Source organism: Desulfurispora sp., assembly GCF_052744395.1.
This window is the reverse complement of sequence record NZ_JBRAJI010000019.1, coordinates 1-45,772: the sequence shown is the minus strand read 5'-3', so window position 1 is coordinate 45,772 and position 45,772 is coordinate 1. Positions and strand designations below refer to the sequence as shown.

Annotated in this window: 46 protein-coding genes and 1 riboswitch; of the genes, 43 read left to right on the top strand and 3 right to left on the bottom strand. The window is 61.1% G+C overall.

Annotated elements, in window-relative coordinates; all coding sequences use genetic code 11:
* Positions 1-161: 161 nt before the first annotated feature.
* Positions 162-1,163, top strand: coding sequence for a methyl-accepting chemotaxis protein (locus ACUVTU_RS06950; protein WP_445889233.1), 1,002 nt, complete (start codon positions 162-164; stop codon positions 1,161-1,163).
* A 21-nt stretch (positions 1,164-1,184) separates the two neighbouring features.
* On the opposite strand, the gene ACUVTU_RS06945 is transcribed toward ACUVTU_RS06950, so the two are convergent.
* Both ACUVTU_RS06945 and ACUVTU_RS06940 read right to left on the bottom strand, forming a co-directional pair.
* Complete coding sequence (locus tag ACUVTU_RS06945; protein ID WP_445889232.1) at positions 1,185-1,925, bottom strand: energy-coupling factor ABC transporter ATP-binding protein; 741 nt, start codon at positions 1,923-1,925, stop codon at positions 1,185-1,187.
* Positions 1,926-1,976: 51 nt separating this feature from the next.
* The gene (locus tag ACUVTU_RS06940; RefSeq protein ID WP_445889231.1) at positions 1,977-2,678 is read right to left on the bottom strand and encodes an ABC transporter permease; all 702 of its coding nucleotides are present in this window, start codon (positions 2,676-2,678) and stop codon (positions 1,977-1,979) included.
* A gap of 200 nt (positions 2,679-2,878) precedes the next feature.
* Positions 2,879-3,004, bottom strand: a riboswitch (molybdenum cofactor riboswitch).
* 178 nt (positions 3,005-3,182) lie between these two features.
* Between ACUVTU_RS06940 and ACUVTU_RS06935 the strand changes: the two genes are divergently transcribed.
* From ACUVTU_RS06935 to prmC, 35 genes are all read left to right on the top strand, one after another.
* A complete protein-coding gene (locus ACUVTU_RS06935; RefSeq protein WP_445889230.1) occupies positions 3,183-4,286 on the top strand; it encodes a hypothetical protein in 1,104 nt (367 codons plus the stop codon).
* Positions 4,279-5,082, top strand: a complete 804-nt coding sequence (locus ACUVTU_RS06930; protein WP_445889229.1) for a histidinol-phosphatase HisJ family protein — start codon at positions 4,279-4,281, stop codon at positions 5,080-5,082. Before ACUVTU_RS06935 ends, ACUVTU_RS06930 begins: the two co-directional genes overlap by 8 nt.
* Before the next feature lie 420 nt (positions 5,083-5,502).
* Positions 5,503-5,691, top strand: coding sequence for an indolepyruvate ferredoxin oxidoreductase subunit alpha (locus ACUVTU_RS06925; protein WP_026176885.1), 189 nt, complete (start codon positions 5,503-5,505; stop codon positions 5,689-5,691).
* A 108-nt stretch (positions 5,692-5,799) separates the two neighbouring features.
* Entirely contained in the window at positions 5,800-6,984 is a 1,185-nt protein-coding gene (dsrA, locus tag ACUVTU_RS06920; protein WP_445889228.1) for a dissimilatory-type sulfite reductase subunit alpha, read from the top strand.
* A gap of 114 nt (positions 6,985-7,098) precedes the next feature.
* Positions 7,099-8,154: a dissimilatory-type sulfite reductase subunit beta gene (gene dsrB, locus ACUVTU_RS06915; RefSeq protein ID WP_445889227.1), complete on the top strand. Its 1,056-nt coding sequence runs from the start codon at positions 7,099-7,101 to the stop codon at positions 8,152-8,154.
* Positions 8,155-8,268: 114 nt separating this feature from the next.
* Complete coding sequence (locus tag ACUVTU_RS06910; protein WP_445889226.1) at positions 8,269-8,457, top strand: hypothetical protein; 189 nt, start codon at positions 8,269-8,271, stop codon at positions 8,455-8,457.
* A gap of 281 nt (positions 8,458-8,738) precedes the next feature.
* Positions 8,739-8,927 (top strand): ATP-binding protein, encoded by a 189-nt coding sequence (locus tag ACUVTU_RS06905; RefSeq protein ID WP_445889225.1) that lies wholly within the window; start codon positions 8,739-8,741, stop codon positions 8,925-8,927.
* A gap of 51 nt (positions 8,928-8,978) precedes the next feature.
* On the top strand, positions 8,979-9,788 hold the full coding sequence (locus tag ACUVTU_RS06900) for a respiratory nitrate reductase subunit gamma (RefSeq protein WP_445889224.1): 810 nt from the start codon (positions 8,979-8,981) through the stop codon (positions 9,786-9,788).
* A 15-nt stretch (positions 9,789-9,803) separates the two neighbouring features.
* Positions 9,804-11,186 (top strand): sulfate reduction electron transfer complex DsrMKJOP subunit DsrK, encoded by a 1,383-nt coding sequence (gene dsrK / locus ACUVTU_RS06895; protein ID WP_445889223.1) that lies wholly within the window; start codon positions 9,804-9,806, stop codon positions 11,184-11,186.
* 163 nt (positions 11,187-11,349) lie between these two features.
* Positions 11,350-11,667, top strand: a complete 318-nt coding sequence (locus ACUVTU_RS06890) for a TusE/DsrC/DsvC family sulfur relay protein (protein ID WP_018086260.1) — start codon at positions 11,350-11,352, stop codon at positions 11,665-11,667.
* A 156-nt stretch (positions 11,668-11,823) separates the two neighbouring features.
* Positions 11,824-13,431, top strand: a complete 1,608-nt coding sequence (locus ACUVTU_RS06885) for a cobyrinate a,c-diamide synthase (protein ID WP_445889222.1) — start codon at positions 11,824-11,826, stop codon at positions 13,429-13,431.
* A gap of 328 nt (positions 13,432-13,759) precedes the next feature.
* Positions 13,760-14,455, top strand: a complete 696-nt coding sequence (sleB, locus tag ACUVTU_RS06880; RefSeq protein WP_445889221.1) for a spore cortex-lytic enzyme — start codon at positions 13,760-13,762, stop codon at positions 14,453-14,455.
* An 83-nt stretch (positions 14,456-14,538) separates the two neighbouring features.
* A complete protein-coding gene (gene ypeB / locus ACUVTU_RS06875; RefSeq protein ID WP_445889220.1) occupies positions 14,539-15,921 on the top strand; it encodes a germination protein YpeB in 1,383 nt (460 codons plus the stop codon).
* Between the two features lie 626 nt (positions 15,922-16,547).
* Positions 16,548-17,051: an Lrp/AsnC family transcriptional regulator gene (locus ACUVTU_RS06870; protein WP_445889219.1), complete on the top strand. Its 504-nt coding sequence runs from the start codon at positions 16,548-16,550 to the stop codon at positions 17,049-17,051.
* Positions 17,048-18,253: an aminotransferase class I/II-fold pyridoxal phosphate-dependent enzyme gene (locus ACUVTU_RS06865; protein WP_445889218.1), complete on the top strand. Its 1,206-nt coding sequence runs from the start codon at positions 17,048-17,050 to the stop codon at positions 18,251-18,253. Before ACUVTU_RS06870 ends, ACUVTU_RS06865 begins: the two co-directional genes overlap by 4 nt.
* 211 nt (positions 18,254-18,464) lie before the next feature.
* A complete protein-coding gene (gene mntA / locus ACUVTU_RS06860; RefSeq protein WP_445889217.1) occupies positions 18,465-18,881 on the top strand; it encodes a type VII toxin-antitoxin system MntA family adenylyltransferase antitoxin in 417 nt (138 codons plus the stop codon).
* A gap of 3 nt (positions 18,882-18,884) precedes the next feature.
* A complete protein-coding gene (gene hepT / locus ACUVTU_RS06855; protein ID WP_445889216.1) occupies positions 18,885-19,307 on the top strand; it encodes a type VII toxin-antitoxin system HepT family RNase toxin in 423 nt (140 codons plus the stop codon).
* A gap of 155 nt (positions 19,308-19,462) precedes the next feature.
* Positions 19,463-20,986, top strand: a complete 1,524-nt coding sequence (locus tag ACUVTU_RS06850) for a sodium:solute symporter family transporter (RefSeq protein ID WP_445889215.1) — start codon at positions 19,463-19,465, stop codon at positions 20,984-20,986.
* Positions 20,983-22,284: a phenylacetate--CoA ligase family protein gene (locus tag ACUVTU_RS06845; protein ID WP_445889214.1), complete on the top strand. Its 1,302-nt coding sequence runs from the start codon at positions 20,983-20,985 to the stop codon at positions 22,282-22,284. Before ACUVTU_RS06850 ends, ACUVTU_RS06845 begins: the two co-directional genes overlap by 4 nt.
* 411 nt (positions 22,285-22,695) lie before the next feature.
* The gene (iorA, locus tag ACUVTU_RS06840) at positions 22,696-24,468 is read left to right on the top strand and encodes an indolepyruvate ferredoxin oxidoreductase subunit alpha (RefSeq protein WP_445889213.1); all 1,773 of its coding nucleotides are present in this window, start codon (positions 22,696-22,698) and stop codon (positions 24,466-24,468) included.
* Positions 24,461-25,045 (top strand): indolepyruvate oxidoreductase subunit beta, encoded by a 585-nt coding sequence (locus ACUVTU_RS06835; RefSeq protein WP_445889212.1) that lies wholly within the window; start codon positions 24,461-24,463, stop codon positions 25,043-25,045. Before iorA ends, ACUVTU_RS06835 begins: the two co-directional genes overlap by 8 nt.
* Positions 25,046-25,559: 514 nt before the next feature.
* Positions 25,560-27,245 carry an arginine--tRNA ligase gene (gene argS, locus ACUVTU_RS06830; protein ID WP_445889211.1) on the top strand — a complete coding sequence of 562 codons (1,686 nt, stop codon included), beginning with the start codon at positions 25,560-25,562 and terminating at the stop codon, positions 27,243-27,245.
* Positions 27,246-27,345: 100 nt separating this feature from the next.
* Positions 27,346-27,513, top strand: coding sequence for a XapX domain-containing protein (locus ACUVTU_RS06825; protein ID WP_445889210.1), 168 nt, complete (start codon positions 27,346-27,348; stop codon positions 27,511-27,513).
* Between the two features lie 184 nt (positions 27,514-27,697).
* The gene (locus tag ACUVTU_RS06820) at positions 27,698-29,305 is read left to right on the top strand and encodes a CTP synthase (protein ID WP_445889209.1); all 1,608 of its coding nucleotides are present in this window, start codon (positions 27,698-27,700) and stop codon (positions 29,303-29,305) included.
* A 270-nt stretch (positions 29,306-29,575) separates the two neighbouring features.
* Positions 29,576-29,992 carry a response regulator gene (locus tag ACUVTU_RS06815; protein ID WP_445889208.1) on the top strand — a complete coding sequence of 139 codons (417 nt, stop codon included), beginning with the start codon at positions 29,576-29,578 and terminating at the stop codon, positions 29,990-29,992.
* A gap of 173 nt (positions 29,993-30,165) precedes the next feature.
* Positions 30,166-31,020, top strand: a complete 855-nt coding sequence (locus ACUVTU_RS06810; RefSeq protein WP_445889207.1) for a class II fructose-1,6-bisphosphate aldolase — start codon at positions 30,166-30,168, stop codon at positions 31,018-31,020.
* A 79-nt stretch (positions 31,021-31,099) separates the two neighbouring features.
* The gene (gene fsa, locus ACUVTU_RS06805) at positions 31,100-31,753 is read left to right on the top strand and encodes a fructose-6-phosphate aldolase (RefSeq protein ID WP_445889206.1); all 654 of its coding nucleotides are present in this window, start codon (positions 31,100-31,102) and stop codon (positions 31,751-31,753) included.
* 289 nt (positions 31,754-32,042) lie between these two features.
* Positions 32,043-32,561, top strand: coding sequence for a DUF2062 domain-containing protein (locus tag ACUVTU_RS06800; protein ID WP_445889205.1), 519 nt, complete (start codon positions 32,043-32,045; stop codon positions 32,559-32,561).
* Between the two features lie 9 nt (positions 32,562-32,570).
* The gene (gene rho, locus ACUVTU_RS06795) at positions 32,571-33,860 is read left to right on the top strand and encodes a transcription termination factor Rho (protein ID WP_445889204.1); all 1,290 of its coding nucleotides are present in this window, start codon (positions 32,571-32,573) and stop codon (positions 33,858-33,860) included.
* A 105-nt stretch (positions 33,861-33,965) separates the two neighbouring features.
* Entirely contained in the window at positions 33,966-34,883 is a 918-nt protein-coding gene (locus ACUVTU_RS06790; RefSeq protein WP_445889203.1) for a peptidoglycan DD-metalloendopeptidase family protein, read from the top strand.
* A gap of 259 nt (positions 34,884-35,142) precedes the next feature.
* Positions 35,143-36,396, top strand: coding sequence for a radical SAM protein (locus ACUVTU_RS06785; RefSeq protein WP_445889202.1), 1,254 nt, complete (start codon positions 35,143-35,145; stop codon positions 36,394-36,396).
* A 167-nt stretch (positions 36,397-36,563) separates the two neighbouring features.
* On the top strand, positions 36,564-36,764 hold the full coding sequence (gene rpmE, locus ACUVTU_RS06780) for a 50S ribosomal protein L31 (RefSeq protein ID WP_445889201.1): 201 nt from the start codon (positions 36,564-36,566) through the stop codon (positions 36,762-36,764).
* A 96-nt stretch (positions 36,765-36,860) separates the two neighbouring features.
* Positions 36,861-37,754, top strand: coding sequence for a DUF1385 domain-containing protein (locus ACUVTU_RS06775; protein WP_445889200.1), 894 nt, complete (start codon positions 36,861-36,863; stop codon positions 37,752-37,754).
* Positions 37,735-38,808 (top strand): peptide chain release factor 1, encoded by a 1,074-nt coding sequence (gene prfA / locus ACUVTU_RS06770; RefSeq protein WP_445889199.1) that lies wholly within the window; start codon positions 37,735-37,737, stop codon positions 38,806-38,808. The genes ACUVTU_RS06775 and prfA overlap by 20 nt, the downstream gene beginning before the upstream one ends.
* Before the next feature lie 61 nt (positions 38,809-38,869).
* On the top strand, positions 38,870-39,835 hold the full coding sequence (gene prmC / locus ACUVTU_RS06765) for a peptide chain release factor N(5)-glutamine methyltransferase (RefSeq protein WP_445889198.1): 966 nt from the start codon (positions 38,870-38,872) through the stop codon (positions 39,833-39,835).
* A 41-nt stretch (positions 39,836-39,876) separates the two neighbouring features.
* Here prmC and ACUVTU_RS06760 read toward each other — a convergent pair whose 3' ends face one another.
* Positions 39,877-40,545 (bottom strand): HoxN/HupN/NixA family nickel/cobalt transporter, encoded by a 669-nt coding sequence (locus tag ACUVTU_RS06760; RefSeq protein WP_445889197.1) that lies wholly within the window; start codon positions 40,543-40,545, stop codon positions 39,877-39,879.
* 308 nt (positions 40,546-40,853) lie between these two features.
* Between ACUVTU_RS06760 and ACUVTU_RS06755 the strand changes: the two genes are divergently transcribed.
* The 7 genes from ACUVTU_RS06755 to ACUVTU_RS06725 all read left to right on the top strand — a co-directional run.
* Complete coding sequence (locus ACUVTU_RS06755) at positions 40,854-41,915, top strand: L-threonylcarbamoyladenylate synthase (protein WP_445889235.1); 1,062 nt, start codon at positions 40,854-40,856, stop codon at positions 41,913-41,915.
* Positions 41,912-42,451: a manganese efflux pump MntP gene (locus ACUVTU_RS06750; protein WP_445889196.1), complete on the top strand. Its 540-nt coding sequence runs from the start codon at positions 41,912-41,914 to the stop codon at positions 42,449-42,451. Before ACUVTU_RS06755 ends, ACUVTU_RS06750 begins: the two co-directional genes overlap by 4 nt.
* A gap of 10 nt (positions 42,452-42,461) precedes the next feature.
* A complete protein-coding gene (locus ACUVTU_RS06745) occupies positions 42,462-42,935 on the top strand; it encodes a low molecular weight protein arginine phosphatase (RefSeq protein ID WP_445889195.1) in 474 nt (157 codons plus the stop codon).
* Between the two features lie 159 nt (positions 42,936-43,094).
* Entirely contained in the window at positions 43,095-43,544 is a 450-nt protein-coding gene (rpiB, locus tag ACUVTU_RS06740; protein WP_445889194.1) for a ribose 5-phosphate isomerase B, read from the top strand.
* A 72-nt stretch (positions 43,545-43,616) separates the two neighbouring features.
* On the top strand, positions 43,617-44,858 hold the full coding sequence (gene glyA, locus ACUVTU_RS06735; protein ID WP_445889234.1) for a serine hydroxymethyltransferase: 1,242 nt from the start codon (positions 43,617-43,619) through the stop codon (positions 44,856-44,858).
* A 130-nt stretch (positions 44,859-44,988) separates the two neighbouring features.
* Positions 44,989-45,453: a deoxycytidylate deaminase gene (locus tag ACUVTU_RS06730; protein WP_445889193.1), complete on the top strand. Its 465-nt coding sequence runs from the start codon at positions 44,989-44,991 to the stop codon at positions 45,451-45,453.
* The coding region (locus tag ACUVTU_RS06725; protein ID WP_445889192.1) for a hypothetical protein at positions 45,454-45,772 on the top strand (319 nt) is incomplete at its 3' end.

The window sequence follows — 45,772 nt, the reverse complement described above, 5'->3', positions numbered from 1 at the left end:
ATGAACCAGGAAGCTCCCGCCTCTTAGCGAAAGCGAAGGCGGGAGAGGCTTCACACTACCAGGAACAGGCTGGGGAATTGCCTGAAAAAATATTGTCGAAAAACCCCGATCTGCAATATAATAAAAGCACAAAAAATTGCCATTAACTGGAGGAGATGGGCTTGTTCAAACTATTTGCGCGTCAGCGCAAGCCGTTGGCCGGCTCGGAAACGGCGGCAGTGACCGAAACCGGTGCGCTTGCTGGATGGGATCCCGCCCCGCTGGCTCCCGCTGGGCGGGAGGCCGGCCCGGTGGTTGCCGGATCGGAGGGGGAAAATATTATTGAAAAGATGCACAACGAATGTGCCCTGGATACCCTGGTCAGGGTGATGCCCCTGGTGAAAGAGCTTTTCCCCCTGGACTGTATGCTGGCGGTTACCGATCGGGAAAAAATTATTTTTTATTCCCCGGGGCAAGAAATAGACAGCAACACTCCGGCGGGTACGCTCCTTAAGCCCGGGGACGGCCTGTACGAGGCGGTGCATCAGGGGCGGCGTTCGGTGGTGGATGTGCCGGCTGAGGTGCGCGGGATGCCCTTTAAGGCGGTGACCGTGCCGATTTATGACGCCGATGGCCGGACCGTACTGGGCTGTATTGGACTGGGTTTGTCTACAGCCAACCGGGTAAAATTGCTGGAGCAGAGTGATGTAGTGGCCCGGCTGACCGAACAGGTAGCCGATACCATATCCGAGCTGGCAGCCGCGGCGGAGAACCTGGCCCGGCAACAGGAGCGGCTGAAAGCGGCCGGCGACGAGATCCAGGAGCGGGTCAAGCAAACCGATCGCATTTTGCATTTTATCAGTGAGGTGGCCAATACTTCCAACCTGCTGGGTTTAAATGCCTCCATTGAGGCGGCCCGCGCCGGGGAGCACGGCCGGGGTTTTGCTGTGGTGGCCGAGGAAATCCGTAAAATGTCCCTGAGCAGCGCCGATTCGGTGAAGGAAATCCGGGGCATTTTGCAGGCGGTGAATGACAACCTGGAAAATATTTTACACGGTATTACCGAAACCTCAGCCATAGGCGAGCAGCAGGCCGCCTCCACCCAGGAAATTTCGGCCAGTGTCCAGGAACTGGCAGCACTGGCCCGCCAAATTCGCGAATTGACCGCGCAGGTAATTGGATAAACGAATACGAGGTTATCCAGGTTACGCCAGCCAGCGGGTGAACTGTTCCACACCCGGGGCCGGCCTTTGTACCACGTCGGACAGCGGCCCCTGTTGCAGCACCCGGCCCTGTTCCAGCACCACCAGGTGGTGGGCCAGCAGTTTAACCTCGCTGTAATCGTGGGTGACATAGACTGCGGTGCAGCCGTTTTCCGCCAGCAGCGCCTTTAAGTCGGCCAGCAGGGCCTGGCGGGTGGGCGTGTCCAGCGCGGCGGTGGGTTCGTCGAAAAACAAAAGGCGGGGCCGGAGCACCAGAGCGCGGGCCAGGCTGACCCGGCGGGCCTCGCCGCCCGAAAGCGAGAAGGCCTGCTGTCCGGACAAATGGGCAATGTTCAGGCGTTCCAGCCAGTAGTCCACCCGCTGTTTGATCTCGGCCCGGGGCAGGCCGCGGATTTTCAGCCCCAGAGCCACGTTTTCAAACACCGTGGTGTGCAGCAAAAGCGGCTTCTGCATGACCACGGCGTTTTCTTTTCTCAGCTCTGCGGCGTTGCGCGGGCCGGCTTCCCGGCCGAACAGGCGCATCCGCCCGGCAGTGGGTTTTTGCAGCAGGGCCATGATGTGCAAAAGGCTGGTTTTGCCGGCACCGTTTAAGCCCAGCAGGGCGGAAGTGCGACTGGCTGGCAGGGCCAGGTGATCTATTTGCAATATGGTGCGCTGGTTTTTGACCAGCAGCAGGTTTTCCATTTCAATGGCCGGGGCGGCTGATGTGCTTGTAGCAGACATGGATATATCCTCGCTATACTGGACATGGAGTATGACAGAAAAAGGCCCAAATCACAGCGATTGCCGCCGGGCCTGCTGAGCCTGGGTGAGCAGAGCGGTCACCGTCAGGCTGAACAGCAGCAGGATGATGCTGAAGGCCATGGCCATTTCGTACTGCCCTTTGGATACCTCCAGCACGGTGGCTGTGGTCAGCACCCGGGTCTGGCCGGCGATATTGCCGCCCACCATCATGGAGGCCCCCACTTCGCTGACCACACCGCCAAAACCGGCCATTACCGCGACCAGCAGGCCCAGGCGGGCCTCCCGGGCCAGCAGCCACATGACCTGCCAGCGGCAGGCGCCCAGAGCCAGCAACTGCAGGTGCAATGCGGGATTGAGCTGCTGGTAGGCGGCCGTGGCGTAGCCCATAACCAGCGGGGCGGCGATGATGCTCTGGGCGATGATCATGGCAGTTGGCGTGTACAGAAGACCCAGCATGCCCAGCGGCCCGTAGCGGGCCAGCAGCAGCCAAACGAACAGGCCTACCACCACGGGCGGCAGGCCCATGCCGAAATTGACCAGGCTGACAACCGCGTTGCGGCCGGGGAAGCGGCTCAGGGCCAGGGCAAAGCCGGCCGGCAGGCCGATGATTACGGCTATGGCCGTGGCCAGACCGGAAACCTTTAATGTGAGCAGGGTGATCTGCCAGACCTGGGGGTCACCGGTGCCTAACAGGTACAGGGCGGTTTTCAGGCCGGACAGATAGACCGACAAGGCTTTTCCCTCCCATAAAACCGTGTTCCTGGGTTGGGCAGCTAATATCCGAAGTACAGTGCCGGAAAATTATTTTTTCCGTATCCGGAGCCTGCTGCCTAAAGACAGTCTCCATACCTTGCCGGTGTCCGAAGCCTGACGACCGACAAGCAAAATAAACGCCGCCCGCAAAGGGCGGCGCAGATCCAGCTGCATCAAGCAGCCTGGCCCGGCGCGCTCCTTTCCAAAAGCGGGAGGCCGGACCATTTCTCGCCCGACCCTGACGGCCTGTCGCCATAGCTGCCGGAAAAGCCTTAGGCGGTACAGGCTCGGAGCACGGTTTGGTTGAAATGCTCATGACCTCAGGGTCATGATTGGATCAATTATAGCAGGTTAAATTATAAACCCGCCTGCAGCCGCCTGACAAGTGCGAAAAATTCTCCCCCGCTCCACGGCCGGCCGGGCTGTGATATAATAGTAGCATTTAACAGGTTTCCAAAAGCAATGTAAAGGCAGGTACAACCCATGCAGGACTCCAACGCTACAAAATCCTCCATTCCCGCCGGTCTGGTCACCGGCATTGGCAGCCTTCCTTTCACCACGCCGGAGGAAGCTCTGCCTCTGATCATGCAGCACTGCCCGCAGGCTCCCCACTGGCCGCAGCTGCCCCGGCGCGGCGGGCGGGAGGGCTTTGTCTTTCAGTTCCTCACGCCGCTCCTCACAACGCGCCTTTTGCGCCTGGAAGGGGACAAAGCGGTATTTAATACTGACAGCCCGGACTGGCCGGCCTGCCTGACCGAGTTTTATACGCTGTACCTGGCGGCCGAAGCCGGCGAAGCGGCAGCGCTGGATTATTTCGCCCTGCCGGAAGAAGCGGCGGTAGGATTTCATGCCTTTGCCCGGCACCTGGAGGTGCACGGCCCCGGCGCGGCGCTCTTCTACAAAGGGCACCAGGCCGGCCCGCTAACTATCGCCTTGCAGCTCAAGGATCACCGGGGGCGCATCTCCTACTACGATGACCAGTTGCGCGATTTGATCGTCAAAAGCCTGGCCTTAAACGCCCGCTGGCAGGTGCGCCGTCTGGGCGCCCTGGGCCGGCCGGTGATTTTCTTTGTGGACGAGCCGGCCATTGGGGTGTGCGGCAACTCCAACTACATCACGGTCACCCGGCAGATGGTGCTGGACGATTTAAACGCCATCTTTGACCAGGTGCATGCCGCCGGCGGCACGGTGGGCGTGCATTCCTGCGACGGCATCGACTGGTCGCTGCTTTATGAAAGCAAGGTGGATATAGTCAACCTGGATGCCTTTGCCTACTGGCAGTCCCTGCTGCCCTATGCTGCAGAGATGAAAGGCTTTCTGGCGCGCGGCGGGGTTATGGCCATGGGGCTGGTGCCCACCAGCGCGGCGGCCTGGCAGCAGACGGCGGACACACTGCTGGCCCACTTAAGCACTGTGTATAGCGAACTGGCCGCCCGCGGTGTGCATCGGCCTGTGCTAGCCCGGCAAACCATGATCACCCCGGCCTGCGGTACCGGGCTTTTAGAGCCGGAACTGGCGGTGCATATCTACAGCCTGGCCCGGCAGGCAGGGGAAAAATTCGCCAGGGAAGTGGCCGCCCTTGATTGACCTGCATCTGCACACCGCTCGCTGCGGCCACGCCCGGGGCAATATGGAGGAATACATTGCCCGGGCCCGGCAATTGGGCCTTGTGGCCATAGGCTTTGCTGATCACATTCCCATGTACTGGCTGCCGCCCGGACAGTGCGATCCCGAACTGGCCATGCCGCAGGAGCAGTTTGGCGATTATGTGCGCGAGGTGCTGGACTGGCGGGACAGGTGTTCCGGTATGAGCATCTACCTGGGGGTGGAGGCCGATTTTCAGGCGGGATATGAAGAGGTGCTGGACGGCCTGATCAAAGTTCACCCGCTGGATTATGTGCTGGGCTCCATCCATTTCATTGACGGCTGGGGCTTTGATAACCCGGCACTGCGCGACCAGTACGTCCGCCACGACCCGGACGAGCTGTACGAGCGCTATTTTATCCTGGTGGAGCAGGCGGTGGCCAGCGGCCTTTTCGACAGCATGGCCCATGTGGATCTGCTGAAAAAATTTGCCTTCCGGCCCCGCCGCCCTTTGACCCATCTCTACCAGCGCCTGGCCCGGGCCATGGCCCGGGCGGATGTTTGTGTGGAGCTGAACACGGCCGGCCTGCGGGTGCCGGCCAGGGAAATGTACCCGGCGGTGGAACTGCTGCGGGCCTGCTTTCAGCACGGCGTGCCCGTCACCCTGGGCTCGGATGCCCATGCTCCCGAGCAGGTGGGCTGGGAGTTCGGGCGGGCCCTTGCGCTGCTGCGCGAGGTGGGTTACAGCGAAATCGCCTATTTTGTGGGCCGGCGGCGCTGCTGCCGGCGCCTGCCCTAATTTTGCAGTGTAAATTGCGGGTGCGCCTTGGGAGCGAGCCCACTCGTTATTTGGCCCGGTTGTGTCACAATTGTAAACAGTTATAGCAGGAAATGGCCCGGCAGCGGCGAATAATATAACATTAAACAGCTGTGGCAGACACATCCTCTGGATTTTTACTCCGGCGGGGTGTAAAATAGCCTTGGGCCTGACTCTCCTCCCGGCAGGGTGATTAAAGCTTTCTTAAAGAAGTAAGATTTTTTTAAAAAAATGCCGCTTTTATAGCAGGAATAATTCATCCAGGCGCGAATATCTTGCCTTGAAGGAGAGAGTGTTACAGGGTTTGGCACTTTGCGCATTTCGGCAAAGTGCGAGGCGATTTTTTGTGTCTTTGTGAAAAAATGTATCAGCTAAAACAATTTTCAAGGAGGTCTGTCGGGCATGTATATGGTAACAGTAGATCGGGACAAGTGTGAAGGCTGCGGCGAATGCGCCAGCTCCTGCCCCGCTTCCATTCTGGGCATGGTTGACGACAAGGCCGAAGTTACCGGCGATGCCACCGAATGCCTGGGCTGCGAAACCTGTGTCACCGTTTGCCCCACCGGTGCCGTGACCATTCGCGAGCTTTAATCTTTCTCCCGCCTGAGTGGACGGTCGGGCCCTCATACTTCAGGCAACCAATTGGCTGGTGAGCAATTTTTCTATAAAAAAGAGTTCAAAAATATTGGAGGTGTCTTGATGGCTGAATTGAAAACGCCGCTTCTGGATCAGCTGACGACTGGCCCCTGGCCAAGCTTTGTGGCTGATATGAAGAGGCTGGTAGACAGAAAGCCCACCGTGGCTGACGTGCTGGCTCAGCTGGAGCTGTCCTACGAAGAGAAAAAGGGACACTGGAAACACGGCGGTATCGTGGGCGTAATGGGTTATGGCGGTGGTGTGATTGGCCGTTACTCCGACATGCCGGGGAAATTCCCCAACGTGGCCGAGTTCCACACCATGCGCCTCAATCAGCCCAGCGGCTGGTTCTACACCACCAAAGCGCTGCGCGACTTAATGAAAATCTGGGACAAGTACGGTAGCGGTCTGACCAACATGCACGGTTCCACCGGTGACATTATCCTGCTGGGTACCGTTACCGAAAACCTGCAGCCCGCTTTCGACGAGTTCAGCGAACTGGGCTGGGACCTGGGCGGTTCTGGTTCCGACCTGCGTACCCCCAGCTGCTGCGTGGGCCCTGCCCGCTGCGAAAGCGCCTGTATCGATACCCTGGATCTCTGCTATGACCTGACCCAGGAGTTCCAGGATGAACTGCACCGCCCGATGTGGCCGTACAAGTTCAAAATCAAGATTTCCGGTTGCGCCAATGACTGCGTGGCTTCTATCGCCCGTTCCGACTTCGCCATCATCGGCACCTGGCGCGATGATCTGAAGATCGATCAGGAAGCCGTGCGTGAGTATGTGAACAGCGGCTTTGACATTCAGGGCGTGGTCATTGACAAGTGCCCCACTAAATGCCTGACCTGGACCGGCAGCGAGCTGGTGCTGGACGGCCCCAACTGCGTGCGCTGCATGCACTGCATCAACAAGATGCCCAAGGCCCTGCGCCCCGGCGATGACAAAGGCGCCACCCTGCTGATCGGCGGCAAGGCCACCATTCTGCAGTCGGCCTTCCTGGGCTGGGTCATTGTTCCCTTCATGAAGCTGGAGAAGCCCTATGATGAGCTCAAAGACCTGCTGCGCAACATCTGGGAATGGTGGGACGAGCACGGCAAAGTGCGCGAGCGCATTGGCGAGCTGATCTACCGCAAGGGCATGCGTGTATTCCTGAAAGACCTAGGCCTGGATCCCCTGCCGCAAATGGTCTTCAAGCCGCGGGCCAACCCGTACTTCTTCTGGTGGCCGGAAGAAGTCAACCAGGGCTAAGAATCTTCCCTTTGACCGGTGCTGCCTGATTGCTCCAGTAGCGATCGGTGGCCGCACCGGCCAGGTATTATAAAACGCACCAAAGCAAATCTTTCGGGAGAGGTGAACCAATTTATGGCCAGAACTGACATCGGGCCTCCACATTATGAGCAGTTCTTACCCCCTGTGATCAAAGAGAACTACGGCAAGTGGAAGTATCACGAAATCTTAAAGCCCGGCGTTTTAAAGCACGTGGGTGAAACCGGTGAAATATACAGTGTGCGCGTAGGTTCCGCCCGTCTGCTGACCATTGATCGCATCGAGGAGTACTGCCAGCTGGCGGACAAGTACTGTGACGGCTACCTGCGTTTCACCAGCCGCAACAACGTGGAATTCCTGGTTTCCGACCCGGCCAAGGTGGAACCCCTGCTGGCCGAACTGAAGGAAAAGGGCTTCCCCGTGGGCGGCACCGGCAATGCCCTGAACAACATCATCCACACTCAGGGCTGGGTGCACTGCCATTCGGCCGCCACTGACGCTTCGGGTATTGTGAAGGCCGTCATGGACGAGCTCTATGAATACTTTGTGGACATGAAGCTGCCGGCCAAGCTGAAAATCTCTCTGGCCTGCTGCCTGAACATGTGCGGTGCTGTGCACTGTTCCGACATCGCCATCCTGGGTATTCACAGAACTCCGCCCAAGATCCAGCACGAGTGGGTGGCCAAGCAGTGCGAAATTCCCACCGTGGTGGCCAGCTGCCCCACCGGCGCTATTCGTCCCAATCCCAAGGAGAAGAGCGTCGTAGTGAACGAAGAAAAGTGTATGTACTGCGGTAACTGCTACACCATGTGCCCGGCCATGCCCATTGCCGACCCGGAAAACGACGGCGTGGCCATCCTGGTGGGCGGCAAGGTTTCCAACGCCCGTACCGTGCCCATGTTCTCCCGCCTGGCTATTCCGTACCTGCCCAACAACCCGCCGCGCTGGCCCGAAGTTACTCAGGCCATCCGCAAGCTGGTGGAAGTGTGGGTACAGAATGCCCGTCCCGGCGAGCGCTACGGAGAGTGGATCGAACGGATCGGCTGGGAAGCCTTCTTCAAGATTGCCGACCTGCCCTTTACCGACAAGCACATTGACGACTTCATCTTCTCCGTGCCCACCTTCCGGACATCGGCCCAGTTCAAGTTCTAGTGCAGGTGGCACAAGGCATAACCGGTTAATTTCAGGAATACAATATATTGCAGGCAGGCGGCGCAGTGGCCGCCTGCCGTGCTTGCTTAAAATTTTATCCGGTGGTGATTTGTTATGTCCGAAGATTTAAGAGCCAGAGTAGTGGCCTACCTGGAAAAGGTAGACAAAGTGAAGAGCAAAGACATCGCCGCCGCGCTGGGCGAGAAAAAGTCCGACGTGGACAAAGTGGTTAAGGAGCTGGCCAAAGAGGGCAAGGTGGAGTTTCTCTACATTGGCACCTCATATGTCAAGCTGGTCAAGTAACTCCGGGTGATCATTCCCGCCTCCGAAAAGCCGCACCGCTGCCCTGAAGAGTTGCGGAGCGGTTTTTTCTTGCAGTGGTAGATCCTGCCTGTGTCAATTCTAAAAAAACTGACACTTTGCAGAAGGATTAATTTGTTCTTTAACGAATTATTAATAAAACCGTCTGGTCAATCGGTAAACCGGTTTATGCCGCCGGCAGCGGGAGCACAGGGGGAGAGGAGAAGCTCTTTTATACCGGCGGAGCGGTAGTTTGGCGGAGAAATAGCGAGGAGGTGAATGGGATGTATCTGGTACAAGTTGATCGCGACAAATGTGAAGGCTGTGGCGAATGCGCCGAAGCCTGCCCGGGTTCCGTGCTGGGCATGGTGGACGGTAAGGCTGATGTGGTGGGCAGCAACGACGACTGCCTGGGCTGCGAAACCTGTGTTACTGTCTGCCCTTCCGGTGCCGTAACTCTGCAGGAGCTGTAATTAAACCTTACCGAAAACAGGGCTCTGCACCGACAAGGAGGTGTTTACCTGGTGCTTTCATACTTTATTGCCCAGATTATGCCCTATATTACCGTGACCATATTTGTCCTGGGCATACTGTATCGCCTGGGGCGCTGGGCCGGTGCCAGGATTGTGCACAACATCACATTGTCCCCCTGGCCCCAGAGCAATGCTGAAGTAGCCGCCATCATTGGCAGTGAAATTATTTTCTTCCGCAGCCTGTTCAATTTCGACCGCGCCCTGTGGGTGGGAGCCTGGTTTATGCACATTGCCCTGTTTGCCGTGCTGGGCGGGCACGTCATGGGCATATATTTTCTGGGCAAACAGTTTGTCTATATTGGCCTGACCGAGCACACCAGCGAGCAGATGTCCAACCTGCTGGGTACCACCATGGGCCTGGTCATGTTCGCCGGCCTGTTGTACCTGCTATATCGCCGGGTGGCCATTGACAAGGTGCGCCAGGTGTCCAATCCCAGCGACTACCTGCACCTTTTGCTCATTCTGTCCATCGTATCGGTGGGCAACTTCATGCGCCTGTTCCATGGCTTTGGCATTGAATACGCTCCGGTGAAAGAATTCATGACCCACCTGTTCACGCTTACTCCGGTGCCGGCCGATGCCGAGATTTACCAGAAACCGCTCTTTATTCTGCATTTCTTCCTGGTGCAAATTTTGATGATTGTTTTCCCGTTCAGCAAGCTGTTGCATGTCTTTGGCATTTTTGCTGAGCGCTATATCATTAACCGCGTCTACAAGGATCCGGCCCCCGGCCTGCCCAACGTGGACGTGGCAGCTGCCCGGGCGGCGGGCATTGGCCTGCCCAGCGGCGGGGATGCCTGATGGGAGGTGTAGCAATTGCCGATTGTAAACGGTCTTAAAGTACCTGTCCGGGCAACAGACGAAGAAATGCGGCACATTCACATTGATCCCATCCCCGATGAGCAGAAACCCGAGGTGGCGCTGCAGCATCTGGACGAAATGCGCAAGAAATTCCGCTCCTTCGTCCTGGCCATGGAGTCCTGTATCAAGTGCGGGGCCTGTGCCGAAAACTGCCACACCTACCTGGGGACGCGGGATCCCAACAACATCCCTACCAACCGGGCCGAGCTGATCCGCAAGATCTACCGGCGCTATTTCACCCTGGAGGGCCGCTGGTTCGGACAGCTGGTGGGGGCGGAAGACATCAGCCTGGACATTATTGAGCAGTGGTATTCCTATTTCTACCAGTGCAACGAGTGCCGCCGTTGTGCCATGGTCTGCCCCATGGGTATTGATACCTGTGAGGTAACCTTCATTGGCCGCCAGATCCTGCACTGGCTGGGCATAGTGCCCAAGCTGCACGCCCATGTGGGTGCGGCCATGGAAAAAGTAGGTAACCACACGGGCCTGCCCAAGCCGGGCATTGTGGACACGCTGGAGTTCCTGGCGGAAGAAGTCATGGACGAGTTTGGTGTGGAGATTGAGTTTCCGGTGGATAAACCCAATTCGGACATTCTCTACATCCCCTCTTCGGCCGACTTCCTGCTCAACCCCTACACCCTGATGGGGGCGGGCATGTTCTTCACCTATATCGGTGCCAACTGGACCATTCCCAGCACGGTGACCGAGGCCGGTAACTTTGGTCTGCTGTTCGACCAGCAGTTCACCCAGCGCCACAACGTCACCCGCCTGCTGGACGCCGCCCAGAAACTGGGCGTGAAGAAGATTGTCTGGGGCGAGTGCGGGCACGGCTGGCGGGCGGCCAAAATGTACATTCCCACCCTGGCCGACCGCCCGGTGCGCTGGCCCATTGTGCACCTGCATGACGAGGTGGCCTACTATATCAAGACCAACCAGCTCAAGCTGGATCCGAGCAAGAATAGCCGTCCCACCACGCTGCACGATCCGTGCAACTACGGGCGGGCCTGCGGCCTCATCCAGCAGCTGCGCGATGTGATCACGGCTGTAACCACCGATTTCCGGGAAATGACCCCCAACCGGGAGAAAAATTTCTGCTGCGGCGGCGGTTCGGCCGTCCTGTTCGACGACCCGGAAATGTACGATCTGCGCATCAAGTTCTCCCAGACCAAGGCCGATCAGGTGCGGGCCACCGGTGTGGGAGCCAATGGTGACGGTGTGCTCTGCGCTCCCTGCTCCATCTGCAAGGCTCAGCTCTATCCCATGGTGGAAGAGCACAAGCTGGGCGTGGAGGTCAAGGGCCTCATTGACCTGGTGGGCCGGGCCCTGGTGTGGAAGTAACAATTAACCGGCGGTGATGATTGACTGCTGGCGCGGACAATGGTATGCTATAGTGTGGGAATAACCTGGTGAAGTACCTGAGCCGTGCTGGCAGGCAGTGGTTAAGTTTGCTGGCTGTAAACAAAGCCACATTTAAAAAATAAACGGAGGTGCTATTCCTGCTATGCCATCCATCAATGTGAATGGTGTGGAAATCGAACTGGACGAGGACGGTTTTATCGTTGACCCCGAGCAGTGGAACGAAGACGTTGCCAAAGCTTTTGCGGCCAGTGAAGGTATTTCCGAACTGACCGAAGATCACTGGAAAGTGATCAACTACCTGCGCGACTACTACAAGCAGTTCCAGATCGCTCCCATGATCCGCAAGCTGTGCAAGGAAACCGGCTGCAGCCTGAAGTACATCTATGAACTGTTCCCCACCGGCCCGGCCAAGGGTGCCTGCAAACTGGCTGGCCTGCCTAAGCCCACCGGCTGCGTGTAATCACCCGGATCGGAGCATAGAAAGCACAAAAAAGGCTATAATTTAGACAAGTGTCCGTTCAGGCACATCCGATGGCGAAATGATTAAACGTTTCCCAGGGCGATGTGCCTGTTGTTTTATAGAAACAAGTTTGACGTATAAAAAGAAGGTGCTACTGTGAACCATGCTTTTCCCGGGAAGCATTCTCCCGGCCCCGCCGCCGGTGTTAGTCCACTGTCCGGAGGGGAGAAAACCGCGCCCGCCACAGTCCCCCGCCTGCTGATTGCCGCGCCGCACGGCCGCAGTGGCAAAACCACTGCCACCATTACGCTGCTGGCCGCCCTGCGCAGTGCCGGGCTTATTGTGCAGGCCTATAAAAAAGGCCCGGATTTCATCGATCCCAGCTGGCTGACCCTGCTCACCGGCCGTCCCTGCCGCAATCTGGACCCGTTCTTGATGGATGAGCAGCACATTGTGGCCAGCGTAAAGCAGCATACAGCCGGAGCCGATCTGGCTGTGATCGAAGGGGCCATGGGCCTGTACGACGGAGTGGACTTGGAAGGCAGCGGCAGCACGGCGGTGATTGCCAAAACCGTACAGTCGCCGGTGCTGCTGGTGGTGGATACCACCCGCATGACCCGCAGCGTGGCCGCTCTGGTTATGGGCTACCAGCACTTTGACCGGGAAGTCCATATTGCCGGGGTCATCCTGAATAAAGTGGCCCGGCCACGCCATGAACAAATGCTGGTGGCCGCGGTGGAACATTACTGTGGAGTACCCGTGGTGGGCATTATCCCCAAAGATCAGGGCCTCTCCATTCCCGACCGGCATCTGGGTCTGATCCCGGCCGGTGAGGTAGACGAACTGGTGGGCCGGATTCTGGCTGCCGGCGAGCAGGCCCGCCAGTATTTTCATCTGGAGGTCATTTTACAAATTGCCCGTCAGGCCCCGCCCCTGCCAGATGAGTCTCTGGCCGGCAGTGCAGAAGCCCCCGCGCCGCCTGTGGATGGGCCCGGTCTGGAGGCAGTGGCCCACTCTCCGGGCTGGCCCGGGATGGGTGAAGATGGGGGAAAATGGGTTTATACCGGCACCGGAGCAGCGGAGCCCCGGCGCTGTTTAGCGGCAAAAGCAGAAGGTTCCGGGCCGCGCATTGGCATTATTCGCGACCGGGCGTTTAGCTTTTACTACCCGGAAAACCTGGAAGCACTGCAGTCCGCCGGGGCCGAGCTGGTTTTTATTGACGCCCTGTCGGCCGCGGCCTTGCCCCCAGTGCACGGCCTGTATATTGGCGGGGGTTTTCCCGAAGTGTTTGCCCGCGAGCTATCGGCCAATCAATCCCTGCTGCAGGACATCAAAAGCAGGGTGGAAACCGGCCTGCCGGTATATGCTGAGTGCGGCGGCTTGATGTTTCTGAGCCGCAGTATCATCAGCGGCGAAACTGCCTATCCTCTGACCGGTATATTCCCCTGCGACGTGGTCATGTGCGCCAGGCCCCAGGGCCACGGCTATGAGGAAGTGCAGGTGCTGGGAAATAACCCCTACTATGCGCCGGGCACAGTGCTGCGCGGTCATGAATTTCACCATTCCCGCCTGGTCAATGTGGAGGAGGGGCAGGCCCGCTTTGCTTTCCGGGTGACCCGGGGCAGGGGCATTGACGGCGTGCATGACGGACTAGTCTATAAAAATGTGCTGGCCTGCTACCTGCACCTGCACGCCCTGACGGTGCCCGGCTGGGCCCCGGCCCTGGTGGACCGGGCGCGATGGTATAAGGAGAAGTGCGACTAACTAATACTACAGCGTAAAATGGCAGGCGTGTTTCTTTATAAGGATGTCGAATCTGTGCCTATCCAGCAGAGTCCGCCGCAAGCTGTGGTGCCGTTCGGTGCGTAGCCGCTGGGCGAGCGTTGCACATGTTCGCACTGAATAGTTCCACGTGACCGGCAGGCGTTGCTGCCCGGCACGAAATTAGTGCGAGCATACATCCTAACACTGGTGTTCGACAAACTACCGGCAGGTGCCCCGTGCACCTGCCTTTTACATATTTATCCCTCCCCCGGAGCACAATATCACGCATAGAAAAACGTGCACAGACAATAACAGGGGAGGGATACTCTTGCTCACCGGAAAAAGAAAAAAAATCCTCCTGCTCACCCTGCTGGGGGGACTGCTGCTGCTGGCCCTCTGGCAAGGCCTGGCCGCGGCCCAGGGGCGGGTGCTGTACTGGGGCAGTCGCGGTAACGATGTGATCAAAGTCCAGAGCAAGCTCAACCAGTGGGGCTATTACCGGGGACCCATCGACGGCTACTACGGCAGCAAAACATTCCGGGCCGTCAAGCAGTTCCAGGCCAAAAACGGGCTGGTCGCCGACGGGGTGGTAGGGCCCAGGACCTGGGCGGCGCTGGGCTTTCCGCCGCCCGGCAGCGCCAGCCGGCCGGGTGTATCGCGCGGCATTACCGACCGGGACGTGGTGACCCTGCTGGCCCGGGTTATTGAGGGCGAGGCGGCCGACGAGTCCTTCCTGGGCAAGGTGGCGGTGGGAGCGGTGATCCTGAACCGGGTGCAGAGCCCGGCCTTTCCCAACAGCCTGGCCGGAGTGATCTACCAGCCCCTGGCCTTTGAAAGCATTGCCAATGGACAGGCCTATCGCCCCCTGTCCGAAGAATCGCTGCGGGCGGCCCAGCAGGCCCTGAGCGGCTTTGATCCCACCGGGGGGGCACTGTATTTCTGGAACCCGGCCAAGCGGGTCAGCTCCTGGATCTGGTCGCGGCCCATAGTGACCCAAATCGGGCGGCATGTTTTCGCCCGGTGAAGCGGCGCTGCCCAGGAAGAAGCAGCGGTGGAGGCTGGCAGGGCAATGTACCGTTCCACAATAAATAACGGCAGGTGAAAAAAGTGGAGGAAAAAGTGAGCAGAAGGCGCTGGATTATCCCGGGCCTGCTGGGTCTGCTGGCCCTGATCTTGCTTGGTTACTGGGCAGTCAACCAGCAGCGGGGCCGGGCCGAACTGGAGACGGCGTTGCGCAACAAATACCAGCGCGCCTTTTATGAGCTGGTGTACAATGTGCAGGGGGTGGAGGTGCTGCTGTCCAAAAGCCTGATTGGTCAGGACAGCCGCATGGATTTAAACCTGTTTATGAACCTGTGGCAGCAGGCCGATATAGCCCAGCGGGAACTGGCCCAGCTGCCTGTGCCCGCCGCCGCCTCCGGGCGCATCAGCAAGTTCTTAAACCAGGTCAGCGACTTTTCCGGCAGTCTGGCCCGGCAGGCGGCAGCCGGCAAGCCCCTTTCCGAAGAGCAGTGGAAGACCTTAAAAGAGCTCTACAGCCGGGTGAGCAGTTTGCACGAGGATCTGCGCGCTATTGAAACCAGCATCGCCGACGGCAGCATGACCATGAGCGAGCTGGCCGGCAGCCGCAAAAAGGGCCTGCTAAAAGAGGCCCCCCGGCTGGCTGACAGCAATTTTGCCGAGATCAGCGACAAAATGAAAAATATGCCCGTATTGATCTACGACGGTCCCTTTTCCGATCACCTGGCGGCCAGGAAACCGCGCGGCCTGCCGGCAGGTACGGTCAGCCTGGAACAGGCCCGGCAGACCGCCTCCAAATTCATCCAGCGCACTCCTGGGCGGGAATATTCCTTTGGCGAAATCAGGCTGGACCGGGGCAATATACCGGTGTACCGGGTGGAGATGGCCGGCCGGCCGCTGCGGCGCGGCGAGCGGGTGCTGGTGGGTGTGACCCGGCAGGGCGGACGGGTGTTGTGGATGATCAACACCCGTCCGCTGGGCGACAAAAGAATTTCGACCACCCAGGCGCTGCAGCGGGCCAACCAATTTCTGAAAGAACGCGGCTTGACCAATCTGGAGCCCAATTATTACGAAACGCAGAGCAACGTATTGCTGATCAACTACGTTTACAAAACACCGCAGGGTGTGCTGGTCTACCCCGACCTGCTCAAAGTGGGGGTGGCCCTGGACAACGGCCAGGTGGTGGCCTTTGAGGCCAGGAATTACTGGCAAAATCATGTGGACAGCCGGCCCACCCGGCCCGCGCTGACGCCAGAACTGGCCCGGCAGCGCCTGTCCCCGCACCTGGAAAATGTCAGCTCCGGGCGGCTGGTAATTATACCCACAACGCCTGACAAAGAGGTGCTGGCCTATGAATTCAAGGGCCAGCTGGGCAACGATGTATATCTGATCTACATCAATGCCCACACCGCCGCCGAGGAAAAAATCCTGCGCCTGGTACGTACCGGAGGCGGTGTCCTGACCATTTAGCAGGTGCTGCGACCGGTACGCCAGATGGGCTCGCTCAGGCAGAGCACACCTGCAAATTTAAGCCATAGTATTAGGGTTTGTCTGCATCCGGGCACCGCGGGCCAAAGGCACCTTGCTCTGCAACCTCGTCTCAATGGGCGGTGAAAGGCGCCAGAGGCGGAAATATGGCCGGAAGAGGCATTGACGTACCGGGCGGACCATGCTAAAATATGCATACTTTTGAATATTGCTGAACAGCAATGATGGGAGAGAAGGACAGCCAGCGGTCAGCAGCGAGCCGGGGTGGGTGCGAGCCCGGCAGACCAGCACTGTTCGGGCCGGCCCGGAGCGCCTGCCAGAGCGGCATCAGCCGCAGGAAGCAGGCCGGATACCCCGCCGTTACCGGGGAGCCAAGCGGGTATACTGACTGCCGGAAAGGGCGCGCAGCAGATGCGGCGGCCAGTTTCCGGGCCGTTATTTTGCGGCCGGTATACCAACAGGGGTGGTACCACGGGAAGTCATGCTCTCGTCCCTTGCCGGGACGGGAGCTTTTTATTTGGCCGCCGGTGGCCGGGAGGGCAAGCGCCGCAGACCGGAACCGGCCCCAAGCCATATGTCATTATTTACCAACAAGGCGGTGAGAGAAATTGCCCGTTCCGTCAAATAACCTGGACAAAGAAATTCTGGCCATCCTGGAGGAAAACGCCCGCATTTCCCTGCACGAAATCGCCTTTATGCTGAATATGGATGTAGAGGACGTAGCCCGGCGGGTGCGGGAACTGGAGGAGCGCAAAGTAATTACCGGCTACCTGGCGCTGGTCAACTGGGAGAAGGTGGGCGAGGAAAGGGTCTGCGCCTTTATCGAGGTGCGCACCCAGCCGCAGCGCGACGTGGGCTATGACGCCGTGGCCGAGCGCATTTCTCGCTTTTCCGAAGTGCGCAGTGTGCGCCTGATGTCGGGCGCCTACGACCTGGCCGTAATCGTGGAGGGGCGCAACATGCGCGAGGTGAGCAACTTTGTGGCCACCCGCCTGGCCACCATTGAGGGAGTGGTCAGCACCACCACCCACTTTGTGCTCAAGACCTACAAGCAGGACGGCGTGATTTTGGAGAACGAAGAAGAGGACAGGAGGCTGGTGATTTCCCCATGACCGGTAAAAGAGACTGGAGCGAAAAGCTCAACCCCGTAGTGCGCCACATGCCGCCTTCGGGCATCCGGCGGTTTTTCGACCTGGTGGCCGAAATGAAGGGCGTCATTTCCCTGGGGGTGGGCGAGCCCGACTTCATCACCCCCTGGCACATCCGGGAGGCCTGCATCTATGCCCTGGAAAAGGGTTACACCATGTATACTTCCAACCAGGGTCTGCTGGAACTGCGCGAAGCCATCGCCCGGGACCTGGACCTCACTTACGGCGTGACTTACGACGCCCGGCGCGAACTGCTGGTCACGGTGGGCGTGAGCGAAGGGCTGGACCTGGCCATGCGGGCCCTGCTGGCCCCGGGGGATGAAGTGCTCATCCCCGAGCCCTCCTATGTGTCCTATGCCCCCTGTGTGCTCATGGCCGGCGGGGTGCCCGTGACCATGCCCACCAGCATGGAGAACAGCTTCCGCCTGACGGCGGACACCCTGGAAAAACACATCACGCCGCGCAGCAAGGTGCTGCTGCTCTGCTATCCCAACAATCCCACCGGAGCGGTCATGGGGCGCCGGGATTTGCTGGAGGTGGCCGAAGTAGCCCGCGCCCATGATCTGATAGTCATTTCGGACGAAATTTACGACCGGCTAACCTATGTGGGACAGCACACCTGCCTGGCCTCATTGCCCGGCATGCAGGAACGCACCGTGCTGCTAAACGGCTTTTCCAAAGCCTACGCCATGACCGGCTGGCGGGTGGGCTATGTGGCCGCCAACGCCGATTTCATTGCCGCCATGACCAAGATCCACCAGTACACCATGCTCTGCGCGCCCATCACCGCCCAGATGGCCGCGCTGGAAGCCCTGCAGAACGGCCGGGAGAGCATGCAGAAAATGGTGCAGCAGTACAGCCGCCGCCGCCACCTGGTGGTACAGGGGCTGCGGGAAATGGGCCTGCCCTGTTTTGAGCCGGGCGGCGCCTTTTACGCCTTCCCCGACATCACGCCCACCGGCCTGTCCTCGGAGGAGTTTGCGGAAGCGCTGCTGCGGGAGGAAAAAGTGGCCCTGGTGCCCGGCAATGCCTTCGGCCCCAGCGGCGAGGGCCACGTGCGCCTGTCCTACGCCTCCTCGCTGGATGACCTGGGCGAAGCCCTGCGCCGCATGGCCCGCTTTGTCCAAAAGCGCGGCGTGCGGGTGCGGGCGGTAGTGAATATGTAGCTAAATGGTGTTATAATCCATTTGAGCTGTTCGGATTGACAAAGATACAGCTCCCGGGGCTGAACGCCCGGGAGCATTATTATCTCATGTTTTAAACAGTTGCCGGACAGAAATGACAAGTACCAGGCAATATTAGCCCTGTTAGCTAGTGATGGTCCCGGACGGTAGTGCTATAATGAAAATATCAGCGTGGTAATGGGGTGGGGTGAGCGTGCCAGAAAGGCTGATGGAACAGATTAAGGCCTACTTTAAGGCCAGCCCCGGCATAGACGCGGTGTATCTATTCGGTTCGGCAGCCAGAGGCGAGTGGCGAGCCAAAAGCGATGTGGATTTGGCGGTACTTTTTGACAGCAGGGCGGGTGGCAAGTTGGCCCGCTTCGACCGGTTGCTGACCATGGCGCTGGAACTGGAATCGCTACTGGGACGCCGTGTGGACCTGGTGGATATGCGGGAAATTCCGTCAGTACTACAGCACCAGGTGCTGAAATGCGGCCGCTGCATTGTGGAGAATAATCCCCAGAGCCGGGTGCAGTTCGAAGTTGCGGCCCGTCGCCACTACTTCGACATGCAACGTATCTATGAACGGCGCAACCGCGTTTTGATGCAGTTCTTGAGCGGGGAGGGGTAGGGCATGGTGGACCGCCAGGTCATTTCTGAGAAACTGAAATATCTGGCCGAATATATATCTGATCTGGAAGGCGAGTGCGGTGTCAGTTTCGAGGAGTTCAACGGTAACAAAATGCTACGCCGCTACGTAGAAAGAACTTTGCACCTGGCCATAGAGTGCTGCCTGGATATTGGTAGTCACATTATTTCCAGTGACAAGCTGAGGGAACCGGAAGATAATAAAGATATATTTGTGGTACTGGTAGAAAATAAATATTTGCCGGCTGGCGACCTGGATACCTGGAAGAAAATGGCCCGCTTTAGAAACTTAATTGTGCACAGTTATGCCCGAATCGACCCGGAAATTCTTTATGCCATATGGCACAGGAATATTTCCGATTTAAAAAAGTTTGCCGGTAACATTCAGAAGAAGCTACTGTTATCCTGATTCAGTACGAAAAGGTTGTTGGAAAATAAATTTTCCTCCATGGGGCAGGAAAATGGCCGGGGATGCCGAATAAAATATAGCATTGTCGCGCGGCACCGGGCAGCGCCCGGTGCCGGCGCCCCAAATTTAATATGAAGTATGGGAGGATGGTAGGTATGAAACTGCTACTGCTGGGTATTTTTGTGGCTGTGCTGCTGGGCTGCGGGCTCTACAGCATGAGCCGGGCGCGTACGGTGCAGGAGTTTTTCCTGGGCGACCGGGGAGTGGGTCCCTGGCTGTCGGCCTTCGCGTACGGCACCACATACTTTTCAGCAGTTATTTTTATTGGTTACGCCGGCAAGGTGGGCTGGGGCTTCGGCCTGTCCTCGCTGTGGATTGTACTGGGCAACACGCTGCTGGGCAGCCTGCTGGCCTGGTTGGTACTGGCCCGGCGTACCCGGCTCATGACCACCCGTCTGGGGGCCATGACCATGCCCGAATTTCTGGGCGCCCGCTACCGGGACAACAACCTGAAAATTTTCTCCGCTCTGGTGATCTTCATCTTCCTGGTGCCCTACTCGGCTTCGGTGTACATGGGTCTCAGTTACCTGTTCAATCAGATCTTCGGCATACCCTACCTGTATGTGGCGGTTTTCATGTGCGTGCTCACCGGACTGTACCTGGTACTGGGCGGTTACCGGGCGGTGGCCCTGACCGATTTTATCCAGGGCCTGGTGATGATTGGCGGTGTGGCTATGCTGCTCTACTATGTGCTGCACGCACCCCAGGTGGGTGGCCTGAAGGGCTTTTTGCCCGCTCTCAAGACGCAAAATCCGGCCCTGGTCAGCCCCTTCGGTCCGGCGGGCGGCGGGCTGGCCCTTTTGTCCCTGGTGCTGCTCACCAGCCTGGGCCCCTGGGGGATGCCCCAGATGGTGCAGAAGTTTTACGCCATTCGCGATGAGGCGGCCATCCGCCGGGCCATGATTGTGGCCAGCCTGTTTGCCCTGCTAATCACTTTTGGCGCCTATTTTACCGGCTCCATGACCCATCTCTTTTTCGACAAGCTGCCGGTAGATCCGGTGAGCGGCAAGCCCACTCCCGATCTGCTCATGCCCATGTTGCTGAAAAACCTGCTGCCCGAACTGGCGGCCACGGTGATTCTGCTGCTGGTGCTCTCGGCTTCCATGTCCACCCTGGCCTCGCTGGTGCTGGTGAGCGCTTCCAGCATCTCCATCGACCTGACGGCGGCCCTGGGCATCAGGCTTAGCCCGCGCAGCGGCATTAACCTGATGCGCCTGCTGTGCGCCGTGTTCATCGCCCTGTCGCTGCTTATCGCCCTACTCAAGCCGGCCATCATCCTCAGCCTGATGGCCATGTCCTGGGGCGCGGTAGCCGGGTTCTTCCTGGCCCCCTACCTGTACGGGTTGTTCTGGCGCGGCGCTACCCCGGCCGGGGCCTGGGCGGCCGGCCTCACCGGCCTGACCGTGGCCGTGGTAGGATCGCTGTACTTCAAGCTCAACCCGGCCGTAATTCCCCAGATTGGCTGTGCGGCCATGCTGGCCCCCCTGCTGGTGCTGCCCCTGGTCAGTCTGGTTACCCCCGCTTTAAGCGGCGAGCATGTGGAAAAAGTTTTCGGAGCCCTGGCTCCGACCGATAAGGCATATTTGCTCACAACAGCCAAGGAAGTGGAAAGCACATGATCTGGGATCCCCAGCACGAGTGTATGGAGAGAGAACAAATGCAGGCGCTGCAACTGCAGCGCCTGCAGCAGGTTGTGGCCCGGGTGTACGACCGGGTTCCCTTTTACCGGCAGCTTTTTGATGAAAGAGGAGTTAGGCCGGAGGATGTGCGCAGCCTGGCGGATCTGGCCAGCCTGCCCTTCACCACCAAGGACGCCCTGCGGGAAAACTACCCCTACGGCCTGTTTGCCGTGCCCATGCAGCAGATTGTCCGCCTGCACGCCTCCTCGGGTACCACGGGCAAGCCTACCGTGGTGGGCTACACCAGAGCCGACCTGCACACCTGGGCCGAACTGGTGGCCCGCATGGTCACCCAGGCCGGCGTGACCAGCGGCGACATCGCCCAGATTACTTTTGGCTATGGCCTGTTCACGGGAGCCTTCGGCCTCCACTACGGGCTGGAAAAGGTGGGAGCGGCCATTGTCCCGGCCTCGGTGGGCAACACCGAAAAGCAGATCACCCTGATGCAGGACTTCGGCACTACTGTACTGGTGGGCACGCCTTCCTACGCCCTGCACCTGGCCGAGGTGGCCCGGGGCATGGGCGTGGACCCGGTAGCGCTGCCCGTGCGGCTGGGTCTTTTCGGCGCTGAAGCCTGGACCGAGGAAATGCGCCGCGAGCTGGAGGCGGCCTGGGGCATCAAGGCCACCGACAACTACGGCTTGAGCGAAATCATCGGTCCCGGGGTGGCCGGCGAATGCGGCCATTGTCCGGGCTGGATGCACATTTCCGAGGACCATTTCCTGGCCGAGGTGATTGACCCGCACACCGGCCAGCCCCTGGGCCTGGAGCAGGAGGGCGAGCTGGTGATCACCACCCTGACCAAAGAAGCCCTGCCCCTGATCCGCTACCGCACCAAGGACATCACCGTGCTCACCGCGCAGCCCTGCGCCTGCGGCCGCACCACCCTGCGCATGCGCAAGGTGAGCGGGCGCAGCGACGATATGCTCATTGTCTCGGGCGTCAACGTTTTCCCCTCGCAGATTGAGAGTGTGCTCATGTCCATCGAGGGCATTGCTCCCCATTACCAGATTATCCTGGGCAAGAAGGGGTACCTGGACTATATTGAAGTGCAGGTGGAACTGACCGAAGAGGCTTTCACCGGCCAGTTCCGCGATCTGGAGGAACTGGAACGGCGCATCAAGACCCGCCTGCAGAGCGTGCTGTCCATCGGCCCGCGGGTGCGCCTTTTAGAGCCGCACTCCATTGAGCGCAGCCAGGGCAAGGCCAGGCGGGTGATTGATCTGCGCCGGCCTTAGGACGGTACTGGTTAATGTGCAGGTATCGTGGAATGTAAGTTGGTCTGGTCAAATTTTCATGGCGCGGCAGTTGTCCATAGCGAACGACTTACGAAGCACCGGTAACGGCACAGGCGCGGCGAGGTCGCTGCACCCGCGGTGCGAAGTGGCGGGGCTAAAAGCATGCTGCAGCTGATGCGAAACTGAAGTGCTATACGCCTGGCATAGAATGGCAATTGGTACCATGCCGCATACGAGCACCGCGCCGGTGCAGCCCGCTGCCGCGCCGTTGTGCCGTCGGTGCGTAGTATGGAGAGAGCGTGGACAATGCCGCGCAGATTGAACTTCAGTCTGTTACTCCAGACAGGCTTGCTCAGGAAAAACACACCAGTAAGTATACACCATAGCATTAGCCAAAGGCAGGTGTTATAGATGACCCGCAAAATGATGACGGGCAATGAAGCCATTGCCCGGGGGGCTTACGAAGCCGGCGTGCGCCTGGGGGCGGGCTACCCCGGCACCCCCAGCACCGAAATCCTGGAAAACTTCGCCCGCTACCCGGGCATCTACGCCGAATGGGCTCCCAACGAAAAGGTGGCCCTGGAAGTGGCCATCGGTGCCTCCCTGGCCGGGGCCCGCGCCCTGGTGACCATGAAGCACGTGGGGGTGAACGTGGCCGCCGACCCGCTGCTCACCCTGGCCTATACCGGGGTGAACGGCGGTCTGGTGCTGGTGGCCGCCGACGATCCCGGCATGCACAGCTCGCAAAACGAACAGGACACCCGCCACTACGCCCGCCTGGCCAAAGTGCCCGTGCTGGAGCCCTCCGACAGCCAGGAGGCCAAAGACATGGTGGGCCTGGCCCTGGAGATAGCCGAGCGCTTCGACATCCCGGTCATCCTGCGCACCACCACCCGGGTGGCCCACTCCCAGAGCTTCGTGCAACTGGGAGAAAGGCAGGAGGCCGAACTGCGCCCGTACCAGAAGGACGTGCAGAAATGGCTCATGGTGCCCGCCTTCGGCCGGCTGCGCCGCCAGTCCCTGGAGCAGCGGCTGAGCGCCTTAAAAGAGTACGCCGAAACCGTTCCGGTGAACAAAATATACCCCGGCGAGGGCAAAATCGGCGTGATCACCTCGGGCATCAGCTTCCAGTATGTCAGAGAACTGCTGCCCGGAGCCAGCATCCTCAAGCTGGGGCTCACCTACCCGCTGCCTGAGCAGTTGATTAGAAAATTTGCCGCCTCCGTGGACCGGCTGCTGGTGGTAGAGGAAGTGGAACCGTTCCTGGAAGAGCACCTCAAGCAGTGGGGCATCACCTGCGAAGGCAAGGCCATCTTCCCGGCCGTGGGCGAGTTCAGCACGGCCCTTTTGCGCCGCTGCCTGCAGCAGGCCGGCATCCTGCCCGCTGCGGCCGCAGCCGGCGCCCCCGATCTCTCGGACATGCCCGCCCCGCCGGTGCGCCCGCCCGTGCTGTGCGCCGGCTGCCCGCACCGTGGCGTCTTCTATTTGCTCAGCAAAATGAAACTGCTGGTGACCGGTGACATCGGCTGCTACACCCTGGGCGGCCTGCCCCCCCTGGCCGGTATCGACAGCTGCGTGTGCATGGGGGCCAGCATTGGCATGGCTCACGGCATCTCCCGGGTAGCTCCCGGGCTGGCCCGCCGCACCGTGGCCGTGATTGGCGACTCCACCTTTATGCACTCGGGTCTCACCGGGCTGGTCAATGTGGTCTACAACCGGGGCAACAGTGTAGTGCTCATTCTGGACAACCGCACTACGGCCATGACCGGCCACCAGGACCACCCGGCTACCGGGCGCACCCTGCTGGGCCAGGAAGCCCCGGCGGTGGATCTGGAAGCGCTGGTGCGGGCCCTGGGTGTGAACCATGTGGCCACTGTGGACCCGCTGGACTTGAAAGCGCTGCAGCAGGCCCTGGAAGAAGCCCTGGCCGCCGACTGCCCGGCTGTGATCATCGCCCGCCGGCCCTGTGTGCTGCTGCGTAAACTGCCCCCCCACCCGGTGGCGGTGGACGAGGAAAAATGCACCGGTTGTAAAACCTGTCTGAAATTGGGCTGTCCGGCCCTGTCCGTGGTGGACAAGAAATGCCGGGTGGACAGCATCGCCTGTATCGGTTGCAATCTGTGCGTGCAGGTGTGCAAGTTCGCCGCCCTGCAGGCCGCCCAAAGGGGGGAGACCAATGCTTGAAAAACTGGACATTCTGCTGGTGGGCGTGGGCGGCCAGGGTACCATCCTGGCCAGCAAAATTCTGGTGCATGCCGCCGCCGCGGCCGGCTATGACATCAAAATGTCGGAAATCCACGGTATGGCCCAGCGGGGAGGCAGCGTGGTCACCCATGTGCGTTTGGGCAGTGCGGTGAGCTCTCCCATGGTGGAAGAAGGGCGTACCGATATCATCCTGGCCTTTGAGCAGCTGGAAGGGCTGCGCTGGCTAAGCTACTTAAAGCCGGGCGGCACCATGATTCTGAGCAGCCAGGCGATCTATCCCGTGCCGGTGCTGGCCGGACTGGCCGCCTATCCGGAGAACATTCCCGGCTACATCGCCGCCCGGGTACCCGATACGCTGGTCATTGACGCCCTGCAGGCCGCCCTGCAGTGTGGCAATGCCAAAGCGGCCAATGTGGTGCTGGTGGGGGCGCTGGCCGCCCGCCTGCCCCTGGAGCGCGCCCTGTGGGAGCAGGCGCTCCAGCAAACCGTGCCGCCGCGCCTTTTGGAGGTCAACCTGGCCGCCTTCGCCGCCGGGTATGAGTACCGGAAGGGTTGAAAAAACACGGTGATGTTTACCTTTGCCTAGTTGATTTTGTAGCTAACTGCTCTGATATACCTTATAATTAATTAACGGGAATAACTGGTACAGGACGGGCCTCACCTGCCGGGGATGGTTACATCCATGAAAGGGGGTGAGGCGGGATGCTTACAGTAAACGATGCTGTACAAATAGCTATTGCGCTATTGCTCCTGCTTACCCTCGTTGTTCAGCTAACCAACAGGGGTAAATAAAACCAAAACCTCTGAAACTGTTGCCGCAGCTTCAGAGGTTCAAGGTAAATAAGCCCTGGTAGGTGGGCACACGAGCCGCTTCCTGTTACCAGTATTCCCATTTTTATTATCCATCAGTCGCAACGCTCTGTCAAGACACGGCCCGCTCTGGCGGGCCGGTTTGTTTTCCCCCGGCCGGAGATCCCCAAAGCTCTGGCTTTTCCCCCGCATTCGTACTATAATTTTACCATGATTTACGCCAAGACCTATCCACATCGCAGTTAAGGAGTGCATCCAGTATGAACTACCTGGTAGAAAGAGTGCGCGGCGGCATTGCGGCCGCCCTGGAAAAAGCCGTCCGGCGGGCTGTGGCGGCCGGTGAACTGCCGCCTATGGAAATGCCCGCCTTTGTGGTGGAAGTGCCGCGGGAGAAAGAACACGGCGATTTCGCCACCAACCTGGCCATGCTGCTGGCCCGGCCGGCCCGCCGTGCTCCCCGCCAGATTGCCGAAATCATTCTCAGCCACCTGCCGGCAGCCGCTTTGCCGCTGCAGAAAACCGAGATAGCCGGGCCCGGCTTTATCAATTTTTACCTGCGCCCCGCCTGGGTGCTGGCCGCTCTGCCGGAAATCATCGCTGCCGGGGAAAACTACGGCCGGCTGGACCTGGGCCGGGGGCAGAAAATCCAGGTGGAGTTCGTTAGCGCCAACCCCACCGGTCTTCTGCACATGGGCAATGCCCGGGGAGCCGCCCTGGGCGACAGCATTGCCGCTCTGTTGGACTTTGCCGGCTATGAGGTGACGCGCGAGTTCTACATCAACGATGCCGGCAACCAGATCCTGCACTTTGGCGCTTCCCTGGAGGCGCGCTATTTGCAGCAGCTGGGCTACGACGCCGCCGTGCCCGAGGAAGGCTACCACGGCGAGGATATAGTGGATACAGTGAAAAACTTCATTGCCCTGCACGGCGACCGCTATCTTAAGGCCAGCCCGGAAGAGCGACGGGCCGCCCTGACCGAATTTGCTTTAAATGAAAAATTAACAGCCATTAAAAATTCCCTGGCCAATTTCGGTGTGCATTACGATGTCTGGTTTTCCGAGCAAAGCCTGCACGACAGCGGCAAAGTGCAGCAGGCCATCGACATCCTGCGCCAGCGCGGTTACCTGTACGAACATGAATCCGCTCTTTGGTTTAAGGCCCGCGAGTTCGGCGTGGAAAAGGACGAAGTGCTGGTACGCCAGAACGGCATTCCTACATACTTCGCTGCCGACATCGCCTACCACATGAACAAGTTCCAGCGGGGCTTTGACCGGGTCATCGACATCTGGGGGGCCGACCACCACGGCCACGTGCCGCGCATGAAAGGGGCGGTGGCTGCCCTGGGCTACAACCCGGACAACCTGCAAATCATGATCATGCAGCTGGTGCGGCTGTACAAGAAGGGCGAAATTGTGCGCATGAGCAAGCGTACCGGCCAGTTTGTCACCCTGGACGAACTGGTGGAGGAAGTGGGCCGGGATGCCGCCCGCTACTTCTTTGTTATGCGCAGCGCGGACAGCCACCTGGACTTCGACCTGGATCTGGCCCGCTCCCAGAGCAACGAAAACCCGGTCTACTACATCCAGTACGCCCACGCCCGCATCTGCAGCATCCTGCGCCAGCTGGCCCAGCAGGGGGGCAGCCTGCCCAACCCGGCGCAGGTGGACTTAAGCTGCCTCACCGCCGAGGCCGAACTGGCCCTGGCCCGCCGCCTGGCCGACCTGCCTGAGGAGATCGCCCTGTGCGCCCGCGACCTGGCCCCCCACCGTCTGGCCCGCTATGTGCACGAGGTGGCCGGCCTGTTCCACAGCTTTTACAACAGCTACCGCGTGCTCACCGAAGACGAACGGCTGACAGCGGCCCGCCTGGTGCTGGTACAGGCCACCCGCCAGGTGCTGGCCAACTGCCTGCGCCTTTTGGGCCTTTCCGCCCCGGAAAGCATGTAGAGCCCGGAAAGCAGGGGCAATCCGGCCGGAGGATTTGACCACCGGCCAGTGCTCCCGGCGCTGCCGCCGGCTGCTCAATAGAATGCGAGGATGATTACCGGTGCCAGAAACAGTTAAAGATATTCTGCTCTCCATCCTGGCCGGTTTTGTAGTGGGGGCGCTGTTTGCCCGGCTGCGCCTGCCCGTGCCCGCTCCGCCCACCCTGGCCGGGGTGATGGGCATTGTGGGACTTTTCCTGGGCTACTGGCTGGTTTCCCGCCTGAATTAAGCTGTGGAGATAAGAGAGGGAAAGTGAGCAGGGTAATACTCGCTTTACCGGGCCAGGCCCAACCGGCTATTGGGTTAAGAAATGTGTTGTGGAAGTTGTTGACTTGTCTCATGCAGGCCATTAGAATAGGAAAAGTGAGCCCAAGACAAGATCAAATTAACATACCAGAAAGCGGGAGGCTAGCATGGCCAAGTTCATCTTTGTCACCGGCGGGGTGGTGTCCTCCCTGGGCAAGGGGATTACCGCCGCCTCGCTGGGACGTTTGCTCAAAAGCCGTGGCTTGAAAGTTGCCATCCAAAAGCTGGATCCATACATCAACATCGACCCGGGCACCATGAGTCCCTACCAGCACGGCGAGGTGTTTGTGACCGACGATGGGGCGGAGACCGACCTGGACTTAGGACACTATGAGCGCTTTATCGACATCAACCTGACCCGCAGCAGCAACGTCACCACCGGGGGCATCTACTGGTCGGTGCTGAACAAGGAGCGCCGGGGCGACTACCTGGGAGCCACGGTGCAGGTCATTCCCCACATCACCAATGAAATCAAGGAGCGGGTGCGCCGCCTGGCGGTGGAAGGCGCTCCCGATGTGGTCATTACCGAAATTGGCGGAACCGTGGGGGACATTGAATCTCTGCCTTTCCTGGAAGCCATCCGCCAGTTGCGCACCGACATGGGCCGGGAGAATGTGCTCTATATCCACGTCACCCTGGTGCCCTATTTGCGGGTGGCCAACGAGTTCAAAACCAAGCCCACCCAGCACAGCGTCAAGGAACTGCGCAGCATCGGCATTCAGCCCGACATCATTGTCTGCCGCACCGAAAAGCGCTTTTCCCGCGAGCTGGCCGACAAGATCGCTCTCTTTTGCGATACCGACCGGGATGCGGTTTTTCAGGCGGTGGACGCGCCCTCCATCTATGAAGTGCCCCTGATGCTGGAGGAAGAGGGGCTGGCGGACAAGGTGATCAGCCGCCTGGGCCTGCGCTGTCAGCCGCCCGATCTGGCCGAGTGGCGGGACATGGTGCAGCGCATGAAAAGCCTTTCCCGCACGGTCACTATCGGCCTGGTGGGCAAGTACGTGGCCCTGCCCGATGCCTATTTCAGCGTGGCCGAGGCCCTGCGCCATGCCGGACTGCACCACGGTGCGGCGGTGCAGATCAAGTGGATCAATTCCGAAGAACTGGAAGGGCGGGCCGTGGAACCCTATCTGGAGCAAGTGCACGGCATCCTGGTGCCGGGCGGCTTTGGCGACCGGGGCATCGAGGGCAAGATCAGCGCCATCCGGTACGCTCGGGAAAGGGGCATTCCCTTCCTGGGCATCTGCCTGGGCATGCAGCTGGCCGTGGTGGAGTATGCCCGCCATGTGCTGGGCTGGGCCGATGCCAACAGCGCCGAGTTCAGCCAGGATACCCGGCACCCGGTGATTGACCTGCTGCCCGAGCAGAAGGATCTGGACCGCATGGGCGGCACCATGCGCCTGGGCCGTTACCCCTGCCGGCTGCTGCCCGGTAGTCTGGCCCACCGGGCTTACGCTGAGGAAATCATCTATGAGCGGCACCGCCACCGCTACGAATTGAACAACACCTACCGGAATGAGCTGGCGGCGGCCGGCCTGGTTTTCAGCGGCACTCTGCCCGACGGCTATCTGGTGGAAATTGTGGAGCTGCCCGGTCACCCCTGGTTTTTAGGTACCCAGTTCCACCCCGAGTTCAAGTCCCGTCCCAACCGGCCCCATCCCCTGTTTCGGGAATTCGTGGGTGCCGCTCTGGGCGGCTGCGGCAAGTTCTAGTCTGCCTTGTTTCGACAACATTTACCCGTTCAGATCACCCGATTACAGCCCGCCGGTGTGCGCGGCTGTTTTTTTTGACAAGAAAATACAAGAAAAATTTTCCTCGGCAGGCGGCCGGGCCGGCAGGATTAACCGTTCAGGATGCAGAAAAGGAAAAACTGACTGTTTAACAAATTACCTGAACAGCAGCCTGAACATTTAATGGGGCAAACCGTGCCTGGAGGGAGCATGTAGCTTAAGGGGTATTAAAGGGGGACGGTGAGAGAGCCGATGGGCGGAAATGTTAACAGCGTACTGGTGGTGGATGATCAACCCGGCCTGCGCCGGCTGCTCTGTGAAGCGCTTGCCGATGTGTGTCCCTGCGTTCTGGCTGCCGCCGGTGGACGGGAGGCGCTGGTGATGATCGAATGGCACCGGCCGGCCGTTGTGCTGCTGGATTTGAAGATGCCGGGCCTGGACGGGGTGGATACCCTGTGCCTGCTGCGCGAGCGCTACCCCGACCTGGCAGTGGTGGTGATGACGGCTTACAGTGAACTGGAAACATTGAAAAACATCAAGGAACTGGGAGTGAGTCACTATCTGGCTAAACCCTTTGACATCCACGAAGTGCGCTATCTGGTGAAAGGCCTGCTGGCCAGAGCGGGTCAGCAGCGCGGCGGCAGGTGGGGCACCGCCGGAGGTGCCTGAGCCCGAGGACTGGTCCGGCGGGCTGACCCGCAGGGTTCGGTCCGCGGTCATGCTTGGAAACAATGGTAGCGGGATATGATATGATTGGTGATAAAACTGTAGGTATAGGGAATCCTGCTGACACCAGTATCCATTTCCAGCAAACCAACATCAGCAAGGAGGTTTGGTCAAACATGCCTTTTGTACCGGTTGACGTGTTGCTCAAACGGGCCGAGGAAGGCCAGTACGCCGTGGGCGCCTTCAACTGCAACAACATGGAGATTGTACAGGCCATTGTAGCGGCCGCCGAGGCCGAAAGGGCGCCCGTAATTTTGCAGGCCAGCCAGGGGGCCATCAAGTACGCCGGTCTGGACTTCATTGTGGCCATGGCCCGCCAGGCTGCCGAAAAGGCCAGCGTGCCCGTGGCCCTGCACTTGGACCACGGCACCAGCTTTGCCCAGGTGATGCAGTGCATCCGGGCCGGTTTCAGCTCGGTGATGATTGACGGTTCCAAACTGCCCCTGGAGGAAAACATCGCCCTCACCCGCCAGGTGCTGGCCGTGGCCCGGGCGGTGGGCGTATCGGTAGAAGCCGAGCTGGGTAAAATAGGTGGTACCGAGGACGACATCAGCGTGGCCGATTGGGAAGCCATGCTTACCGACCCGGAGGAAGCCAGGTACTTTGTGGAGCAGACCGGCGTGGACAGCCTGGCCATCGCCATCGGCACGGCCCACGGCCGCTACAAAGGGGAGCCCCGGCTGGATTTCGACCGGCTGGCCAGAGTGCGCTCCCTGGTCCAGGTGCCCATTGTGCTGCACGGCTCCTCGGGCGTGCCCGATGAGGCCATCCGCCGGGCCATCGCATTAGGCGTGCGCAAGGTGAACATAGACACCAACATTCGCGAGGCCTTTGTGGCGGCTGCCCGCCGGGTGGTGGACGCCCATCCCGAGGAAATCGATCCGCGCAAAATTCTGGGCCCCGCCCGGGAGGCGGCTACCGAAATCATCCGGGAGAAGATCCGTCTGTTCGGCAGCAGCGGCAAGGCGTAAGAACAGAAACCCCCCGTTGCAGACAATTCATATGATCGGGCTGAATAAAGCTGATTGCCGGAAAGGGGCGTAAGAGCGCTTGCAACTGTTTCTGGATACCGCCAACATTGAGGAGATCAAACAGGCCGCATCCCTGGGTGTCATCAGCGGCGTCACCACCAACCCTTCCCTGATTGCCCGGGAAGGACGTGACTTCAAGACCGTGGTGCGCGAAATCACTGCCCTTGTGGACGGCCCTATCAGCGCTGAAGTGATCAGCACCGATGCTGCAGGCATGGTGCGCGAGGCCGGGGAGCTGGCCCAAATCCACCCCAATGTGGTGATCAAGATCCCCATGTTGCCGGAAGGCCTGAAAGCAGTGCGGGAGCTGGCCGCCCGGCAGATCCAGACCAATGTCACCCTGGTTTTTTCGGCCAACCAGGCCCTTTTGGCCGCCCTGGCCGGTGCCACCTATGTCAGCCCCTTCGTGGGACGCTTGGATGACGTCAGCCAGGAGGGCATGCAGCTGATTGAGGAAATCGTCACCATTTACCACAATTACCGCTTCAGCACCCGCATCATCGCTGCCAGCATCCGCCACCCCCTGCATGTGCTGCAGGCGGCCCTGGCCGGTGCCCACATTGCCACAGTGCCCTATGCTGTGCTGATGCAAATGTTCCGGCACCCCCTCACCGAGGCGGGGGTGGAGAAATTCCTGGCCGACTGGAAAAAAGTGCCCGGGGTAGCGAAATAATCAAAACGGGTGTGCCCAGGCGCACCCGTTTTCTGTTGCCAGCTGCGGCAGCGGGTATCCCACGGCGCCGGCCTGGTCCAGCCGCCCTGCTGCAGCCGGCCGGGCCAAACGGCACTTGACGGTGCGTTTGCCGGCGGTTATACTGTACTTGCCCAATAAGCGCGGATAGCTTTTGTGCGGCTGTCCGGCCGGGCGGTTTGGTGTGGCCGCGTCCGGTGCTGGACGGGTGAGGCGGCCCGCAGCGGCACAATACGACAGGAGGCACCTTGAGCACGCCGTGAGGGAAAAATTGCCAGGCTACTGGCGCAGCGCCGTACAAAAAATACTCGCTCTCTCCGAATCGCCGCAGCGGGTGGCCCTGGGTGTGGCTCTGGGACTGGCCCTGGATTTCCTGCCTGTACCGGTGATCAGCATCCCCCTGGCCTACTTGCTGGCCCGCATTCTCCGCTTCAGTCCTGCTGCCGCTGTGGTTACGGTGGTCTTTTTCAAATGGGCGGTTCCCCTGTTTTTTACCCTGGATTATATGGTGGGAAGGCTGCTCCTGGGAGCCGGTGCCGCCAGCGGTCAACCGGTGTGGCAGGGCATGCCCAACACCGGTCACCTGCACCCGCAGTACTGGCTGAACTGGCTGGGCCATCTGGGCCGCCCCTTTATCCTGGGAGCGGTGCTGAACGCTTCTCTGGTCTTCATCCTGAGCTATGCGCTTACCTACCGTTTTCTGAAATGCCGGCAGCGCAGTAAACCCCGGAAAAAACTCCGTCTCAGTCCCCACCGACCCAACCCAGTAAACCACAAAGCGAGGTTATAATTTCCCACCGTGAGCAACAGTGAATACGAAAGCAAAACCATGCAGGAGCTGTATAAAATAGCCCGTGAACTGGAGATACCGGGCTATTACCGTCTGCGCAAAAAAGAACTGATCTTTGAAATCATGAAGGCGCAGACCGAGAAAAACGGGCTGCTTTATGCCAGTGGGGTGCTGGAGATTTTGCCGGAGGGTTACGGCTTTCTGCGCCCCTTCAAGTACCAGCCCAGCAATGACGACATCTATGTATCGGCCTCCCAGATCCGCCGCTTCGACCTGCGCACGGGGGACCGGGTGGCCGGTCAGGTACGGGGCCCCAAGGACAGCGAGCGCTATTTCGCCCTGCTGCGCGTGGAGCAGATTAACGGCATTGCCGCCGAAGCAGCGCTCAACCGCCTGCATTTCGACGGGTTCACTCCCCTGTACCCGCAGCGGCGCATCCGCCTGGAAACCAGCCCCGACAAGTACGCCACCCGCATCATCGACCTGCTGGCTCCCATCGGCCGCGGCCAGCGCGGCCTGATTGTCGCCCCGCCCAAAGCCGGCAAGACCATGCTCTTAAAAGAAATTGCCCACAGCATTCGCTCCAACCATCCCGAGATTTACCTGATTGTGCTGCTGATTGATGAGCGGCCGGAAGAAGTCACCGACATCGAGCGCTCGGTGGACGGCGAGGTGGTGTCCTCTACCTTTGACGAGCCGGCGGAAAACCACGTCAAGGTGGCCGACATGGCTCTGGAAAGGGCCAAACGCCTGGTGGAGCACAAATACGATGTAGTGATCCTGATGGACAGCATTACCCGCCTGGCCCGCGCCCACAACCTGGTGGTGGCGCCCAGCGGCCGCACCTTGAGCGGCGGGGTGGATCCGGCCTCCCTGCACCGGCCCAAGCGCTTTTTCGGAGCGGCACGCAACCTGGAAGAAGGGGGCAGCCTGACCATCCTGGCCACCGCCCTGATCGAGACGGGCAGCCGCATGGATGATGTGATCTTTGAAGAGTTCAAGGGCACCGGCAATATGGAACTGATCCTGGACCGGCGCCTGGCCGACCGGCGCATTTTTCCGGCCATCGACGTGGTGCGTTCGGGTACCCGCAAGGAGGAACTGCTGCTGGAAAAGCACGAATTGGAGTGGGCCTGGCACTTCCGCAAGGCGGTGGCCGGCATGACTGCCCTGGAAGCCATGGAACTGCTGCTGGACCGGGTGAAAAAGACCGGGAGTAACGCGCAGCTCATCCAGACCTTTCGCCCTCCTCGCCGCACGGTAATCAATCCCCCCCCTGGCGACCCCAAACGCATCTAAAAGCCCGGGAGCCCGCTTTTAAGCCCGGCCGGGGCCTCTCGACCGGACGGCCGGTGTATAAACCGCCTGCAATATGGTTATACTTACCGGTTGAAGGTGGTGCAAATGCTAAAACACAACATCTGCGACATTCCCCGGGCCATCTGGCGCGCCGCCCGCGCGCGGCGCCAAACCATATTATTCCTGCTGTTATTCCTGGCTCTGGTGACCGCCGGCTTGCCGGCGCCCTGTGCCGGCAGTCTGGAAGAAAGGCTGGTGGCACCCGGTCAGGCCGAAACCGGCTGGTGGTTATACCAGGTGCAGCCGGGTGAGACTTTAAGCGAACTGGCGGTGCGCTTCGATCTGCCCCTGGCCAGCCTGCTCAGCATCAACCAGCTGTCCGACCCGGACTGGCTGCCGGCCGGGCAGGTGCTGAAAATCCCTGCCGGGGAAATACCCTACCGGGTGCTGCCGGGCGATACGCTCTGGGCGGTGGCCCGGCTCTTTCAAGTAGATGTGCAGGAATTGGCGCGCTACAACGATCTGGCCAGCGCCGACTTTTTGCCGGCCGGCCAGCTGCTGTACATCCCCACCGGTCGTGCGGCCGTCATGGCGGCGGAAGAAGCGGGACCGGGCAGCCGGGGCGGACAGCGCCTGGAACTGGCTCTGAGCTGGCCCGTAACGGGCTGGGTTAGTTCGCCCTACGGCCTGCGCCAGGGGCGACCCCACGAGGGCATGGACATCGCAGCCGATTATGGTCAGCCCATTCGGGCGGCGGCGGCCGGGCGGGTGGTCTTTGCCGGCCCGCGCGGCACCTACGGATTGACGGTAATCATTGACCACGGTGCCGGCTGGCAGACCCTGTATGCCCACGCCAGCCAGCTGCTGGTGAGCGAGGGGCAGGAGGTAGCCGCGGGCGAGACCGTGGCCCTGGTGGGCAGCACCGGGCGTTCCACCGGCCCCCACCTGCACCTGGAAGTGCGTCACCACGGCGTGCCCTTAAACCCGGCCCGCTACCTGCCGAACGCCGGTGGGTATGCGTAAAACAGGATAGCGCTGCAGCGTAACGAGGCGGGTGTGCCTTTCCTGAACGAGCCCGTCTGGAGTACCGGTTGCAGCACCCGGCGAGGGCGCGGCAGCGGGCCGGGAGGTGCGGACAAGGGATATTTTGTATGTGGATCTGATTGACGACCGGACAGCTTACGCCCATAATTTACTTGGAAGGGGGTAGGCAAGGCCGGTTGTTGTGTTTTTACGCAAATGGTTTTGGGTTAATAATGACCATTTCAAAAGGATGAGTTAATTGCGCCTGTTATATTGCGATGAGCAAGGAAACTTTTTCGATCACCCGTATTTGAAAGCCGCCGGCCGCAGCGGTCGCAGCTTTGCCCAGCTGACGCCGGACGATTTGCTCCCCCTGCCGGACGGGGCTTCTCTGGTCATGCTGCCCGGCTGCCAGCCGGTGGGCCTGAAAAAAGGCCGCCTGGTGCGCATGGACAGCGATCCCCGGGGCGGCGGGCCGGTCTGGGCCGTAGGGGCGCTGTTGCCCCAGGGCTACACCCGCACCTGGCTGCCCGGCTATGTCCGGCCTTCGGGGACAAATCCCCTGCCCCTGTACGGCTACACCGCGGTGGCCTGGTACAAAGACCGGGTGTGGGTGGCGGCGCGGCAGACCGACGACCCGCAGCGCTGGGACCCGGCCAATTATGACGTGCCCGCTTTGCCCCAAATGGTTCAGCGGCGCCTTGCGGCCGCGCCGGGCAACCGCATCCTGGCCCAGCTGGCCACCTGCACCCTGCAGTACCGGTGCTTTACCGCCACCAACATCTTTTTGCAGCGCTGGGAGGGCGGCGTGCCGGTTTCCCCGGCCTGCAACGCCCGCTGTCTGGGCTGCATCTCGCAGCAGCCCGCCGGTTGCTGCCCGGCGCCCCAGGCCCGCATAACTTTTCAGCCGGCGCTGGCCGAAGTGGTGGAAGTGATAGGCGAGCATCTCCAAGCTGCCGGCCCGGAGGGTATTATCAGCTTCGGTCAGGGGTGCGAGGGCGATCCGGCCCTGGCCTGGCCGCTGGTGAGTGAGGCTATAGAGCAGGTGCGGCGCCAGGTCACCCAGGGCACCATCAACATGAACACCAACGCCGGGCACACGGCGGGCGTAGAGGCCATCTGCCGGGCCGGCCTGGATGCCCTGCGGGTGAGCATGATCAGCGCCCGGCCGCAAGTTTACCACGCCTACTACCGGCCGGCGGGCTACCAGCTGTCCGACGTGTTCCGGTCCCTGGAAGCGGCCCGCGCCCTGGGGGTACATATATCCCTGAATCTGCTGGCCCTGCCCGGGCTGACCGACCTGCCTGCAGAAATGGCCGCCTGGCAGGAATTTTTGCAGCGCGGCGCGGTGGACATGGTACAAATACGCAACCTGAACATCGACCCGGACTACCTGCTGGAGCGGCTGCCCGGGCTGGAAGGGGAGCAACCGGCCGGCATGGAGGCCTTCCTGCAGATGCTGGGGGAAATTCCCGGCCTGAAAGTGGGTAACTTTACCCATCCACGCTGCTGATGCGGCCGGATGAACCGGCGGGCGTCCGCTTTTCGAGGTAACCCTGCGGCAGCAAAAAGCCGATCAATCTGTTGCTCGCACCGGTGGGCTGTGTTATAATACTGAGGTGTGTAAACTGTTAAACCCTGACAGTTGGAATAACCTTTATTCCGAAAGAGGTGAGCCCTGTGAAAGAAGGCATCCATCCCCAATACCAGAAAGCGCGCGTTGCCTGCGTGTGCGGCGAGACCTTCGAGACCGGTTCAACCAAAAAAGAGCTGCGGGTGGAGATTTGCTCCAAATGTCACCCGTTCTACACCGGCTCGCAGCGCGTTGTGGAGACGGGCGGTCGGGCCGACAAGTTCCGCAAAAAATATGGCCTTAAGTAGCAGAGATAGCAGAGCCGGGGCTCTGCTATTTGCTTACCCGCACTTTTCTTTGACACTGCGCGGCCCGGGTCGTGCGGTGGGGAAAGGGGGAAATAAATGCCAGCCGACTTTCAGTACGGCGGCCAGGCCGTCATTGAAGGCGTGATGATGCGCGGCCGGACCAGCCGGGCGGTGGCCGTGCGGGTGCCCGACGGAAGAATAGTGCTGGATCAAAAGCCGCTTTCTTCGGTGACCGGGCGTTATCCCTGGCTGAAGAAGCCTTTGGTGCGCGGCGTGGTGGCTCTGGTGGAATCGCTGCTGCTGGGCCTGGAGGCGCTCAACTTTTCCGCCAACCAGGCCCTGGGCGAGGAAGAGGAACTGCGCCCCTGGGAGACCTTTTTGACCATGGCCCTGGCCTTCGGCCTGGCCGTGCTGCTTTTTGTGGTGCTGCCCACCGGCGCGGCGCACTTTTTGCGCCAGCAGGTGCCGGGCGTATTCTGGCAGAACCTGCTGGAGGGAGCGGTGCGCCTGGCGGTGTTCGTGTTGTACATCCTGATCATCGCCCGGCTGCCCGACATCAAGCGCGTCTTTCAGTACCACGGTGCCGAGCATAAAGTGATCAATGCCTACGAGGCCGGCCGGCCGCTGGCCGTGGAAGAAGTGCGTCCTTTTCCTACTTTCCACCCCCGCTGCGGCACCAGTTTCATTCTGATTGTGCTGGTGCTGAGCATTTTTCTGTTTGCCGCCCTGGGACACCAGGTGCTGTGGTGGCGCATTCTCTCTCGCGTGCTGCTGCTGCCCGTGCTGGCCGGGGTGTCCTACGAATTGCTCAAGCTGTCCGCCCGTTATGCCGCTTCGCCTGCGGCCGCGCTGCTGCTGGTACCCGGACGCTGGCTGCAGAGCCTGACCACGGCCGAGCCCGACGACAGCCAGATGGAAGTGGCCATCGCCGCCCTCCGGGCAGTATTGCAGGAAAGTGAGGATGCAGTCCATGCTGGACAAACTGGATAAAATAGAAAGCAAGTACGAAGAACTGGAAAAACTGATCAGCGATCCGGAAGTCATTGCCGACACCCCCCGCTGGCAGCAGCATGTCCGGGCCCATGCCGAGCTGGCCGAAATTGTGGCTACCTACCGGGAATACAAGAAAGTGCGGCGGGAGCTGGCCGAGGCCCGGGAAATGCTGCGCGAGGGCGGTGAACCGGACTTTCTGGAAATGGTCCGGGAAGAAGCCGCCGGGCTGGAAGAGCGCCAGGCGGAACTGGAGCAAAAGCTGAAAGTGCTGCTCCTGCCCAAAGATCCCCATGACGAGAAAAACGTGCTGGTGGAAATCCGGGCCGGTACCGGCGGCGAGGAGGCGGCCCTGTTTGCCGCCGACCTGTTCCGTATGTACACCCGCTATGCCGAGCGGCAGGGCTGGCGAGTGGAGATCATGAACTCCAATCCCACCGATCTGAACGGTTTCAAAGAGGTCAGCTTCATGATTGAGGGACGGGGAGCGTACAGCCAGCTCAAATTCGAAAGCGGCGTGCACCGGGTGCAGCGCGTGCCCACCACCGAGTCCAGCGGCCGCATCCACACCTCGGCGGCCACCGTGGCCGTGCTGCCTGAAGCCGAAGAAGTGGAAGTGGAGATAAACCCGGGCGACCTGCGCATTGACCTGTTTTGCTCCACCGGTCCGGGCGGCCAGTCGGTGAACACTACCCAGTCGGCGGTGCGCATTACCCACCTGCCCACCGGCATTGTGGTCTCCTGCCAGGACGAAAAGAGCCAGCACAAAAACAAGGAAAAGGCTATGCGGGTGTTGCGGGCCCGCCTGTACGACCGGGCCCAGGAGGAGCAGCGGCAGAAAATTGCTTCGGCCCGCAAGTCCATGGTGGGTTCGGGGGACCGCAGTGAGCGCATCCGCACCTACAATTTCCCCCAGAACCGGGTCACCGATCACCGCATCAACCTGACCACCCACCGCCTGACCGAGGTGCTGCAGGGCGACCTGGATGAGATCATCGAGGCGCTGATCACTACCGACCAGGCCGAGCGCCTGCAGCAGGTGGAGCAGGGGTAAAACGCTCAGGAAGCACACACCCGCTACTTTTTTCGGGAAGCTGCCAGCAGCCTGTGGGACCATGCAGCACGGATTGGGGGGGTGCCAGCTGGATATTGCTACCGCGTTGTTCCATGCCACCCGCTGGCTGCGGCAGGCCGGCAGTGTCTCCGCCCGGCTGGATGCCGAAGCGCTGCTGGCCCACGTGCTGACCTGCGACCGGCTGCACCTGTACCGTTTTCCGGGGCAGCCGCTCGACGCGGCCCGGCAGGCCCGGTACGAGGATCTGGTGCGGCGGCGGGCGGCCGGTGAGCCGGTGGCCTACCTCACCGGCCGGCGGGAGTTTTACGGCCGGGAGTTCCTGGTTACCCCCGCCGTGCTCATCCCCCGGCCCGAGACTGAATTGCTGGTGGAACTGGCGGCAAGGCGCTGGACGGAATATGCCCGGGAAGGGGCAATCTTTGCCGAGACATTGTCCGGCCGGCCCGCGAAAGAGATGGCCGGTGGCGAAAAACAACCAGAAGCGGCCGGCCTGATTGCCGACACCGGCACGGGCAGCGGGGCCATTGCCGTCACCCTGGCCGCTCTTCTGCCCGGGGTGCGGGTGCTGGCCACGGACATTTCTGTAGCGGCCCTGGAGGTGGCCCGGCAAAATGCCGTGCGGCACGGGGTGGTCGACCGGGTGGAATTTTACCGGGGCGACCTGCTAACCGCCCTGCCGGAGCGCTATACCGGCCGACTGGCACTGATCTGCGCCAACCTGCCCTATGTGCCGGAAGGAGAGCGCGCACAGCTGCCGCCCGATGTGCTGCATTATGAGCCCCACCTGGCCCTGTTCGGCGGCCCGGACGGGCTGGACCTCTACCGGCGGCTGCTGGTGCAGGCACCGCGCTACCTGATGCCGGGCGGGCGAATGCTGCTGGAAATTGCGCCCGGACAGCCGGCCATTCTGGAGCGGGAGCTGTCCCCCGGCTGGCGGCTGTGCGGTGTGCACCCCGACCTGGCCGGCCGGGAGCGGGTGGTGGAGCTGGCCCGGGCAGGGGGATAGGGTTCGCCGGAGCGCCGTGCCGGAAAGAAGGCCTGGCTGGGCTAATGCCGGCCGCCCCAGACTGTGTACAACCCCAGCCCCAGCACCAGCAGTCCGCTTAACCCACCGAAAATCCGGCTTAAAACCGCCCCCCGCCGGTGCAGCGACTGCCCCAGGGCGATGAAGAGCAGGCCGGTGGCCGTGAGGGCCAGGGCGCTGCCCAGGCCGAAGGCCCCCACAAACAAAAGACCCGGGCCGGGTGTGCCGCTGGACAGGCCCAGTAAAAGCACCGAAACTGCTGAAGGGCAGGGCAACAGGCCGGTGGCCAGGCCCACCAGCGCGGCGCCTTTGTCCCGGCTGGGCGCAGCGCTCCGGCAGGCGGGACAGGTGCAGGCCGGTGCGGCGGGCGAGCGCCAGCTGCGCCGCAGCATGTACAGGCCCAGCAGGCCGATCAGCAGCCCGGAGCCCTGCTGCAGCATACTTTCCCAGGGCAGCGCCGCGGCGCCGCCCTGGCGGGAGAGTACATACATGGTGCCGTGCAGGCCCAGGGCCAGCAGGATTACACTGGTGCAGTGGGCCAGCGCGGATGATATGCCCAGCGCTACGGCAGAGCGCCAGGTGGCGCGGCTGCCGGCCAGATAGGCCCCCATAATGGCCTTGCCGTGCCCCGGCTCCAGGGAGTGCAGGGCACCCAGAGAAATCGCGGCCAGAAACTGCCAGAGAGTGAACAAGCAGGGTTCCTCCTCATCATTGCAATGGCTGATGGAGGTTTGCACCAGTCCTCCGGGGAAAAGTTGTGCCGTACCGGATACATACTATAAGATATGCCAAGGTAGGCGGCTGTATTTTAAAAAAGCTCGGCAGGGGTAAACTGGCCAATTGGTGTAGTGGCTGAAATATCCCTCCGAAACTTGCTTTACATAAAAACCGGCCTGAGAGTGCCACCGGTATGCGTCTGGCCTGTGTGGCCGGTATTGTTCAAAGTGGGATTTCTGGAAAGACGAGGCGAAAATAAAAATTGGAAGTAAACCTGGAGCAAATGACCGAACTGCTGGCGGTGGACCCGCAGCGGCCGGCGCCCGACGCCCTGCAGCGCGCCGGAGAACTGTTGCGGCGGGGCGGTCTGGTGGCCTTCCCCACCGAAACCGTGTACGGGCTGGGGGCCAGCGCCCTGCATGAGCAGGCGGTGCGGCGCATTTTTCAGGCCAAGGGGCGTCCGGCCGACAACCCGCTGATCATCCACATCGCCGACCCGGATGAAATGGCCGAGCTGGCTGTCGACCCCGCCGGTACCGGCCGGCTGCTGGCCCGCGCTTTCTGGCCCGGGCCGCTCACCCTGGTGCTGCCCGGTCGGGGCCGGGTGGCCCGGGCCGCTACCGCTGGTCTGGACAGTGTGGCCGTGCGCCTGCCGGCCCACCCGGTGGCCCGGGAGCTGATCCGGGCGGCCGGCGTGCCCGTGGCCGCACCCAGCGCCAACCTCTCCGGGCGGCCCAGCCCTACTACGGCGGCCCATGTTTGGGAGGATCTGGCCGGGCGGGTGGACATGATCCTGGACGGTGGGCCGGCCGGCCAGGGCGTGGAATCCACCGTGCTGGACCTGACGGTTACCCCGCCGCTGATCCTGCGTCCGGGCGGGGTCACCCGGGAGGAACTGCAGCGGGTGCTGGGCCGGGTGGAAGTGGACCCGGCGGTGCTGGACGTGGGCCGGCAGACCGATACAGAGCGGCCCCGTTCGCCGGGCCTGAAATACCGGCACTATGCCCCCCGCGCCGCCCTGTACCTTTATGAAGGGGAAGAGCAGGCCGTGAGCCGGGCCATCCAGGAGCGGCTGGACCGGGAACTGGCTGCCGGCCGGCGGGTGGGCGTGCTCTGCCGCCGCGGGCACGAGGATTTTTACCGCGGGGCGGTGGTGCTTCCCCTGGGGATGCCGGGTTATCCGGAACAGGTGGCGGCGGGGCTATATGCCGCCCTGCGCCAGCTGGACGAGCAGGCGGTGGAAATAATCCTGGCCGAGGGTGTACCGGCGACAGGTATGGGACTGGCCGTGGCCAACCGCCTGCGGCGGGCCGCCGGCGGCAATGTACTGGAGGTAGCCAATTGAGTATTGCAGCGGTGCTTTTGCTGGCAGTAGCCCTGGGAGCCGATTCCTTTTCCCTCTGTCTGGGCATCGGCCTGGCCGGCGTGCGGCGGGCCCAGGTCTATCTGATCAGCCTTACGGTTTTGCTTTTTCACATCTTCATGCCCCTTCTGGGCTGGTATGCCGGGGAATATGTGGGCAGCCTGCTCGGGCGCTGGGCCGGTTATATCGGAGCGGCCGTGCTGCTCTATCTGGGAGTGAAAATGATCCGGGGAGGCTTAAGACCCCCCGCGGACGACCCCGACCCGGTATCCCTGCATACGGCCGGGCTGCTTTTGCTGGCCGCTTCGGTGAGTATGGACGCCTTGAGTGTGGGCTTCACCCTGGGCACCCAGCGGGTCAATCTGCTGGCCACAGTGCTCACCTTCGGTATTGTGGCCGGACTGATGACCTATCTGGGGCTGGTGCTGGGCAAACTGCTGGGCCGGCTGGCCGGTGCCCGGGCCCAGCTCCTGGGCGGGCTGATCCTGCTGGGCATGGGGATCAAGCTGGTTGTGTGAGGTGAGGCGGATGAGAATTCTGTTTGTCTGTACCGGCAACACCTGTCGCAGCAGCATGGCGGCGGCCCTGGCCGAAGCCCTGCGGGATGAGTTGCCGTCCGGGGCGGAAATAGAAATATTGTCGGCCGGTACCGCCGCCCTGCGGGGTATGCCCGCCTCGGCCCACGCCGTGGCCGTGCTGGCCGAAAGCGGCATCGACTTGAGCCACCACCGGGCCACCCCGCTCAGCCGGGAACTGGTGCAGCAGGTCGACCTGGTTTTGACCATGACCCGCCAGCACCGCCAGCAGGTGCTGGCGCTCTGTCCCGAAGCGGCCGGGCGGGTTTACACCCTGGCCCAATACGCAGCCGGACGGGATGCCGATGTGCCCGACCCCTTTGGCGGCGACCGGGAACTGTACCGTCAAACGGCCCGGCAGCTGGCCGAGCTGGTGCGGGCAGCTCTCCAGCGGGCTGCCGGCCGGGATCGGGATACCGCCCGTTGAGCCCGGCCGGGGTGCGGGCAATTGTTGAAAAAATGCCCGTAAAAAATGACCGGCGGCAAGGGAATTGGCCGGCTGCTGTAGAATTAATGTACTGACCGTTCACAATCACACCCGGCCGGTGTACGGGAACCCGGCCCAATGTAAAGGAGCGCGGTGCAGTTGAAAATCGCTATTGCCGCCGACCACGGCGGCTTTCGGTTAAAACAGGAAATTGTGCGTTATCTGGAGCAGCAGGGTTACCAGTACAAAGATTTCGGCACCTACTCGGAAGAAGCGGTGGACTATCCGGATTATGCCCTGCCGGTAGCCCGGGCGGTGGCGGCCGGCCAATTTGATCGCGGGATCATTTGCTGCGGTACGGGCATCGGGGTGTGCATCGTGGCCAACAAGGTGCCCGGCGTGCGGGCGGCGCTGTGCCATGATACCTTTTCCGCCCGGGCCTCCCGCGAGCACAATAATGCCAATGTGCTCACCCTGGGCGAGCGGGTGATTGGCACCGGCCTGGCCCTGCAGATAGTGGAAACCTGGCTGAACAGCCAGTTTGCCGGTGGGCGCCATGCCCGGCGGGTGGACAAGATCACCCGGATAGAACAGGGATGCTGTAGTTGAACTTTACGGGCCGGCCCGGTGCCAGTCCGGTATTTTTTTAGAAAGGCAGTGGTGGAAAAAGTGACAGTGAACATGCAGCGGCTGGAGGCGGTGGACCCGGAAATCCACGCCGCCATACAGAAAGAACTGCGGCGCCAGCAGGAGACCCTGGAACTGATCGCTTCGGAAAACATTGTCAGCCGGGCGGTGCTGGAGGCTCAGGGCAGTGTGCTCACCAACAAGTACGCTGAGGGCTATCCCGGCCGGCGCTACTACGGCGGCTGCCACTTTGTGGACATCGCCGAGGAGCTGGCCATCCAGCGGGCCAAACAGCTTTTTAGCGCCGAACACGTCAATGTGCAGCCCCACTCGGGCGCCCAGGCCAACCTGGCCGTGTATTTCGCCCTGCTCCAGCCGGGCGATACCATTTTGGGGATGAATCTGGCCCACGGTGGCCATCTCACCCACGGCAGCCCCCTGAACATATCGGGCAAATACTTTAAGATTGCCGCCTACGGCGTGAGCGAGCAGACCGCGCAGATTGATTACGATGCGGTGCGGCAGGCCGCTCTGGCCAGCCAGCCGGCCATGATTGTGGCCGGAGCCAGCGCCTACCCGCGGATCATTGATTTTGCCCGCCTGCGGCAGATTGCCGACGAAGTGGGGGCCTACCTGATGGTGGATATGGCCCACATCGCCGGGCTGGTGGCGGCCGGCGAACACCCCAGCCCCGTGCCGTACGCCGACGTGGTCACCACCACCACCCACAAGACACTGCGCGGGCCGCGGGGCGGCATGATCCTGTGCCGGGAAAAATATGCCGCGGCCATTGATAAGGCGGTATTCCCCGGCATCCAGGGCGGGCCGCTCATGCATGTCATTGCCGCCAAAGCGGTGGCCCTGGGTGAGGCCCTGCGGCCCGAGTTTAAAGAATACCAGCGGCGCATTGTGCGCAATGCCGCCGCCCTGGCCGCGGCGCTTTTGGAGCGCGGCTTTAACCTGGTTTCGGGCGGCACCGACAACCATCTCCTGCTGGTGGACCTGCGCAGCAAAAACATCACCGGCAAGGCGGCCGAAAAAGTGCTGGACCAGGTGGGCGTGACGGTAAACAAGAACGCCATCCCCTACGACCCGCAGCCGCCCATGATCTCCAGCGGCATTCGGGTGGGTACGCCGGCCGTCACCTCGCGCGGGTTGACCGAAGCCGATATGGTGACCGTGGCCGACATCATCGACCTGGCCTTGAGTTACGGCGGCGACGCCGCCCGGCTGGCCCGGGCCCGGGAAATGGCCCGGGAACTGTGCCGCCGCTATCCCATTTATACAGAACTGTAGACCCGGCGGCGCCTTGCAGATAGTATTGGGCAAGAACGGCAACAGAGCCTGCTCAAGAGCCTGTCTGCCGGATTGGGCCATGTTTCACAAATGACAGGATCTGCTGAGGATCAGGAAGGGAGTGACGCCTTTGGCTGCCAGGCCCTCCTTTGACGAAATCTATATGGACGTGGTGGACACCATCGCCCGCCGCTCCACCTGCCTGCGCAAAAAGGTGGGTGCGGTGATTGTGGTGGACAACCGGATCATCTCCCACGGCTATAACGGTGTGGTCAGCGGCGCGCCCCACTGCTGCGACACCGGGCAATGCCTGAAAGACCTGGCTGGCCGGGAGGACTACAAGCCCTGCGTGCACGCCGAGCAGAATGCCATCTGCCTGTGCGCCAAGCGGGGGCTGGCCGTGGGCGGCGGCACCATCTATGTCAACGCCGACATCTGCCTCACCTGCGCCAAGCTGATTGTCACCTGCCAGCTCCGGCGCGTGGTGGTGCGGCGCGACTTTAGGGGCAGCGACGAAGGTATAGAATTTCTCCGCCGCCACGGCATCCAGGTGGATTTCTGGCCGCCCGGCAGCGCGGAGCAGGGGGCTAGTTAATTGACCGTTCAAGCGGTGCTCTTTGACATCGGGGCCACTCTGGTCACCGGCCCGCCTCTTTCGCCGGTTTCCCGCCTGCTGCAGATTGCCGGTTGGCCGGCACAGCTTAGGCCCGCGATCAGCCGGCTGATCATGTGCCGGGAGCTGGCGGGACCCGACGAACTGTGCCGGGAGCTGGAGCGATTAATCAGGCTGGAGGACGGGCTGGCGGCCGCGCCTCCGGTCCTGACCCGGGAGCAGCGGCAGCAGGTGGCCGAACTGTGGCGCAGCCAGCGCACTGCCGCCCGCCTGCTGCCCGGCGCCCGCCGGGTGGTGAGGC

What these genes read in the sequence shown, in the direction of transcription:
- ACUVTU_RS06945 (WP_445889232.1), bottom strand. Translation starts at nt 1,925, where the DNA reads ATGTCTGCTACAAGCACATCAGCCGCCCCGGCCATTGAAATGGAAAAC.
- ACUVTU_RS06935 (WP_445889230.1), top strand. Translation starts at nt 3,183, where the DNA reads ATGCAGGACTCCAACGCTACAAAATCCTCCATTCCCGCCGGTCTGGTC.
- ACUVTU_RS06925 (WP_026176885.1), top strand. Translation starts at nt 5,503, where the DNA reads ATGTATATGGTAACAGTAGATCGGGACAAGTGTGAAGGCTGCGGCGAA.
- dsrA (WP_445889228.1), top strand. Translation starts at nt 5,800, where the DNA reads ATGGCTGAATTGAAAACGCCGCTTCTGGATCAGCTGACGACTGGCCCC.
- dsrB (WP_445889227.1), top strand. Translation starts at nt 7,099, where the DNA reads ATGGCCAGAACTGACATCGGGCCTCCACATTATGAGCAGTTCTTACCC.
- ACUVTU_RS06910 (WP_445889226.1), top strand. Translation starts at nt 8,269, where the DNA reads ATGTCCGAAGATTTAAGAGCCAGAGTAGTGGCCTACCTGGAAAAGGTA.
- ACUVTU_RS06905 (WP_445889225.1), top strand. Translation starts at nt 8,739, where the DNA reads ATGTATCTGGTACAAGTTGATCGCGACAAATGTGAAGGCTGTGGCGAA.
- ACUVTU_RS06890 (WP_018086260.1), top strand. Translation starts at nt 11,350, where the DNA reads ATGCCATCCATCAATGTGAATGGTGTGGAAATCGAACTGGACGAGGAC.
- ACUVTU_RS06865 (WP_445889218.1), top strand. Translation starts at nt 17,048, where the DNA reads ATGACCGGTAAAAGAGACTGGAGCGAAAAGCTCAACCCCGTAGTGCGC.
- hepT (WP_445889216.1), top strand. Translation starts at nt 18,885, where the DNA reads ATGGTGGACCGCCAGGTCATTTCTGAGAAACTGAAATATCTGGCCGAA.
- ACUVTU_RS06850 (WP_445889215.1), top strand. Translation starts at nt 19,463, where the DNA reads ATGAAACTGCTACTGCTGGGTATTTTTGTGGCTGTGCTGCTGGGCTGC.
- ACUVTU_RS06845 (WP_445889214.1), top strand. Translation starts at nt 20,983, where the DNA reads ATGATCTGGGATCCCCAGCACGAGTGTATGGAGAGAGAACAAATGCAG.
- iorA (WP_445889213.1), top strand. Translation starts at nt 22,696, where the DNA reads ATGACCCGCAAAATGATGACGGGCAATGAAGCCATTGCCCGGGGGGCT.
- ACUVTU_RS06835 (WP_445889212.1), top strand. Translation starts at nt 24,461, where the DNA reads ATGCTTGAAAAACTGGACATTCTGCTGGTGGGCGTGGGCGGCCAGGGT.
- argS (WP_445889211.1), top strand. Translation starts at nt 25,560, where the DNA reads ATGAACTACCTGGTAGAAAGAGTGCGCGGCGGCATTGCGGCCGCCCTG.
- ACUVTU_RS06820 (WP_445889209.1), top strand. Translation starts at nt 27,698, where the DNA reads ATGGCCAAGTTCATCTTTGTCACCGGCGGGGTGGTGTCCTCCCTGGGC.
- ACUVTU_RS06815 (WP_445889208.1), top strand. Translation starts at nt 29,576, where the DNA reads ATGGGCGGAAATGTTAACAGCGTACTGGTGGTGGATGATCAACCCGGC.
- ACUVTU_RS06810 (WP_445889207.1), top strand. Translation starts at nt 30,166, where the DNA reads ATGCCTTTTGTACCGGTTGACGTGTTGCTCAAACGGGCCGAGGAAGGC.
- ACUVTU_RS06790 (WP_445889203.1), top strand. Translation starts at nt 33,966, where the DNA reads ATGCTAAAACACAACATCTGCGACATTCCCCGGGCCATCTGGCGCGCC.
- ACUVTU_RS06775 (WP_445889200.1), top strand. Translation starts at nt 36,861, where the DNA reads ATGCCAGCCGACTTTCAGTACGGCGGCCAGGCCGTCATTGAAGGCGTG.
- prfA (WP_445889199.1), top strand. Translation starts at nt 37,735, where the DNA reads ATGCTGGACAAACTGGATAAAATAGAAAGCAAGTACGAAGAACTGGAA.
- prmC (WP_445889198.1), top strand. Translation starts at nt 38,870, where the DNA reads ATGCAGCACGGATTGGGGGGGTGCCAGCTGGATATTGCTACCGCGTTG.
- ACUVTU_RS06755 (WP_445889235.1), top strand. Translation starts at nt 40,854, where the DNA reads ATGACCGAACTGCTGGCGGTGGACCCGCAGCGGCCGGCGCCCGACGCC.
- ACUVTU_RS06745 (WP_445889195.1), top strand. Translation starts at nt 42,462, where the DNA reads ATGAGAATTCTGTTTGTCTGTACCGGCAACACCTGTCGCAGCAGCATG.
- glyA (WP_445889234.1), top strand. Translation starts at nt 43,617, where the DNA reads ATGCAGCGGCTGGAGGCGGTGGACCCGGAAATCCACGCCGCCATACAG.